This is a genomic window from Gracilibacillus suaedae (genome assembly GCF_017599345.1).
Lineage (GTDB): Bacteria > Bacillota > Bacilli > Bacillales > Amphibacillaceae > Gracilibacillus > Gracilibacillus suaedae.
Window position 1 is genome coordinate 1 of sequence record NZ_JAGFVL010000053.1, and the last position, 57,671, is coordinate 57,671.

General features: G+C 38.1%; 55 protein-coding genes. 41 read left to right on the plus strand and 14 right to left on the minus strand.

Features of this window, described 5'->3' with window-relative positions; all coding sequences use genetic code 11:
• Nucleotides 1-208: 208 nt before the first annotated feature.
• Both J5J03_RS15205 and J5J03_RS15210 read left to right on the plus strand, forming a co-directional pair.
• Complete coding sequence (locus J5J03_RS15205; RefSeq protein WP_208590658.1) at nt 209-2,092, plus strand: ABC-F family ATP-binding cassette domain-containing protein; 1,884 nt, start codon at nt 209-211, stop codon at nt 2,090-2,092.
• Entirely contained in the window at nt 2,092-3,330 is a 1,239-nt protein-coding gene (locus tag J5J03_RS15210; protein ID WP_208590659.1) for an aminopeptidase, read from the plus strand. The genes J5J03_RS15205 and J5J03_RS15210 overlap by 1 nt, the downstream gene beginning before the upstream one ends.
• Before the next feature lie 63 nt (nt 3,331-3,393).
• On the opposite strand, the gene recQ is transcribed toward J5J03_RS15210, so the two are convergent.
• Entirely contained in the window at nt 3,394-5,166 is a 1,773-nt protein-coding gene (gene recQ / locus J5J03_RS15215) for a DNA helicase RecQ (RefSeq protein ID WP_208590661.1), read from the minus strand.
• A gap of 261 nt (nt 5,167-5,427) precedes the next feature.
• Here recQ and J5J03_RS15220 point away from each other — a divergent pair, with 261 nt between their 5' ends.
• A complete protein-coding gene (locus tag J5J03_RS15220) occupies nt 5,428-7,275 on the plus strand; it encodes a cation:proton antiporter (protein WP_208590663.1) in 1,848 nt (615 codons plus the stop codon).
• Nucleotides 7,276-7,288: 13 nt separating this feature from the next.
• On the opposite strand, the gene J5J03_RS15225 is transcribed toward J5J03_RS15220, so the two are convergent.
• Complete coding sequence (locus J5J03_RS15225; protein ID WP_208590665.1) at nt 7,289-7,471, minus strand: SE1832 family protein; 183 nt, start codon at nt 7,469-7,471, stop codon at nt 7,289-7,291.
• Between the two features lie 399 nt (nt 7,472-7,870).
• Here J5J03_RS15225 and J5J03_RS15230 point away from each other — a divergent pair, with 399 nt between their 5' ends.
• From J5J03_RS15230 to J5J03_RS15245, 4 genes are all read left to right on the plus strand, one after another.
• Complete coding sequence (locus J5J03_RS15230) at nt 7,871-8,347, plus strand: TRAP transporter small permease (RefSeq protein ID WP_331460508.1); 477 nt, start codon at nt 7,871-7,873, stop codon at nt 8,345-8,347.
• Between the two features lie 25 nt (nt 8,348-8,372).
• Nucleotides 8,373-9,644 carry a TRAP transporter large permease gene (locus J5J03_RS15235; protein WP_208590667.1) on the plus strand — a complete coding sequence of 424 codons (1,272 nt, stop codon included), beginning with the start codon at nt 8,373-8,375 and terminating at the stop codon, nt 9,642-9,644.
• 260 nt (nt 9,645-9,904) lie between these two features.
• Complete coding sequence (gene dctP, locus J5J03_RS15240) at nt 9,905-10,798, plus strand: TRAP transporter substrate-binding protein DctP (RefSeq protein WP_231710778.1); 894 nt, start codon at nt 9,905-9,907, stop codon at nt 10,796-10,798.
• A gap of 306 nt (nt 10,799-11,104) precedes the next feature.
• Nucleotides 11,105-11,623: a GNAT family N-acetyltransferase gene (locus J5J03_RS15245; RefSeq protein ID WP_208590669.1), complete on the plus strand. Its 519-nt coding sequence runs from the start codon at nt 11,105-11,107 to the stop codon at nt 11,621-11,623.
• Between the two features lie 112 nt (nt 11,624-11,735).
• Here J5J03_RS15245 and J5J03_RS15250 read toward each other — a convergent pair whose 3' ends face one another.
• The gene (locus tag J5J03_RS15250) at nt 11,736-12,818 is read right to left on the minus strand and encodes an AI-2E family transporter (RefSeq protein WP_208590670.1); all 1,083 of its coding nucleotides are present in this window, start codon (nt 12,816-12,818) and stop codon (nt 11,736-11,738) included.
• Between the two features lie 172 nt (nt 12,819-12,990).
• Between J5J03_RS15250 and J5J03_RS15255 the strand changes: the two genes are divergently transcribed.
• The 4 genes from J5J03_RS15255 to J5J03_RS15270 all read left to right on the plus strand — a co-directional run bounded on the left by J5J03_RS15255 (nt 12,991) and on the right by J5J03_RS15270 (nt 17,977).
• Complete coding sequence (locus tag J5J03_RS15255; RefSeq protein WP_208590671.1) at nt 12,991-14,709, plus strand: phospho-sugar mutase; 1,719 nt, start codon at nt 12,991-12,993, stop codon at nt 14,707-14,709.
• Nucleotides 14,710-14,991: 282 nt separating this feature from the next.
• The gene (locus J5J03_RS15260) at nt 14,992-15,768 is read left to right on the plus strand and encodes a TerC family protein (RefSeq protein WP_208590672.1); all 777 of its coding nucleotides are present in this window, start codon (nt 14,992-14,994) and stop codon (nt 15,766-15,768) included.
• A gap of 60 nt (nt 15,769-15,828) precedes the next feature.
• Entirely contained in the window at nt 15,829-16,278 is a 450-nt protein-coding gene (locus J5J03_RS15265; protein ID WP_208590673.1) for an OsmC family protein, read from the plus strand.
• A 304-nt stretch (nt 16,279-16,582) separates the two neighbouring features.
• Nucleotides 16,583-17,977 carry an L-cystine transporter gene (locus tag J5J03_RS15270; protein ID WP_208590674.1) on the plus strand — a complete coding sequence of 465 codons (1,395 nt, stop codon included), beginning with the start codon at nt 16,583-16,585 and terminating at the stop codon, nt 17,975-17,977.
• Between the two features lie 53 nt (nt 17,978-18,030).
• Here the strand turns inward: J5J03_RS15270 and J5J03_RS15275 are convergent, their stop codons facing one another.
• A complete protein-coding gene (locus J5J03_RS15275; protein WP_231710779.1) occupies nt 18,031-19,764 on the minus strand; it encodes an efflux RND transporter permease subunit in 1,734 nt (577 codons plus the stop codon).
• Nucleotides 19,761-19,979 carry an efflux RND transporter permease subunit gene (locus tag J5J03_RS15280; RefSeq protein WP_208590675.1) on the minus strand — a complete coding sequence of 73 codons (219 nt, stop codon included), beginning with the start codon at nt 19,977-19,979 and terminating at the stop codon, nt 19,761-19,763. Before J5J03_RS15280 ends, J5J03_RS15275 begins: the two co-directional genes overlap by 4 nt.
• Before the next feature lie 200 nt (nt 19,980-20,179).
• Here J5J03_RS15280 and J5J03_RS15285 point away from each other — a divergent pair, with 200 nt between their 5' ends.
• Both J5J03_RS15285 and J5J03_RS15290 read left to right on the plus strand, forming a co-directional pair.
• Nucleotides 20,180-21,412: an aminopeptidase gene (locus J5J03_RS15285; protein WP_208590677.1), complete on the plus strand. Its 1,233-nt coding sequence runs from the start codon at nt 20,180-20,182 to the stop codon at nt 21,410-21,412.
• A 118-nt stretch (nt 21,413-21,530) separates the two neighbouring features.
• A complete protein-coding gene (locus tag J5J03_RS15290) occupies nt 21,531-22,574 on the plus strand; it encodes an acyltransferase family protein (protein WP_208590679.1) in 1,044 nt (347 codons plus the stop codon).
• A gap of 244 nt (nt 22,575-22,818) precedes the next feature.
• Here J5J03_RS15290 and J5J03_RS15295 read toward each other — a convergent pair whose 3' ends face one another.
• The gene (locus tag J5J03_RS15295; protein ID WP_208590681.1) at nt 22,819-23,679 is read right to left on the minus strand and encodes a fructosamine kinase family protein; all 861 of its coding nucleotides are present in this window, start codon (nt 23,677-23,679) and stop codon (nt 22,819-22,821) included.
• A gap of 116 nt (nt 23,680-23,795) precedes the next feature.
• Between J5J03_RS15295 and J5J03_RS15300 the strand changes: the two genes are divergently transcribed.
• Genes J5J03_RS15300 through J5J03_RS15310 form a run of 3 tightly spaced genes read left to right on the plus strand, consistent with a single transcriptional unit; the run spans nt 23,796 to nt 25,824 of the window.
• Nucleotides 23,796-25,133 (plus strand): sodium-dependent transporter, encoded by a 1,338-nt coding sequence (locus tag J5J03_RS15300; protein ID WP_208590683.1) that lies wholly within the window; start codon nt 23,796-23,798, stop codon nt 25,131-25,133.
• A gap of 24 nt (nt 25,134-25,157) precedes the next feature.
• Nucleotides 25,158-25,436: a YwdI family protein gene (locus J5J03_RS15305; protein ID WP_208590685.1), complete on the plus strand. Its 279-nt coding sequence runs from the start codon at nt 25,158-25,160 to the stop codon at nt 25,434-25,436.
• Nucleotides 25,437-25,455: 19 nt separating this feature from the next.
• Nucleotides 25,456-25,824 carry a DUF423 domain-containing protein gene (locus J5J03_RS15310; protein WP_208590687.1) on the plus strand — a complete coding sequence of 123 codons (369 nt, stop codon included), beginning with the start codon at nt 25,456-25,458 and terminating at the stop codon, nt 25,822-25,824.
• A gap of 42 nt (nt 25,825-25,866) precedes the next feature.
• Here J5J03_RS15310 and J5J03_RS15315 read toward each other — a convergent pair whose 3' ends face one another.
• The 3 genes from J5J03_RS15315 to hemQ form a co-directional block, all read right to left on the minus strand.
• Nucleotides 25,867-26,115: a hypothetical protein gene (locus J5J03_RS15315; RefSeq protein ID WP_208590688.1), complete on the minus strand. Its 249-nt coding sequence runs from the start codon at nt 26,113-26,115 to the stop codon at nt 25,867-25,869.
• A 94-nt stretch (nt 26,116-26,209) separates the two neighbouring features.
• Nucleotides 26,210-26,719, minus strand: a complete 510-nt coding sequence (gerQ, locus tag J5J03_RS15320; protein WP_208590689.1) for a spore coat protein GerQ — start codon at nt 26,717-26,719, stop codon at nt 26,210-26,212.
• A 124-nt stretch (nt 26,720-26,843) separates the two neighbouring features.
• Nucleotides 26,844-27,590 (minus strand): hydrogen peroxide-dependent heme synthase, encoded by a 747-nt coding sequence (hemQ, locus tag J5J03_RS15325; protein WP_208590691.1) that lies wholly within the window; start codon nt 27,588-27,590, stop codon nt 26,844-26,846.
• Nucleotides 27,591-27,807: 217 nt separating this feature from the next.
• Here hemQ and pta point away from each other — a divergent pair, with 217 nt between their 5' ends.
• From pta to menC, 3 genes are all read left to right on the plus strand, one after another.
• Nucleotides 27,808-28,788 carry a phosphate acetyltransferase gene (pta, locus tag J5J03_RS15330; RefSeq protein WP_208590693.1) on the plus strand — a complete coding sequence of 327 codons (981 nt, stop codon included), beginning with the start codon at nt 27,808-27,810 and terminating at the stop codon, nt 28,786-28,788.
• Between the two features lie 48 nt (nt 28,789-28,836).
• Nucleotides 28,837-29,859, plus strand: coding sequence for a nuclease-related domain-containing protein (locus J5J03_RS15335; RefSeq protein WP_208590695.1), 1,023 nt, complete (start codon nt 28,837-28,839; stop codon nt 29,857-29,859).
• A 75-nt stretch (nt 29,860-29,934) separates the two neighbouring features.
• The gene (gene menC / locus J5J03_RS15340) at nt 29,935-31,023 is read left to right on the plus strand and encodes an o-succinylbenzoate synthase (protein ID WP_208590697.1); all 1,089 of its coding nucleotides are present in this window, start codon (nt 29,935-29,937) and stop codon (nt 31,021-31,023) included.
• Here the strand turns inward: menC and J5J03_RS15345 are convergent.
• Nucleotides 31,016-31,837 (minus strand): lipoate--protein ligase family protein, encoded by an 822-nt coding sequence (locus J5J03_RS15345; RefSeq protein WP_208590698.1) that lies wholly within the window; start codon nt 31,835-31,837, stop codon nt 31,016-31,018. The two genes, menC and J5J03_RS15345, sit on opposite strands and share 8 nt — an antisense overlap.
• A 76-nt stretch (nt 31,838-31,913) precedes the next feature.
• Between J5J03_RS15345 and J5J03_RS15350 the strand changes: the two genes are divergently transcribed.
• The gene (locus J5J03_RS15350) at nt 31,914-33,218 is read left to right on the plus strand and encodes an HD domain-containing protein (RefSeq protein WP_208590699.1); all 1,305 of its coding nucleotides are present in this window, start codon (nt 31,914-31,916) and stop codon (nt 33,216-33,218) included.
• A 77-nt stretch (nt 33,219-33,295) separates the two neighbouring features.
• The gene (locus J5J03_RS15355; RefSeq protein ID WP_208590700.1) at nt 33,296-33,790 is read left to right on the plus strand and encodes a YwgA family protein; all 495 of its coding nucleotides are present in this window, start codon (nt 33,296-33,298) and stop codon (nt 33,788-33,790) included.
• 31 nt (nt 33,791-33,821) lie between these two features.
• On the opposite strand, the gene J5J03_RS15360 is transcribed toward J5J03_RS15355, so the two are convergent.
• Together J5J03_RS15360 and J5J03_RS15365 are read right to left on the minus strand one after the other, a co-directional pair.
• The gene (locus J5J03_RS15360) at nt 33,822-34,022 is read right to left on the minus strand and encodes a DUF4083 domain-containing protein (RefSeq protein ID WP_208590701.1); all 201 of its coding nucleotides are present in this window, start codon (nt 34,020-34,022) and stop codon (nt 33,822-33,824) included.
• Nucleotides 34,023-34,126: 104 nt separating this feature from the next.
• The gene (locus J5J03_RS15365) at nt 34,127-34,309 is read right to left on the minus strand and encodes a 2-hydroxymuconate tautomerase (protein WP_018933515.1); all 183 of its coding nucleotides are present in this window, start codon (nt 34,307-34,309) and stop codon (nt 34,127-34,129) included.
• Nucleotides 34,310-34,441: 132 nt separating this feature from the next.
• On the opposite strand from J5J03_RS15365, the gene J5J03_RS15370 reads away from it, so the two are divergent.
• Complete coding sequence (locus J5J03_RS15370) at nt 34,442-34,951, plus strand: YwhD family protein (protein ID WP_208590702.1); 510 nt, start codon at nt 34,442-34,444, stop codon at nt 34,949-34,951.
• Between the two features lie 141 nt (nt 34,952-35,092).
• Here the strand turns inward: J5J03_RS15370 and J5J03_RS15375 are convergent, their stop codons facing one another.
• Entirely contained in the window at nt 35,093-37,159 is a 2,067-nt protein-coding gene (locus tag J5J03_RS15375; protein ID WP_231710780.1) for a transglycosylase domain-containing protein, read from the minus strand.
• A gap of 228 nt (nt 37,160-37,387) precedes the next feature.
• Between J5J03_RS15375 and speE the strand changes: the two genes are divergently transcribed.
• The 5 genes from speE to argS all read left to right on the plus strand — a co-directional run bounded on the left by speE (nt 37,388) and on the right by argS (nt 42,338).
• Nucleotides 37,388-38,215, plus strand: coding sequence for a spermidine synthase (gene speE / locus J5J03_RS15380; RefSeq protein ID WP_208590703.1), 828 nt, complete (start codon nt 37,388-37,390; stop codon nt 38,213-38,215).
• A gap of 14 nt (nt 38,216-38,229) precedes the next feature.
• On the plus strand, nt 38,230-39,102 hold the full coding sequence (gene speB / locus J5J03_RS15385) for an agmatinase (protein ID WP_208590704.1): 873 nt from the start codon (nt 38,230-38,232) through the stop codon (nt 39,100-39,102).
• 75 nt (nt 39,103-39,177) lie between these two features.
• Nucleotides 39,178-40,215 carry an AimR family lysis-lysogeny pheromone receptor gene (locus J5J03_RS15390; RefSeq protein WP_208590706.1) on the plus strand — a complete coding sequence of 346 codons (1,038 nt, stop codon included), beginning with the start codon at nt 39,178-39,180 and terminating at the stop codon, nt 40,213-40,215.
• 13 nt (nt 40,216-40,228) lie between these two features.
• Entirely contained in the window at nt 40,229-40,657 is a 429-nt protein-coding gene (locus J5J03_RS15395) for a DUF1934 domain-containing protein (RefSeq protein ID WP_208590707.1), read from the plus strand.
• 13 nt (nt 40,658-40,670) lie between these two features.
• Nucleotides 40,671-42,338 carry an arginine--tRNA ligase gene (argS, locus tag J5J03_RS15400; protein WP_208590708.1) on the plus strand — a complete coding sequence of 556 codons (1,668 nt, stop codon included), beginning with the start codon at nt 40,671-40,673 and terminating at the stop codon, nt 42,336-42,338.
• A 200-nt stretch (nt 42,339-42,538) separates the two neighbouring features.
• On the opposite strand, the gene J5J03_RS15405 is transcribed toward argS, so the two are convergent.
• Entirely contained in the window at nt 42,539-43,678 is a 1,140-nt protein-coding gene (locus J5J03_RS15405; RefSeq protein ID WP_208590709.1) for a phospholipase D-like domain-containing protein, read from the minus strand.
• Nucleotides 43,679-43,808: 130 nt separating this feature from the next.
• On the opposite strand from J5J03_RS15405, the gene J5J03_RS15410 reads away from it, so the two are divergent.
• The 14 genes from J5J03_RS15410 to J5J03_RS15475 all read left to right on the plus strand — a co-directional run bounded on the left by J5J03_RS15410 (nt 43,809) and on the right by J5J03_RS15475 (nt 57,512).
• Nucleotides 43,809-44,396 (plus strand): AAA family ATPase, encoded by a 588-nt coding sequence (locus J5J03_RS15410; RefSeq protein WP_208590710.1) that lies wholly within the window; start codon nt 43,809-43,811, stop codon nt 44,394-44,396.
• Nucleotides 44,397-44,507: 111 nt separating this feature from the next.
• Complete coding sequence (gene rpoE / locus J5J03_RS15415; protein ID WP_208590711.1) at nt 44,508-45,017, plus strand: DNA-directed RNA polymerase subunit delta; 510 nt, start codon at nt 44,508-44,510, stop codon at nt 45,015-45,017.
• 224 nt (nt 45,018-45,241) lie between these two features.
• Entirely contained in the window at nt 45,242-46,843 is a 1,602-nt protein-coding gene (locus J5J03_RS15420; protein ID WP_208590713.1) for a CTP synthase, read from the plus strand.
• 246 nt (nt 46,844-47,089) lie between these two features.
• Entirely contained in the window at nt 47,090-47,449 is a 360-nt protein-coding gene (locus tag J5J03_RS15425) for a response regulator (RefSeq protein ID WP_208590714.1), read from the plus strand.
• Nucleotides 47,450-47,630: 181 nt separating this feature from the next.
• Nucleotides 47,631-48,485, plus strand: a complete 855-nt coding sequence (gene fba / locus J5J03_RS15430) for a class II fructose-1,6-bisphosphate aldolase (RefSeq protein ID WP_018933528.1) — start codon at nt 47,631-47,633, stop codon at nt 48,483-48,485.
• A 381-nt stretch (nt 48,486-48,866) separates the two neighbouring features.
• The gene (locus J5J03_RS15435; protein WP_208590715.1) at nt 48,867-50,153 is read left to right on the plus strand and encodes a UDP-N-acetylglucosamine 1-carboxyvinyltransferase; all 1,287 of its coding nucleotides are present in this window, start codon (nt 48,867-48,869) and stop codon (nt 50,151-50,153) included.
• Between the two features lie 612 nt (nt 50,154-50,765).
• Entirely contained in the window at nt 50,766-52,052 is a 1,287-nt protein-coding gene (gene rho, locus J5J03_RS15440; RefSeq protein ID WP_163578479.1) for a transcription termination factor Rho, read from the plus strand.
• Nucleotides 52,053-52,185: 133 nt separating this feature from the next.
• The gene (locus J5J03_RS15445) at nt 52,186-52,431 is read left to right on the plus strand and encodes a type B 50S ribosomal protein L31 (RefSeq protein ID WP_208590716.1); all 246 of its coding nucleotides are present in this window, start codon (nt 52,186-52,188) and stop codon (nt 52,429-52,431) included.
• A gap of 275 nt (nt 52,432-52,706) precedes the next feature.
• Entirely contained in the window at nt 52,707-53,318 is a 612-nt protein-coding gene (locus J5J03_RS15450) for a thymidine kinase (RefSeq protein WP_208590717.1), read from the plus strand.
• 70 nt (nt 53,319-53,388) lie between these two features.
• Nucleotides 53,389-54,459 (plus strand): peptide chain release factor 1, encoded by a 1,071-nt coding sequence (gene prfA, locus J5J03_RS15455; protein ID WP_208590718.1) that lies wholly within the window; start codon nt 53,389-53,391, stop codon nt 54,457-54,459.
• A 1-nt stretch (nt 54,460) separates the two neighbouring features.
• Nucleotides 54,461-55,318, plus strand: coding sequence for a peptide chain release factor N(5)-glutamine methyltransferase (gene prmC / locus J5J03_RS15460; RefSeq protein WP_208590807.1), 858 nt, complete (start codon nt 54,461-54,463; stop codon nt 55,316-55,318).
• 234 nt (nt 55,319-55,552) lie between these two features.
• On the plus strand, nt 55,553-56,293 hold the full coding sequence (gene map / locus J5J03_RS15465) for a type I methionyl aminopeptidase (RefSeq protein WP_208590719.1): 741 nt from the start codon (nt 55,553-55,555) through the stop codon (nt 56,291-56,293).
• Between the two features lie 140 nt (nt 56,294-56,433).
• Complete coding sequence (gene spoIIR / locus J5J03_RS15470) at nt 56,434-57,018, plus strand: stage II sporulation protein R (RefSeq protein WP_208590721.1); 585 nt, start codon at nt 56,434-56,436, stop codon at nt 57,016-57,018.
• A 59-nt stretch (nt 57,019-57,077) separates the two neighbouring features.
• A complete protein-coding gene (locus J5J03_RS15475; protein WP_208590723.1) occupies nt 57,078-57,512 on the plus strand; it encodes a hypothetical protein in 435 nt (144 codons plus the stop codon).
• Nucleotides 57,513-57,671 lie beyond the last annotated feature (159 nt).

The following is a 57,671-nucleotide window of genomic DNA, read 5'->3' on the forward strand; positions in this document are numbered from 1 at the left end:
TTCTTCACCAAGTTAGCTGAGGCCGTGCCCCCGGAAAGGGAGTGTTTTTCCGCAGCGACGAATGAGCACGCAACTTCAGAAGAATGGAAGAAAGCCTCACTTTTTCACCTTTCATTACTTCGCAGTATGTATCTACTACGAATTTGGTGAAAGGTAAAGGAATGTACAGATGTTGCTCAGTTTTTCTTAACTAGAAAGGGTAGATACAATGCGCACGATTAAAGTAGAGGATCTAGTCAAAACGTATGGTGAGAAAGTATTGTTTGATGGGATTTCATTTTCGATTTCAGACAGCGATCGTATCGGTTTGATCGGGGTTAATGGTACAGGGAAATCCACCTTACTAAAAGTATTAGCAGGTATTGATCAGGCAGAATCCGGTATGATCGATCATCCCAATGATTACCGGATAGAATACTTAGATCAAGACCCACAGCTAACGGACGGGGACACTGTACTAAATCAAATATATTATGGTGATGCTGAAATGATGGTCACTTTACGACAATATGAATCAGCCATATTAGCTTTGGAAAGAGAACCCGAGAATGTAACCATGCAAAATCAACTTTTGAAAATACAGGAAAAAATGGATCAAGTCGAAGCATGGGACGCCATGACCGTTGCTAAAACAATCCTAACAAAATTAGGAGTTCCGGCTTTCGACAAAAAAACGGAAAACCTTTCTGGCGGTCAACGTAAACGTGTAGCAATAGCTAAATCTCTAATTCAACCAGCAGATTTACTGATACTAGATGAGCCAACCAACCATCTCGACAACGATACTATCGAATGGCTCGAAGAATACTTACCCACTTATCAAGGGGCTATTTTGCTTGTTACACATGATCGCTATTTTCTTAACCGAATTACTAACCGTATTTTTGAGTTGGATAAGGGTAACTTATATACATACGAAGGCAATTATCAAACTTTTTTAGAACAAAAAGCGATACGGGAAGAACAAGAAATACAAGCAGAACAAAAGCATAAAAATATTTTGAAGAAGGAAATTGCTTGGCTCAAAGCAGGTGTTAAGGCAAGAACAACAAAACAGAAAGCCCGAATCGATCGTGTTGAAGAAATGAAAGAGAAAACCTTTGACACGAAAAAACAGGATTTATCATTTCAAGTTGGTTCCACTCGCCTTGGTAAAAAAGTCATGGAAGTTAAAAATTTAGGTAAATCATATGATGGAAAAACCTTGTTTAAAGACTTTAATTTTCTAATTAAGCCTGGTGACAGACTAGGAATAGTAGGTGCTAATGGTAGTGGGAAAACGACTTTACTAAATATTTTAGCTGGCCGTGTCGAGCCGGATACAGGTACCATTGACATTGGTGAAACCGTGGAAATTGGTTATTATACACAAGATCATCCACCACTAGATGATAGTGTTAAGGTGATTGACCTTGTCCGCGATGTAGCAGAGGTGGTCCATACACTAGATGGTAGTGTCATTACAGCTGAACAAATGCTGGAACGATTTTTATTTCCAAGATCGCAACAATGGACATATGTTCGAAAGTTGTCAGGTGGCGAACGCCGTAGACTATATTTATTAACTGTACTAATGCGTGAACCAAACGTATTGTTTCTCGATGAGCCAACCAATGACCTGGATACGGAAACACTTGCAGTACTTGAAGATTATTTAGAGCAATTTCCTGGTGTCGTGATCACGGTATCCCATGATCGTTACTTTCTGGATAAAACCGTTGAACAGATTATTGCCTTTACCGAAAGTGAAACATTAACCTTTTTTTATGGCAATTATTCCGAATTTCGCGAACAGCAAAAAGAATCAGAGCATAAGCAAAACAAAACGATATTAAAGCAAAAACCGACACGAAAAAAGAAAAAGCTATCCTATCATGAACAAAAAGAGTGGGATACAATAGAAGATGAAATAACAACACTAGAAACTGAGCTTGAGCAAATTGCAACAGAAATTGCGGAAGCAGGTAGTGATATTGGCAAAATTCAGCCTCTATACGATAAACAAAATGAAATCGAACAACAACTGGAAGAAAAAATGGAAAGATGGGAAGAACTATCCCTTTTACTAGAAGAACTGAAGGAGGAGTCATAATGGCAGACAAACAACTACAGGAAAAGTACGCAGAACTAGCATTAAAAACAGGTGTGAATTTGCAGGAAGGACAGGCATTAGTGATCAATTCTTCCATTGAAGGAGCGGATTTTACGAGAATTGTTGCCCGTAAAGCATATGAAATGGGTGCTAAAAATGTCCATATTAATTGGTCAGATGATGAGCTTACCTATTTGAAATTTAACTATGCATCAGAAGAAGTGTTAACAGATATACCGAAATGGCAAGTAGCAAAGCATTTAGATTTTGCTGAAGATGGTGCGGCGCTATTATCGATCCGCTCCACTAATCCCGATTTACTAAAAGATATTGATTCTGCGAAAATCGCAAAAGCAAACAAAGCAAGTGGGCAAGCGATGAAGGAATTTCGTCAGTATACGATGAATGATCGGATTCCATGGTCAATCATTTCTATTCCAACAGGTGACTGGGCACAAAAAATCTTTCCAGATAAATCAAAAGAAGAGGCAATCGAAAGCTTATGGGAAGAAATTTTTAAAATTGTTCGTGTTGATCAAGAAGATCCTGTCGCTGCATGGGATGAACATAACCGTACCTTAAAACAAGCCCGAGAATACTTAAATGAAAAATCGTATAAAGCACTGATTTTCCAATCAGAAGGTACAGATATCCGCTTCGAATTACCAGCAGGTCATATTTGGAAGGGTGGCTCTGCGAAATTACCGAATGGTAACAGCTTTAACCCGAATATGCCGACTGAAGAAGTCTTTACAATGCCACATAAATATAAAGTAGATGGTAAAGTAACCGCAACAAAACCACTTGTATATGGGGGTAATATGATTGATGGCTTCAGCTTAACATTTAAAGATGGCAAAGTAGTCGACTTTGAAGCTGAGCAGGGCTATGATACTTTAAAACATTTACTGGAAACAGATGAAGGGGCAACACGTCTGGGAGAATTAGCTTTAGTACCACATGCATCACCTATTTCACAATCAGGTTTAATTTTCTATAACACTTTATATGATGAAAATGCGTCCTGCCATATTGCATTAGGAAAGGCCTATCCAACTAACCTTGAAGGCGGGTCAGATATGAGTGAGGAAGAGCTAGACGAGCACGGAGTAAACGATAGCCTGACACATGTTGATTTCATGATCGGATCGGCGGACTTAGATATTGACGGAGAAACACAGGACGGAGAAAAAGAACCTGTATTCCGTCAAGGAGCATGGGCAATCGATTTTGATTAAGGAAAAGAAAGAACTCTCGTTTGATGACGAGAGTTCTTTTAATTAGGAAGTGTCCAGTAAAATCTAGGCATTTTCCAAAAAGCACTCCAAAAACACTTCTCCATATTGTTCGAACTTGCGCTCACCAACACCATGGATCTGCAGCATTTCGTATTTTGATTTCGGCTTGACAACAGACATTTCGCGCAAACTTTTATCGGAGAAAATCACATATGGCGGAACACCTTGTTGATCTGCTAATGACTTTCGCAATCTTCGTAATTGTTCAAACATTTCCGTATCGTATGCAACAACTTCTTTCGTCTCTACTTTGGCTGCCTGTACATATACTTTTTCTTCTCCTGTTAAAACAGATACAGCTCGCTTGCTTAGACGTAGGGTTGGATAGCGTCCACCTTCAGATACTAAGAAATCTTCTGCTACTAAAAATTGAATAAAGGAAACAAGCTCTTTCTCTGTCATTTCTTTCATCAGTCCGTACGTGGATAGTCGGTCAAAGCGAAATTGCTTTACCTTTTTGTCATTGGAACCTTTTAAAACCTTAGCTACTAAACTGGCTCCGAATCGTTCATCCATCCGCTTGACACAAGATAGTACCATTTGTGCTTCCTTTGTACGGTCAACTTTTTCTAGATCACTGTCACAGTTAGAGCAACTGCCACATGCTTCTGTTGAAGAAATCGTATCATTAAAATAACGGAGAATATATTGCTGCAGGCATTGATCGGTATGGCAATAATTGATCATTGCCTGTAATTTGTCATATTCGCCTCTTTTTTTCTGCTCATCCATCATGTCCGACTGATCAATTAAATATTTTTGCAATGTGATATCCTGACCTGAAAAAAGAATGATACATTGACTTGGTTCACCATCCCGTCCAGCTCGTCCGGCCTCTTGATAATAACTTTCTAGATTCTTCGGCAAGGCATAGTGAAGTACATAGCGGACATTGGACTTGTCAATACCCATCCCGAAAGCATTGGTAGCGACCATTACTCGTGCATTGTCATAAATAAAATCATTTTGCGCTTCTTTTCTAGCTTCTTCTGACATCCCCGCATGATATTTTCTAACAGAGAATCCCTTTTCTTGTAATATAAAATAAAGCTGATCGACTTGTTTCCGAGTTATCGCATAAATAATTCCAGTGTCGTCCTGATGAGCTTTTAAATAATCCGTTACATACCCTTGACGATCGTGTCCCTTTATAACCTGGAACGTAAGGTTATTACGTGCAAAGCCAGTGTTAACAACAGCATTATCCTCGACATCGAGCAGTTGCTGTAAATCACGAATTACTTCCGCGGTAGCTGTTGCCGTTAATCCAATCAGTACAGGACGATTACGTAATTGATGAACGGCTTGGACAACAGTACGATAACTGGGGCGAAAATCGTGTCCCCATTGTGAAATACAGTGAGCTTCATCAAATGCAATTAATGAGACATGCAACGAATTAATGGCATCAAAAAAAGCATTGGAATCAAAACGTTCTGGCGCAACATAGACAAACCTATATTGACCATTACGAATCTCAGCTAGTCTACTAAATTGTTCTTCCGTTGTTAAGGAACTGTTTATATAGGTAGCCGCAACTCCTAATGATTGTAGGGCATCCACCTGGTCTTTCATTAAGGAGATAAGCGGGGAGATCACGATGGAAACTCCATCTTGTGCAAGACCGGGGATTTGATAGCAGATTGATTTCCCTCCGCCAGTCGGCATAATAGCTAACGTGTTTTCCTGATTAAGGATTTGGTTCACAATTTTTTCTTGTCCAGGTCGGAAAGCATCATAACCAAAATATTTTTTTAATAAATCCAACGTACTCATACAATATCATCCTTTTAATAAACTCATTGTTAGCATAACATTTTTTATGCCTCATACATATAGTAAAACTTGGCTTGTCGCTGTTACCTTTGGTGAATTTCATTGTTTTATTTCCATAGAAATCAATACGTTTATCGTGCAAAGAAAAAAGTTTGAAATAAAAATATTTACATCCCACCTATTAACCTTTAAAATAATGCTAGCTTCTGATGAAATTTAATGAATGTAAATATAGATAAAGATAGAAGGTAAAGGGGGATAATGATGGACTCATTATTATTAATACTCATGCTTATTGCTGTGCTTGGTGTCGGCTCGCAGTGGGTAGCTTGGAAATTCCGATTGCCAGCAATTGTCGTGATGTCGATAGCAGGTTTACTCGCTGGACCTGTATTCGGATTGATGAATCCAGAAGAAGCTTTCGGTGATTTGTATCGCCCGTTTATTTCCATAGCTGTGGCGATTATTCTTTTTGAAGGAAGCTTGAATCTGAATTTTAAAGAAGTAAAAGGGTTAGGAAAGCCAGTTTTTCGTATTGTTACATGGGGAGCGTTTCTTGCCTGGATTTTGGGATCGTTAACTGCCCATTATGTAGCAGGGTTATCTTGGGCGGTTGCATTTGTCATTGGAGGTATCTTTATTGTAACAGGTCCTACTGTTATTTTACCACTGTTAAGGCAATCAAAACTAAAACCAACACCAGCAAAGATCTTAAAATGGGAAGGGATTGTTGTTGACCCATTCGGTGCTTTAATAGCTGTCTTTGCCTTTGAATTCATTTTATTCTTGTTAGCTGACGGAAGAGATGCAACAGCCCTATTATTTTTCTTATTAGCATCCTTATTTGCTGTAGTACTTGGGGTTGTCTTTGGAAAAATTACCGGGTGGATGTTTGAGTCAGGACATATTCCAGAATTTTTAAAGTCACCTGCTGTTTTTGCATTGGTTATTGCATGCTTTATTATAGCGGATGAAGTGAAACATGAAACAGGTTTATTAGCAGTAACTGCAATGGGGATGACATTGGCGAATCTTGGTATATCTTCTATTAGGGATATGCGTCACTTTAAAGAGAATATCTCGATGCTTTTAATTTCAACAGTATTTATTCTCTTAACCTCATCGCTAACAATCGACACATTAATGGATGTTTTCCAGCCAGCAATTATTGGATATGTATTATTAATGCTGTTTGTCGTCCGTCCACTATCTATTTTCTTATCAACGATTAAATCAGGTTTATCGTTGCAAGAAAAAACATTGGTTGGCTGGATCGCTCCACGAGGTATTGTTGCTTTGACAGTAGCAAGTTATTTTGCAACTATCCTTGCAGATGAAGGATTTGAAGGGGCATCCCTTGTAACACCATTAACTTTCGCATTAGTATTTTCCACAGTTGTCGTTCATGGTTTCTCTATTGGTTGGTTAGCGAAAAAATTAAACCTTTCTGCAGAAGGGAAGCCAGGAGTGTTAATTGTCGGCTCCAACCGTTTTACCAATTCTTTGGCAAAAACGATGAAGGAATTAGGTATCCCAGCAGTTGTTGTTGATTCATCTTGGGATCGACTTAACGGTGCTAGAAAAGCAGGGATTCAGCATAACCATTGTGAAATTTTATCAGAGCAAACAGAATATACAATGGATTTCACACCGTATGATTACTTGTTAACAGCGACTGAATATGATTCTTATAATGCCTTAGTGTGTTCTACATTCTTACCTGAGTTTGGTAGAAAGAATGTGTTCCGTTTACCAAAACAAAATCATAGCGGAGATCATTTAGTAGATATTGACCATACGATTGGTGGAAGAGAAGTATTTACACCAACAGAAGGTATCGAAGAATTGAAATACAAATTGAAGAGTGGGTATGTTTTACGAAAAACATCTTTAACAGATCGTTATTTGTATCAAGATTATTTGAAAGATCGTGACAAGGAAACCGTGTTGTTGTTTGTGTTGAAACAGTCAAAACAAATCGAGTTCTTTGCAGAAGATTTTGAGACAACAGCAACAGCAGGAGATACGATTGTCAGTTTAACACCACCAAGTAAAGAATTTCATAAAATCAAGGAAAAACTAGAGGAAAAAAGAAATGAGAAAAGCTAGCAACAAACTGTTGCTAGCTTTTTTGCTGTTGTATTTTTTGACGAAGATCGGATATTTTTGCAGCTAAGCGTTCTAATTCCTTTTCGTTATATGCTGTGTTTCCACCTACATATACTAATTTCTCTAAGTCAGCAGATAGCCTGGTATAATCAGCTTTTAAGTCTTCTATTTCTGCTTCCAGTTCTTTAATGTTCATTATTTTCACCCCATTTATATTTCCATTTCCCTTAGTAAAGCGTAAATCAGTTAGAAAGAATAGGCAAGCAACATTCTAAAATAAACAAAAAATACCAAAAAAATGAAAAAGTTTTACCTTTTTTGGAGGATTACGAATTATTTATGAGCATATGACATTATATATCCATGAAAGCAATACATTTTTTTTATACACGATTATTTGTGGTTTAATTGATCTCAATCGGGGCATAGTAAATTTGTGAAGAATGCAACATTTTTGTAACATTAAATATAACTTGTAGTTCGGTATTTTCTTAGAAGGGGGGAAGTAGTTATCAAATTCTTTCGATTGCTAGATAAATGTATACTTAAAATAGAAGAATTCATTTTAGGGGGATCAATTATTGTTATTGCACTAATGATTTGTATGAATGTTATTAGTAGGCAGTTTTTTGGTCCTAGTATCGGTTTTCATTCAGAAGTAGCCAAGTTTGCTGTTGTGATCTCAACATTTATGGGTATTAGTTACGCTGCACGAAAGGGAAGACATATTAGTATGTCTGCTATTTACGATACTGTGCCTTGGCGTATTCGTAAAGCAATGGCTATTTTAATACCACTAGTTACAGCGCTGATATTATTTGCTTTAACCTATGTATCCTTTGAGTATGTAGTGAATGAATACGAAAGAGGCACCACAACAGCATATTTGGGTATGCCAACATATATTATGTATTTATTCATACCACTAGGTTTCTTTATGGGTGGTATTCAATTTGTGCGAAATTTAATCGTAAATATTGTCAACAAAGAGGTTTACATTGGGACAGATGCATTGGATTATAATGACATCAAACCAGAAGATCGTCATATTGATGATCAAATGCAAGTATAATTAGTAAAAAAGTGAGGAAGCCAAAATGCTTACAATATTATTAGGAATTATGGTCATTTTACTTCTGCTTAACTTTCCCATGATGATACCACTTATCGTTGCACCATTTGTAGTTGTCTTATTAGGATATACACAGTTCCCAATTGACTCTTCTGTTATGGTAGGGCAATTAGTTACAGGAATTGAATCATATCAATTACTTTGTGTCCCATTATTTATCTTTGCAGCAGACATCATGACTGCGGGTAAAACGTCACAACGTTTATTAGACTTTATAGGATCATTTATAGGACATCTTAGGGGTGGGTATGCTGTGACTACCGCAGCAGCTTGTTCTTTATTCGGTGCTATCTCTGGTTCAACTCAAGCAACGGTAGTAGCAATTGGTAAACCAATGCGTGAGAGATTGTTAAAAGTTGGGTATAAAGATTCGAGTGCAATGGCCTTAATTATCAATTCAAGTGATGTAGCTTTGTTAATACCGCCGAGTATAGGCTTAATTATGTATGGACTAGTGTCTGGTGAATCAATTGGTGATCTTTTCATCGCAGGTATTATTCCCGGTCTTATCGTATTCTTAGCATTTACGATTTATAGTGTAATCTATGCAAAGGTAAAAAATATTCCATTGTCAGATAAAGCAACATGGAAAGAAAGATTTCATTCGTTTAGAAGAGCGCTCTTTCCTTTAGGATTTCCGATATTAGTTATCGGTGGTATTTACCTGGGGTGGTTTTCCGCAACAGAAGCAGCAGGGATATCCGTTCTATATGCTTTAATATTAGAAGTAGTTATCTTTAGGTCAGTCCATCTTAAACAATTACCAGGTATTGCTTTATCAACAGGGTTAGTAACATCAGCGGTATTTGTGTTAGTTGCTGGTGGTCAAGTATTTACCTATCTTGTCAACTTAGAAAAAATTCCACAAATGCTTTCTGATGCAGTATTAGGGTCTGATCCTAGTGAAATATATGTATTGCTTATTGTAACCATATTCTTTTTTGTGGGATGTATGTTTGTTGACCCTATAGTAGTGATCTTAGTATTAACACCTATTTTTGCACCAATTGCAAGTGAAGTTGGAGTTGATCCAATACATCTAGGTATTGTTATTACATTCCAAGCAGCTTTAGGTTCTGCAACACCACCATTTGGTGTGGATATATTTACAGCCAGTGCCGTCTTTAATAAACCATATATGGAAGTAATAAAAGGTACACCTCCATATATTCTCATAATGGTACTGATTTCTGTTTTATTGATTCTGTTTCCACAGATTTCTCTTGCTTTATTGTAAGGGAATCTAACATAATAAAAAATATTTAGGGGGTTTTTATCATTATTAACAAAAAGCTTTCACTATTAGCAGTATTACTATTAGCGTTAGGTGTCTTTTTAGCAGCATGCGGAGGAGGCACGGAAGAAGAAGAAACTGATAACGGCGGCGAAGATACAGGAGACAATACGGAAGAAACAACTGATGGAGAAGAAGCTGCAGGTGATTTTGAAGAGCAAGAATGGATTTTTATCACAGAAGAAACTGGTGAACAAGTACAAATGGCTTATGCAGATGAATTTGCAAAGCGTATTGATGAGAAATCTGGTGGAAGTATCACAGTCGAAACTTATGAATTTGGTGGACTTGGTAGTGAAACAGACCAAGTTGTACAATTACAAGAAGGGACTGCTCAGCTAGCAGTAACATCTCCAGGTTTTATTGGGAACACAGTAAAGGAAAGTCAAATTTTTGGTCTACATTTCTTATTTCCTGAAAGTGTAGAAGAAACACAACAAATTTTAAATGAAAGTGAAGCAATTAATGTAGATTTAGTAGAGCAATATGAAGCAATTGGTCTAGAACCGCTTGCATTCTGGACAGAAGGTGCTATGCAATGGACTAGTAATACACCTTTAGAATCTCCAGCAGACTTTGAAAACTTTAAAATGAGAACACAGGGTAGCGAGTTACAAAATGAGTCTTATGGAGCATATGGAGCAAACCCAGATGGTTATAGCTGGGGTGAACTTTACACAGCATTAGAAAACGGTACGATGGATGGACAGGAAAACCCAATATTCTTTATTGCTGATGCTTCGTTCCACGAAGTTCAAGATTATATGACACTTTCTAACCATAACAACTATGTAGCAACAACAACAGTTAACCAAGAATGGTATGATGGCTTAGGAGAAGCTGAAAAAGCTCTAGTCGATGAAACAGTGGAAGAATTACAAAGCTGGGTGTTTGAAGAGCAAGAACGTCAAAATGAAGAATTCTTATCTGTCATTGAAGAAACGACTGAAATTGTAGAAATCAGTGAAGAAGATCGTGAAGAATTTAAAGAACTAGCAATGCCAGTACGTGACTTCTATCGTGAGAACATCTCAACAGTTGATGGAGCAATTCTTGACAAACTAGAACAAGAAATTGAAGAAATTACTGGTGAGTAATTTAACAACCAAAAATATACATGATTATTAATATGCATGAAAAATCCTCGAGCTTATAAAAGCTTGAGGATTTTTTTGTTATAAGGAAAGAGAGTATAAAATCAGCGCAAGGACCGTGTTAAACGGAGTAGTTATTTTGAAATGTTTGATGTATATTTGCAATAAATTTTTAGAAAATATTCACAAATCTGAATTCGCTTTCATTGACTCGAAGAGAATTTCACAATATACTTAAATTATCTGCCGTTAAATTTTGCCTCATATGCAAGGTTCAAGGTAAATCTAAACTGTAAAGGAGAGGGTTAAGTGAAGACAAGTATCAGGAAATGTACACTGGAAGATTTGCAATTATTACAGGACATAGGTACAGAAACATATAATGAAACTTACAGTCATCTAAACACACCCGAAAATATTAATGAATATTTAGATCAAGCCTTCAGTACAGAACAACTTACGAAAGAATTATCCAATCCATCCTCGACATTTTTATTCCAATACGTAGACAACATGCTAACAGGTTACTTGAAAGTAAATGAGGGAGACGCACAAACATATCAAATCGGTGATAATGCCCTGGAAATCGAACGCATTTACGTGAAAAACACCTTTCATGAGAAAGGATTAGGGAAATTATTACTACAAACAGGAATTGATATTGCAAGAGAACGAGACAAAAGTGAGATTTGGTTAGGCATATGGCGAAAAAACAAAAACGCTATCAATTTTCATGAAAAAATGGGATTTGAAAAGAGGGGATCTTACTCGATCTATATAGGAGACGAGGAACAAAATAATTATATTATGGTCAAGCAGTTAAAATAGTTCAACGTATCTCATTATTATAAGTCTTATAATCTATTATAAGGTAACAGGCTTTCGCCAACCTAATTGGCGAAATGCCATGGTATCTTATACGATCATCAATTCTTCACACTTAAAACAAATCCGGATCCTCTTCTGATTGATTTTTCTTCCACTCATAATAGAAATGCGCAATGATCGTTTTAACAACTGCATAAGCAGGAATGATAAACAATAATCCTAAAAATCCTGCAATTCCCCCAGCAGCTAGAATCAAGGTAATAACCGTTAACGGATGAATGGATAGCGCTCTTCCCATTACGTTTGGTGAGATAAGGTTACTTTCAATCTGTTGCGCGACTATCATCACAATTGCCGCCCATACAGCCATGATCGGTTCTTGAAAGACCCCAACGATAATAGCAGGAATTGCTGATAAAAACGGACCTAAGAATGGAATGAAATTCATTAATAACCCAAATAAGGCTAAGGATAAGGAATATTCTAGGCCAATGATCAAATAACCAATATAAAGCATAGCCCCAACACACACGCTCACAATAAACTGTCCTTGAATAAATGAAGCCAAAGTATGATTAATGTTTGCTGTTAATGTTTTAAAACTTTTTGCCTTTTTAGGGCTTAAAAATTTTGAAACAAAAGGTACAAACTTATATCCATCCTTCAACATAAAGAAAAGGAAGAACGGGATTAAGAAAAAGGCAAATACAAAACTGAAAATTTGTCCGATCACGCCAATGATGCTGGAAGTAATCGTTTCTGCATACTGACTGAAATTATCCAAGACATTTTGAATCGCGTTTTCAAACTGTGGTGGTATAATATTCTGATTTTCCTGCCACATTTCAAACAGGCTTTCGGCGCTGTTTACCATTTTCGGAATACTATCAACAAAGTTTGAAAATTGTCTTTGTACAACGGGAGCAACGAAGTTAATAATGATCGTAATCACTAAAACGATTAAGAGAAATACAATAAATGTACCTGCAATTCGCGGTACTCTCTTTTTTTCTAACCAATTAACGATGGGATTTGTAATATAGAAGATAATCCCAGCTCCTATGATAGGAACCGCAATGGCAGTCAGATAAGCACCAACAGGCTCAAATATAAACTTAGTTAAAGAAATGAGATAGATTAAAGTAAAAATAAGTATACATGTTACGAGAATCCGTATGCTCTTTTTTTTAAACAAAAGTGCCACAACCTTTTCTGTCTTTATTCATTAATTGTATTTTATCATATAAAATAAAAAAATGGTTTTTGGACCCCTGAAACTCTTCCAAATAGTGTGAGATTATAATAGAAACAATAGAAAGTCTATGCTAGTATAAGAATATATAATGTAGGACTAAGGGGGAAATCACATGTCATGGCAAGATACATTAAAAAGATGGACATCTCATACAACGCTAGATAAAGATTTAGGAGAACAATTAAAACAACTATCCCAAGATCAGAAGGAGTTAGAAGATTCCTTTTATAAGAATTTAACCTTTGGTACCGGCGGAATGCGTGGAATGCTGGGGCCTGGAACCAATCGAATGAATATTTATACCGTTCGGAAAGCAGTGGAAGGATTAGCAAATTACATAACGAAAAATGTAGATAATGCACATAACAGAGGAGTTGTTATTGCATATGACTCTCGCTATATGTCACAAGAGTTTGCCGTAGAAGTGGCAAAGGTTTTAGGTGCACATGATATTAAGGCATATGTATTTGAATCATTACGCCCAACACCATTACTTTCATTTGCGGTTCGCTATTTAAAGACAGCTGCCGGTATTATGATTACCGCAAGTCATAACCCTCCTGAGTATAATGGTTTTAAAGTCTATAACGAGGATGGCGGACAAGTACCATTACAAGAAGCTGCTGCCATCATAGAAGAGGTAAATAAAGTAGAAGATGAATTAAATGTTACCGTCAAAAGCAAGGAAGAAGTCGAAAGTGCTGGTCTATTGGAGTGGGTTGGCGAAACAGTGGATAATGCTTATCTTCAGGAGTTAAAAACCATTCAAAAGCAAGCAGAAGAAAACAGTGTGAATATAGTCTTTACACCATTGCATGGAACGGCTCATGACCTTGTATTAAAAGGATTAGCTCAAATTGGCTATGACCAAGTACATGTGGTGAAAGAGCAAGCAAACCCGGACCCGGAATTCTCGACAGTACAGTCACCAAATCCAGAAGAGCATCAAGCGTTTGAATTGGCAATCAAGCAAGGGAAAGAAATCGATGCGGATATTCTAATTGGTACAGACCCGGATGCTGATCGTTTAGGTGTTGCTGTAAAAGATGGGAATGGGTCTTATCAAGTATTAACAGGGAATCAGTTAGGATCACTATTATTGGATTATACATTATCTCATTTAAGTGAGAAGGAACTTGAAAATGGGCAAGTAATTAAAACGATTGTAACATCTGAATTGGGAAGGGCGATCGCTTCCTATTATGGTGTTGATTCACTTGACACGTTAACTGGTTTTAAATTTATCGGTGAGAAAATTAAGCAATTTGAATCTGACCAACGACATTTCCTTTTCGGCTATGAGGAAAGTTATGGTTATTTAATTGGAGATTTCGTCCGTGATAAAGATGCGGTACAAGCAGCAGTAGTAGCATGTGAAATGGCGAATTATTGGAAAGCGAAAGGTAAGACACTTTTGGAGGCACTAGATACATTGTACGAACGTCACGGCTATTACTTAGAAGGCCAGAAGTCTTTAACATTAAAAGGTAAAGATGGTGCTGAACAAATTGCTGCCATTATGGAAGATATTCGTGAAAATCCGTTTACACAATTAGGTGGATTACAAGTAACAGCGATTGAAGATTATCAAAGCAGCAAACGTAAGTTACCAGTAGGTGCAACAGAGGAAGACATTTCATTACCAAAAGAAAACGTTATGAAATTTTTGCTTGAAGATGATGCATGGGTATGCTTCCGTCCTTCAGGTACGGAACCTAAAATCAAAAGCTACTTCGGTGTAAAAACAGATAATGCAGATAAGAGCAAATTGCTTTTACAAACTATTCAAGCAGAAGTAGAGGAAAGAATAAACAAGATTATCAATGCATAATGAATTGGAAAAAGAAGAACCTAATGCTATCACTGAGATGGTATAGGTTCTTTTTTTGATTAGTAAAGATTGACAGACAGGAAAAAAAGACTTATAGTTATAACATACATAAAGGGGAGTAGCTGTTACAATAAATGTCGTCATTTCGAGAATTATCTCCGGCATTATTGGCAACTCAGGCGTTGTTGGCGAGACCTTTACCACCAGTGGTAAGGGTCTCGTTTTTTATGTGATCTTTACCAACTGGTGGAGATCACATTTTTATTTAGGAGATGGAGCAAATTGGAATTATTATTAGAGTACGGATGGGTTTTATTAGTATTAATTGGTTTGGAAGGGATTTTAGCAGCAGATAATGCGCTTGTTCTAGCGATTATGGTCAAACATTTACCGGATGACCAACGTAAAAAAGCGCTCTTTTACGGGTTAGCAGGTGCTTTTGTTTTAAGATTTGGTTCCTTATTTGTTATTTCGTTCCTAGTTGATGTCTGGCAAGTACAGGCAATAGGTGCAGCCTATTTATTATTTATCTCGATTAAGCACTTATATGATACATTTCGTAAGAAGAATAAAGGAGAGACAGGAGCAGAAGAGCAGGCAGAAGCGGCAGTGGAAAAAGGAGGACCTGGCTTCTGGATGACCGTCTTAAAGGTTGAACTTGCCGACTTAGCATTTGCGGTGGATTCCATTTTAGCGGCTGTTGCCTTAGCAGTAGCTTTACCAGCAACAGGCATCGGTACGATTGGAAGCCTTGATACGGGTCAATTCCTTGTCGTGCTAGCTGGTGGGATGATCGGATTAATCATTATGCGTTTTGCTGCGAATGTATTTGTTAAATTATTGCATGAGCGTCCTGGATTAGAAGTGGCAGCATTTGTTATTGTCGGATGGGTTGGTATTAAATTGGTAGTAAGTGTATTAGCGCATGAAGATGTTCACCTTTTATCACATGATTTTGCACATTCCTTGCCTTGGAAATTAACGTTCTATCTTGTCCTTGTTGCTATCGCAGTAGCTGGTTGGTTTCTATCCAGTAAAAAGGAAGAACCGGAAGCGTAAACAGATCATTTTATCGTCTGAACTCCGATGTCTATAATGGAGAGAGAAAGGATGATATAAATGGCGATACACCAATTTACATTAAATGCCACGTGGCCTGGTGGTAGAAATGAAGTAGGACATATCGAAGCAGGTAATTTAAGTACCAAGATTTCCATTCCACCTGAAATGGATGGTCCGGGAGTTGGTACGAATCCAGATGAAATGTTATTAGGTGCAGCTGCTACCTGTTATTTAATTACAGTGGCAGCGATGATCGAACGAGCGGATTTGCCTCTTGAATATATAGAGTTAACCTCTGTAGGAGATGTAGATGTCACCAATGGTGTATTTACTTATAAACGAATCATCCACCGTCCTGTTGTCATATTAAAAAAAGAAGCAACTGCCGATCATCTGCAAAAGTTGAAAAAGATTGTTAAACTAGCAGAGTCATCCTGTATGATCTCTCGGGCAATTAAAGGAAACGTCGAACTAGTCTTAGAAGAAGACCTTTCGATTGCAAGCTAACTTGTACTCCTCATGGGTACAAGTTTTTTTATTATGAGGAAAACCGATCATTTTCATCAACACATTTCCAGTTAAGTCACCTTTTACTGGGAAATCCTAAAGCTTCTTTTAGCAGTTTTTACTGGTATTCGTAACACTGTTAAAGATTTATCTAAAGCAAGAAGCTTGTCATGTTTCCAATAATGAGTGTACACTAATTTTAAAAATAAATACTTGCACAAATCATAAGTTTTGACATATGAAATAAATAAATGTAACATAATCCAAGTATTTATATCGGTTTAATTGAAAAGGAGGAAAAAAGATGAACACAGTTTTCATAATTATCAATATTGCTATTATGCTATTATTTATCGGTGTTTTAATCGGTATGCAGCGAAAATATGTATCGTTTAGTAAACGAGTTTTCGCGGGTTTAGGACTAGGTATTCTTCTAGGTGCCTTTTTACAAATTGTTTATTCAGCAGATTCTGAAATCGTTACTGCAACGACAGATTGGTATAACATTGTAGGGCGTGGATATGTCCGCCTATTAATGATGATCGTTATTCCGCTAGTAATGGTGTCTATTATTCAATCGATCATTAATTTAGAGAAATCATCTGAATTAGGGAAAATGTCAGCATGGATTATTGGTATTCTTGTTTCTACTGCTATGGTGGCAGCAGTAGTTGGTGTAACAAGCTCATCAATCTTTAATCTAAATGCAGACCAAATCGAAATGGGTGAAGCTGAACAAGACCGAGCAGCATCATTAGAGGAAACGCTAGGCTCAGTTGAAGGAATGACGACCCCACAAAAAATACTAGAATTTATTCCGTCTAATATTTTCTTGGATATGACAGGAGAGCGTGCTACATCTGTTATTGCTGTAGTTATTTTCTCTATTTTAGTTGGAATTGCTGTATTAGGTGTAAGAAGAAAGCAACCAGAACAAGCAGAGAAATTTATAGATATAGTAAATACTTTCTATACTGTCATCATGCGTATTGTAACGATTATTTTACGCTTAGCGCCATATGGTATTTTAGGATTAATGGCAAATACAGTAGCACAGACAAATATAGCGGGCATTATTGAGCTTGGCAAATTTGTCGGTGCATCTTATGTGGCATTGCTTGCTATGTTTATCGTCCACATGATTATTCTGGCTATATTTAGACTAAATCCATTTACATTTGTCCGTAAAGTATTACCTGTACTAAGCTTTGCGTTTACATCAAGATCAAGTGCAGGTACGATTCCATTGACCATTCAAGTACAGAGGGAAAGTCTTGGTGTTCATAGTGGTACGGCCAATATGGCGGCATCTTTCGGTGCAACAATTGGTCAAAACGGTTGTGCCGGTATCTATCCAGCGATGTTAGCGGTAATGATCGCACCTAGTCAAGGAATCGATCCGTTATCACCAGGTTTCTTATTGCCATTGATTTTAATCATTGGTATTAGTTCATTTGGCGTTGCTGGTGTTGGCGGTGGTGCAACATTTGCTGCGCTAATTGTATTATCATCTATGAATTTACCTGTAGCACTAGCAGGTTTACTTATCACAGTAGAACCATTAATCGATATGGGGCGTACAGCATTAAACGTAAATGGTGCTATTTTATCGGGCACCTTAACATCTAAATTCATGAAAAAACTAAACATTAAAACGTATAATGATAAAGAAGCAATTAATAAAGACATTGCTGTATAATTAACTTTTAAATCCCCTCTTATAGCCATAAGAGGGGATTTATCATTGTATTATTACCTTTTAATTCTCCATCGATCCATCGTTATATAAAGAGCTGGAAGTAATAATAAAGTCAATATTGTCGAGAAAATAATTCCAGCTACAATTGATACTGCGAGTGGTTTAAATAAGACATCACCGACAATGATAATTGGTGTTAACGCAGCAATCGAAGTCAAGGTTGTTAATATGATTGGTCGTAACCTTGCGCGTCCGGCTGCAACGATGGCGTTTACAGTATTACCATCATATTGCTGTTTGTTCTGTTCAATAAATTCAATGATCAATATAGAGTTGCGAACAACGATACCAGATAAAGAAACAATACCAAGTACTGCTAAGAAGCTAAGTGGTTGCCCACTAATAAATAAGCCAACAACTGCACCTGTCACAGCAAAAAACACAGTACTTGTAATTAAGAAAGGCATCAACAACGAATTAAATTGCACGGCAAGTGTTATATAGATTAAAAATAATACAATCACAAACAACTTAGCAATCTCAACAAAAAATTCTGTCTCTGCACTTGCTTCTCCATCCTCCATTAAAACATACTCATCATCTAATTCAGCAAGTTCTGTCTGCATCGTTTCAATTACTGCTGCAGTATCGGCAGCGAAATTTCCTTCCCCTGAGTCATATACAGCTATTGTGATAATTCTATCCCCATTTTCATGAGTGATTGCCGCCGTTTGCTCTTCAGTTGTAGTAGATACTAATTCATCAACTGAATAATCCTCTGGTATTCCTTCTTCTGACGTAACAAATACTTGTAGTGAACTAAGGTCAATTTCCTCGTTTGTTCCCTCATCCAAAACTAATTCCATGTCTAACTTGTTATTATTAGTGTTTATTTCAGATAGTGGCATACCAGCATTTGCAAGCTGAAGCGTGTTTTTTATTTGGCTAATCGCAATGCCATTTTCTGCGATAAAATCACGATCAATTTCATACGTTTTTACTAATTGACTTGTACCAGCGTTTAATGTTGCAACTTCAACAGAATTGAGTTCATTTAATTTATTCTTTAATAACGTAGATTGCTCCAACAATACTGCTAAATCAGACCCTTTTAGTTTTAACTCTATCGTTGGAGATGATGGTGGACCTGATACAATCGTTTCTAGAAATATTTCTGCATTTGGAAACTGCTCTCGTAATTCTTCCTGATAGTTTTCAATATATTGAGCTGCTGTAGTTTGGTCACGATTAACGCGAACAACTATTTGGCCAGTATTTTCGCCAGATCTCGTTAAGCTCGAGTTAAAGATATTAGGTAGCCCAGCCCCTGTATAACGAGCTGTTTCATCCACATACTCGGTATTGTCTTGAATATATTGTTCTAATTCGGCTAATTTTTGATCTGTTTCTTCTATTGGTGTACCTTCGTCCAGCGTTACGGAAAGTGTTACTTCCTGTCGATCTGCTGCAGGAAAAAATTCAAATGGTACTTTTATAACTAGCAATAGTAACAAGATACACACGATCATCCCGCTTAAGACGGTTAACCATGGTTTTTTCAATGTTGTTGGCAGAACATTATCAGCATAACGTTCTTCTAACCGACGAAAAAGCGCTGTAAGTAAACCGGATTGGCGTTTTTTGGTGCGATACAACTTTAATTGTCTTGTATATTGAATAGTAGGAATAACAGTCAAGGCAATCAGCGTAGAAGCAATAATCGTTCCCATCAGAGCAATTGGTAAAGCTTTAATAAATTCCCCATTACTTCCTGATAAAAAAGTCAAAGGAAATCCATTACTTCTTCCTCAATCAGATTGGTAATCATCTGTTCCACTATTTCAGGACTTACACCAGGATAAACAGTGGAAATAGTAGCAATATTTTGCTCAATTTCTGGTATATCACGTTTTGGTGTTTGTACGTATGTAAAAATCCCTGTAATGATAAACAATAAAACAAAAATCCAAACTATTCTTCGATATTTTATTAATGTTTCCAAACACTTCACCTCATTAAATTATTATCTAAAATATCTTTACTCAAGGGGTTTTACTTTATCACGGTGCTAAGCGTCCACTGATTATAGTCTCACTTTATGTTTATTGTATATAATGAAATAATTGAAAACAACAATCGTTTGCATTTTTAACCATTCAGATAGCATAATATGGTAGTACCCTTACTGGAGGAGGATGAAACATGGATAAGTTATTAAAAAAATATGCGAAACTAGCATTACATACTGGTGTAAATTTACAAGAAGGTCAAGGGCTACTCATTCAAGCACCGATTGAGGCCATTGAATTTGTCCGCTTGGTGGTCACACAAGCATATGAAGCTGGTGCCAAAAATGTCCATGTGGAATGGAAAGATGATGAATTAACTTATTTGAAAATGAAACATGCGCCAATGGAAGTATTAGAAACGTTCCCGAAATGGCGAAAAGATGCCCTGGTTAGTATGGTGAAAGATGGCTATGCAGTATTAAATATCTATGGTGAAAACCCTGACCTCTTGCAAGGTATTGACGGCAAGCGAATGGCAGCTGTAACCAAAGCAAGCTCAACTGCTTTAAAAGAATACCGTGATTACATGATGAACGACCAAGTGCGTTGGTCGATTGTTGGTTACCCGACGACAGAGTGGGCACAAAAAATATATCCAGATTTAGATGCAAAAGAAGCGAGGGAAAAACTTTGGAAAGAAATTTTCCGTATTGCACGTGCCGATCAAGATGATCCAATAGAAGCGTGGAATAAACATAATCAATTATTACGCAATGCCCGTGAATATTTAAATGAGAAAAATTATGCTAAGTTGCATTTACAAGCAACAGGGACTGACTTAACGATTGAACTACCAGAAGGACATATTTGGCATGGAGGAGCGGCAGAGGCGACTGATGGCGTGACATTTAACCCAAATATTCCGACTGAAGAAGTATTCTCGATGCCACATAAATACGGTGTCAATGGTCAGGTAACAAGTACAAAACCGCTTAGCTTCCAAGGTCAATTAATAGAGAATTTCACCCTGACCTTTAAAGACGGTAAGGTAGTTGATTATTCATGTGAGAAGGGGGCAGAGGCGCTTAAACAGTTATTAGAAGCAGATGAAGATGGTGCATCCAGGCTAGGTGAAGTTGCCTTAGTACCACATGAATCTCCAGTCTCTCAAGCGGGAATTGTTTTCTTTAATACCCTGTTTGATGAAAATGCTTCCTGTCATATCGCTTTAGGAAAAGCGTACCCAACGAGTATAAAAGGCGGCTCTGATATGAAGAAGAAGGAAATGGATCAACATGGTGTTAATGATAGTATTGTCCATGAGGACTTTATGATTGGTTCTGCAGACATGAATATTGATGGTATCACGAAAAATGGGAGAAAAGAGGTTATTTTCCGTAACGGTACATGGGCAGTAGATTTTTAAAAAATTTCACAAATTTAACACAACAATTACAAATTGTTAACAATAAGTGGAATTACTTTTTGTTCTTCTTTATAAAAGGTAAGATGGTATAAAAGCATAAAAAAAGGGAGAATGAAAAATGCAACGTGAAGCTTATTTCGATAATGCCAAGCTAGTGTTTATATTTTTAGTTGTGTTTGGTCATTTAATTCAACCTTTAAAGCAGAATATTGAATTAGTCAATGTGCTATATCAATGGATATATTTATTTCATATGCCGGTGTTTATATTAGTAAGTGGTTTTTTTGCTAAAGGGGCAAGTGATAAAGGGTATTTGATGAAATTAGTTAAGAGGATCTTATTCCCTTATTTCTTATTCCAAGTATTTTATTCTGTCTACTTTTTTACCATAGGTAAAGATAGCTGGGATACCACGTTGTACGATCCACATTGGGGATTATGGTTCTTATTAAGTTTATTTAGCTGGCACCTACTATTGATTGGATATAAAAAGCTGAAACCTATTTATGGAATTCCATTAGCTTTTATAATAGGTGTTTTGGTAGGCTATCTACCATTTATCGGACCGTCCTTCAGTTTATCAAGAACGCTTGTTTTTTTTCCCTTTTTCTTAATCGGTTACTGGCTGTCCCAAGATCAAATATTTAAATTGAAGACAGTTAATAATAAGGCAATCGCACTAGGGGTATTGATTGCGGTGTTTGTTACATCTTATGTGACACCAACGATTCCTGTCGAATGGTTATTTGGTTCCCATTCTTATCAAGGCTTGGATGCAGCGGCTAATGGTGGTTTTATTCGGGCGATGTTATATACCGTAGCTACATTAATGGTTTTTTCGGTATTACTTTTAGTCCCGAATAAACGTTATTCTTTTACACCACTTGGTCAAAATACCATGTATGTCTATTTGTTACATGGTGTAATTATTCAATACGTTCGCCAAGCGCATTTACTGGCCGTAGACCAAAATCTTGACACATTAGGTCTTGCTGTCATCGCGGCTGCAATCGTATGGTTTTTAGCATCTAAATGGGTTGTAACCTTCACTCAGCCAATTGTTGAAGGCAAAACAGACCGCATTCAACAATGGTGGAAAGAACGGAAAAATAAACGTCAATCATCAGATCAAGTATATCAATACCAAGAAAAGTCATCTTAAGATGGCTTTTTTTGCTTGTAAGGAAAGAAAGTATATAATCCTCGGTATCAACGCATTTGTTATCAAAGTAGCCATTTTGAAATAAACCGTATAGGAAACCATCGCTGCGGCTGTCCACTTCCCTTTCCACGGGATTTTCGACTAAGCTAACTTTTCCAAGCAAAACCCGCTTGAAAAAGTTAGCTGAAGGGCAAAGCCCAGATTTGCCGGTTATAAAATAGTCAACTACTTTCAAACAGGCTTGCTAGGCCTCGTAACGTGCAAGAATCCTGTCTACACTTTTGCCATAGCCTTCACCAAATAAATTTAAATGAACAAGCAAATAAAACAATTGATAAATCGGTTTAACTTCTTCATAATAATCTTCCAATGGAAAGGCTGCTTGATAACTATGGTAAAAATCAGTCGGAAAACCGCCGAATAACTCGGTAAACGCTATTTCAAATAAATGATCCCCGTAAACGACAGACGGATCAATTAAATAAGGTTCTCCCCCTTTACCAACTAGCCAGTTACCACCCCATAAATCACCATGGAGCAGGGATGCACGAGGTGTCTTCGGTATGTATTGCTCGAGATTAATCAATAAAGATTCCATCCGCTTCTGTCTTTTGCCACTCATTCTTCCTTTTTCCATAGCAAGTTCCATTTGGGGGCGAAGGCGCATCTCTCGGTAATAGTCAATCCAATTGTTATACCATACATTTTCCTGGATCAATTCTCCGACAAAAGTAGTTTGATCTAACCCATAAAATGAACCTGTTTCAGCTAAATGTAAAGCAGCTAAATTCTCTCCTAGCACACGGCCTGTCAAGTTACTTTTGTTTCCTTCTATCCATTCCATAATTAAAAATAATTCTTCATCATCTTTAGTGATGTCAAAATGATAGACTTCTGGTACTGCGATGGTATTGGTAGCACGAATTCGTTCTAATCCATCCGCTTCAATTTTAAAAAAATCTGCGGGTACATGTTGATTGGTTTTGATAAAATAATGCTTTTCAGCTGTTTGGACATAATAAGCCTGATTAATATCACCGCCAGCTATCGGCTGGACAAGCTGGACGGGGGAATAATCTCCGATTAATTGTAACTTTTCGTGCATGACACTCCCTCCTTGTAAAACTAGTATAGCATCTAAAAATCAAGGTAGAAAAGCAAGGTTCTATCGTGTACAATAGGAAAGAATTTATTTATAGGTAGTAGAGGTGAAAGTAAAATATGCAACGAGAAAATTGGGCATCAAGACTAGGTTTTATGCTAGCAGCAATGGGATCTGCTGTAGGTTTAGGTAATATATGGCGCTTCTCTTATGTTGCCGGTGAAAATGGTGGAGGCGCATTTTTAATTTTATATATTTTAAGTGTGTTAGTGATCGGTATTCCATTATTATTAGTAGAAGTGAGTATCGGAAGAAAGGCGCAAAGAGATATTGTCGGCTCTTATAAAAAACTGGCACCGAAACAACCATGGTTTATGGTCGGTTATCTAGGTGTTGCGAGTGCCTTTCTAATTCTAAGTTTTTACAGTGTCGTAGCAGGATGGGCGCTGTACTACTGGTGGAGATATCTAACAGGTACGATGACTGAGGTGCCGGATATTGGGTTTGGTGGATCATTTGAGGCATTTATTTCACAGGATTATGCGCCATTGTTTTGGCATGCGCTTTTCATGGGGATTACTATGTTTATCGTATTAATCGGTGTAAAGAAGGGAATAGAGCTTGCCAATAAAATATTAATGCCGATTTTAGCGTTAATGATGATTGCGCTGGCGATTTATAGTGTAACACTACCAGGTGCTGCTGATGGACTTGCTTTCTTATTTCAGCCAGATTGGTCTGTTTTAGAAGATCCTTCTGTCTATATCGCGGCATTAGGACAAGCTTTCTTTTCGTTGAGTTTAGGTGTTGGAACGATGATGACGTACGGAAGTTATTTAACGAAACAGCATCAGTTACCAGGGGCGACAGTGGGAATTGGTGTAATGGATACTTTATTTGCGATTATTTCAGGTATTGTCATTTTTCCAGCTGTGTTTGCTTTTGGCATTGATCCTAGTTCTGGACCGCCACTTGTTTTCATAACATTACCAGAAATTTTTTATCAAATGAATTTCGGTAGTATGATTGGTTTGGTATTCTTTACAGCATTAAGCTTAGCAGCGATCTCTTCTTCGATTTCATTGCTAGAAGTACCCGTGGCTTATCTGATGCGTGCGGCTAATATGTCCAGAAAATTAGCATCACTTATCGTCGGACTTGTTATTTTTGCATCAGGTGTAACGGTTTCGTTAGGAATGGGAAAATGGAGTGGTATCACCTTGATTGGTGATCGCAACATCTTAGATTCAATGGACTTTCTTTCGTCCAATGTTTTCTTACCGATTGGCGGGTTCACGATGGCCTTATTTGTCGGTTGGTATTTTACCAAACAAGAGGCACTGGAAGCGTCGGATTTAACTAATAATCCAATTCGAAATATCTGGTATTTGTTAGTGAAATTTATCGCACCATTCATAATTGCTATCATTTTCTTAAATTCGCTTGGAATTGTATAATAGCAGGAGAGAGGATGAGCGATGATGGCGATTACCAATCAGCAGATTTTACGAAAGATAATAGTGGAATGTGAACAAGCATTAAAAAATGAAAACAAAGTAAGAGAGCATGCGAAAGCAGTGCAATCTTTAACAGATTTATTATTAGATCAAGATAACAGTGCACCAGCACCATCAACAAGCTCAATCAATGAATTAGAGTGGCAGAAAATGGTTGGTCAACCTGCGCCAAAACCACCGACAAAACAAGAGAAAAAGGTGGAAGATGACGGTGCTAATGGAGATTCACTACTTGACTTCTAAATAGGGAGTGGAGATACAAATGAAAATCTTTTTATTATTAGGTATTCTGAATGGTTTTCTTGCCGTGGCTTTAGGAGCTTTTGGTGCCCATGGTCTAGAAGGTAAATTATCAGAGAAGATGCTTGCAACGTGGGAAAAAGCAGTACAATATCAAATGTTTCATACAGTCACCTTACTTGCAACAGGTTTATTAATGCCGAAAATTACGTCTGGAAGTATCATATCAGCAGGCTGGTTTTTCTTTGCGGGAATCATCTTGTTCTCCGGCAGTCTCTATATCTATTCGACAACTCAGATCAAAACATTTGCGATGATTACACCGATTGGTGGATTGGCATTTTTAGTCGGCTGGGTGTTGTTAGGTTATGCAGTAATCAAGTATATCTAGTTTTTTATGACCCTTTGCTACCACCAAAGGGTCATTGTTTTTTTACATATAGAAAAGCACAAGCGCCATTATTCCGATGATACCAATACCTCGTAATATAAATTGTGAAAAGAAAAATGAATGCCCCTTTCTCCACTCTTTCCAAGCTTCAATGAAAAAATTGATACTTAAGCTGGCTAAGGCAATCATCCCTAACAAAGTCGATTGATTTTGCCATGCGAGTATAATGAAAACAAGTGTCAAGCTAAAACAAGCAACCGTAATTTCATCGATTGAAGCTTTTTTCTTCATGATCTTTACCTCCATAAGAAAAGACACAAGCATTTACTTGTGTCTGAGCTGTTGAAGTATGTTCTTTAGGAACGAAAGTATAAAATTTAGGTATTTAGCGTGGTGAATAGGATACTGTGCCAGGGTTTTGGTTATATGGATAATCGTAATTAATTTCTTCATCAAATGTAATATAATCTAAGTACACCATTAATAACACATAACGTTTACCAGTTTCAGGATCACTTAAAATAATGTGATCACGACCAGCTGCTTCGATGATTCCTTTAAATACTTTTGCGTTCCAGCGGTCATTGTTTTCAAACGTCATGTATACGGTAGCTCTTTTCCCTTTGTTTAATCGAAGGATATTTTCGATATAGGATTCTTCAGCAGGGAGCATACCAGGTATGTCTGAAACGGGTGGTTGCTGTGGCTGTCCAGTCCCGATCGTTCCTCCTGACTGTGCCATTTGCCCCATCTGACCATATTGGCCCATCTGGGGCATTTGTCCATAAGGGTACTGATATCCTCCGTAACCACTTGGCATACCATAGTAGCCTTGCGGAGTATATGGTTGCCTATTGACAGGCTGCTGTTGGCTCTGATTTTGATTTTGACTCATTAATAAGACTCCTTTCTTAAATCGGAAATTTGCTCGTGCTTTTTCCATATTCCTACTAGTCATCTATATGCATTTTGTTTTGCAAACATGCATAAAGAAAAAACACACGGAAAATACCGTGTGTTTAAATAGCTAAATAAGCTGGAATCTCTTCTGTTTTTAAAATGTTGCCGACATAGAATGGTCCAAACTCTCCATATCGTGCACTGACCACATCAAAGCGCATTTCATAGACAATCTTTTTGATTTGTAGCACATCTTTAGCAAATAAAGTAACACTCCATTCCCAATCATCAAAGCCCATGGACCCGGTAATAATTTGTTTGATCTCACCAGCATACTTTCTCCCCGTCAAACTATGCTCATACATTAATTGACGGCGCTCATCCATCGGCAGCATATACCAGTTATCATTACCTTCCCGGCGCTTGTCCATTGGATAGAAGCAAATATGGTCCCATTGCGGTAGCTTCGGCTTCAAGCGCGCGCGAACACCTGGGTTGTCTTCTGGATTATCGGATTCCTTCGACATATATTTGGATAGTTCCACAACGGACACGTAAGAGTAGCTTGGTGTTGTGAACTCAGCAAATTTTGATTTATTAAAGCGTAATTCGATTTCTTCTAGCTCTTTCATAGTTGGGCGAAGAATCATTAAAATGATATCTGCTTTTTGTCCCATTAAAGAATAAAAAGCATGACTCCCATCACGTGCTTCAGAGACTTCTTCCCATTCCTGAAGCATCGTCTGCAATTCGTCGACCGCTTCTTTGCGCTCATCTTCGGAAGCTTTTTTCCATTTTGTCCAATCTATTTTACGTAAATCGTGTAAACAATACCAACCATCCATTGTTTCGACTGCTTCTGGCATTTTGATTCACTCCTTTTAGAAATCATCCTTTCGTTTTAATATAACATATTTGGGGAAAAATACTTATTGAAACGCAAGTTAAAATGACAATTTCTAACAAAAAAATGAACAATTTTAAAATTTTTTGTATTGAAACGCATTCATATAGGTTCACACTTTCATTATTACACGAAAACGCGTATCATATAATACAGATAATATTTTGGAGGGTTAAAAAATGAGCGATTTATTTGCGGATATTAAAAGTAGATTAGAAGGAAATGCTAGAAAAATCGTGTTTCCTGAAGGATTGGATGAACGAATTTTAACAGCAACCAGCCAATTGAAAAAAGACGGTTTAGTTGAACCTGTATTAGTTGGAATCCAAGAAAAAATAGAACAGAAAGCAAAGGAATTGAGTGTGGATATTACGGGAGTGGAGATTTTAGATCCAAGCACCTACACTGCATTTGACGAGATGGTTGCTTCTTTCGTGGAACGCCGTAAAGGCAAAGCAACAGAAGAAGACGCACGCAAAATGTTATTAGACGAAAACTATTTTGGTACAATGCTTGTTTATATGGGGAAAGCAGACGGCTTAGTGAGTGGTGCTGCTCATTCAACAGCAGACACAGTACGTCCAGCATTACAAATTATTAAAACAAAAGAGGGTATCAAGAAAACTTCAGGTGTGTTCATTATGGTACGTGAAGATGAGAAATACGTGTTTGCAGATTGTGCCATCAACATTGCACCAGACAGCCAAGACTTAGCAGAAATCGCAATAGGCAGTGCCGAAACCGCAAAACTTTTTAATATAAACCCTCGCGTTGCAATGCTTAGTTTCTCAACAAAAGGTTCAGCAAAATCAGAAGAAACCGAGAAAGTTGCCGAAGCCGTTAAAATCGCAAGAGAAAAAGCTCCGGAATTAACTTTAGATGGTGAATTCCAATTCGATGCTGCATTCGTTCCATCCGTAGCAGAGAAAAAAGCGCCAGGATCTGTATTAAAAGGTGACGCAAATGTATTTGTATTCCCAGGTCTTGAAGCTGGTAACATTGGCTACAAAATCGCCCAACGTTTAGGCGGCTTTGATGCAGTGGGACCAATTCTTCAAGGATTAAACAAACCAGTGAATGACTTATCACGAGGTTGTAGCAGTGAAGAAGCATATAAACTAGCATTAATCACCGCAGCACAATCATTAGATGCACAGTAGATTTCTACTGTGCTTTTTGCTATATTTAGGGGAGAAAGGAGAATAGATATGATTCCCGATACCCCCATTTTAATGCAACAATATCGGGCGCTCCTAGAATTCCTTCCAGAACAACACCTTGAGTACCCCAACATTATCAATCATTTCCGGCGGCAAGATGCAGGGCAAGCTGGAGAAGACAGCCTCACCTACTACCTCGATCAAGCACAGGTACCATCTCTAACATGTCTCAAAAGGTTACGTCTAGAACACAACAGCTCTTTCCAACTAGATTGGCTCATTCTCGGGTTAGGATTCCGTGTTATTTTTGAAGTGAAAAGTCATACAGGAGAAATCTATTTTGACGCGAAATCTCGTCAATTAACACGTATATTAGATGGCATCAAAGAAGGTTTTGACGATCCAATTTTGCAAGTCGATCGCCAATATGCTAACCTGCGAGCCTATTGCATCGCTTACAACATCGACCAATTACCAACTTATCGTTTCGTTGTCTTTGTTAATCCTAACGCCATTCTCCGCTTACACGATTACCCTGAATATAAACGTATATTGACATCTCAAAGAGTCCCATCCATTCTAGAAAGTTTGGCAGAAAAGCACCCTCCTATCATTTCCGAAGAAGAGAATCAACAAATCGAACATTTTTTAGTGGAAAATCATCGGGAGCGTGCGATTTCGATACTAGAAAAACACGCCATTTTATGGGATGATTTACACAAAGGATTACCATGTCCCACTTGTAACAAACGGCCAATGAGAAGAGAGCGAATGCGTTGGCAATGTGCTTTTTGTGGAACAAGAAGTACCGATGCACATCATAAGGTGTTATATCAAATCGCATTATTAGCGAATAATAGATTGACCAAGCAGTTGGCACAAGACATGTTGCAAATGTCGTCACCAGAAGCAACCCGGAAATTAATTACAAGAGCGGGATATATAAAATTTGGAGTGAAAAAAGGGGCTTACTATTCACACCCTGATATACTAGCCGTAACGAAAAACAGAAGTGGCCATAAAACTCGGAAAAGTGGCCATAAAAGTATTAAAAGTGGCCATAAAGCATAAAAAAGTGGCCATAAAACTCAGGAAAGTGGCCATAAAAGTATCAAAAGTGGCCATAAAAAAAAGGAGCCACGCAAAATGATCTCATTCAAAAAATTAATCATGCATCGCTTGAAGATGCCTCTTAAATTTCCCTTTACCAACAGTACAACTACTGTCAAAGAAAAGGATATCATCATTACTGAACTCCATGATCAAGATGGATTGATCGGCTATGGTGAATCTGTGGCATTTGATTACCCATGGTATACAGAGGAAACGGCAGATACAGTACAACTCATAATCGAGCATCATCTCTGGCCAGCGATCAAAAAGCAAGAGATCAATCATCCGACAGAACTCAAGCTCCACAACATCCGCAGAAATCACATGGCAAAGACAGCTATTGAAGGTGCAGTGTGGGATCTTTATGCGAAACGCTGTCAACAGCCGCTTTACCAAGCAATTGGAGGAGTCACCAACCAAATATCAGTGGGAGCAGCAATTGGCCTCCAATCCAACGAAAAGCTGCTAATTGAACAAATCGCAAAAGCACTTGAGCAAGGCTATCAACGGATCAAACTAAAAATAAAGCCGGAAAATGACTTAGCCATCTTAGAAAAAGTGCGCAGCCATTTTCCGGCAACACCACTGATGGTCGATGCCAATTCAGCATATACAATCAACGACATCGAGCATCTAAAAAAAATGGACCGATACAACCTAATGATGATCGAACAACCACTAGCTTCTGATGATTTCACCAATCATGCCAAACTTCAGCATGAAATCAACACACCAGTCTGCCTTGATGAAAGCATTCATACTCTAGCAGATGTTCATACAGCTATCGCACTCCAAAGCTGTAAAATCATCAGTATTAAATTAGCAAAAGTCGGCGGATTCACGAATGCGATCAAGATTCACGACTATTGCCAAAAACATAACATTCCAGTCTGGTGCGGAGGAATGTTGGAAGCGGGAGTAGGGCGTGTCCAATCATTGGCATTAGCAACATTACCAAATTTCAGACTACCCGCAGACCAAGGAGCATCCAACCGCTATTGGCATCAGGATATTATCACTCCGGAAGTAGAGGTCAACAACGGTTATGTCACTCTGCCAAAGCAGCCAGGCATCGGCTACCAAGTTAAGCTACCATCAACGGATCAAAAAGTACTCACTTAAGTGCTTTTTGATTCCGCTCAATCATTTGTGCCATCCTTTTTTCAAAAACAGCTAACTCTTCACCTGATAAGTCAGTATATTCTACATCCCCTAACAATCGCAATACTCGGACTTTGCTATCCTCGACCGTTAACTCCACATCAACCAACTCAGACAATGATCTCATTGTATCAGGCTCCACGTCCGGATACGCAAACCGCTCGTCATCAATTGAACGCCCTTTACCATAAAAATCACGAACTAACTTAGCGCGAGTCGCTCCGCTACCACGTACGCAAATATAAATTTGCACCGCAATCCCTTTTTTGACCCGACGCTGAGAGATACCAGCAAACTTTTTGCCACCAATACTCAAATCATAATCACCAGGACAATAGGATCCAACCACCTCAAATGCCTCAATCTGATCGGTGAGATCCTTATACATATCCTGGACAAACGCCGTCATTAACTCATACCCCGAATGAATGCCCATCTCTGGTAAATCCGGCACTATAAATGAAAAATTTAAGACGTCCTGATCGAGCACTACCGCAAGACCACCAGAATTTCGGACGACAACATCAAACCCTTTTTCCTCTAAAAATGCGACAGCATCGTCCACAGCCGGTAATCGACTATCGATAATGCCTAGAACAACCGTGTTGTTATGGACCCAGAACCGGCATGCAGACTCGTCACCGCATCGCCCTATCGATTCACACAACGTATCGTCGACCGCAAAGGATGCCATCGCTGTTCCTAGCGCCTCTGGATCACTGTGATCAATGACTCTAATTCTTTTATCTTTAAAAAATTGCTTCCAATCTTTCATGATTATCCTCCAAACCTTTTCGTTCACCTAAAACTATATTATACTAATAGTAAGAAAAAAGAGGAAGGTATTTGCCATGGCTTATAAAGATGAAAAATTACATGAGGAGAAGGTGTTTAAAGATCCGGTCCATCGCTATGTCCATGTACGCGATCAAGTGATCTGGGATTTGATCGGCACTAAAGAATTCCAACGATTGAGGCGGATCAAGCAATTAGGTACATCTTTTTTAACCTTTCACGGAGCGGAGCATAGCCGTTTTAATCATTCACTTGGTGTTTATGAGATTGTACGTCGTATTTTGATTAATTTCGAGGACAGGCCTAACTGGAATCATGAGGAACGATTGCTTTGTTTATGTGCCGCATTGCTTCACGATTTAGGACATGGACCATTCTCCCATTCGTTCGAGAAAGTCTTTAAATTAGATCACGAAGATTTCACGAGGGCGATTATTTTAGGGGATACGGAAGTGAATCATGTATTAACAAATGTCGGTATTGAATTTCCTCAAAAAGTTGCCGATGTTATTAATAAGACCTATCATGACAAATTAGTAGTAAGTTTAATATCCAGCCAGATTGATGCGGATCGGATGGATTACTTGCAGCGTGATGCGTATTTTACTGGTGTAAGCTATGGCCATTTTGATATGGAACGGATTCTGCGTGTGATGCGCCCGGTCGAAGATCAAGTCGTTATTAAAGAATCGGGTATGCATGCAGTCGAAGATTATATTATGAGCCGTTACCAGATGTATTGGCAAGTCTATTTTCACCCAGTTACCCGCAGTGCTGAAGTGATTTTGACGAAGATTTTGCACCGTGTCAAAGCATTATATGACGGAGGATACACGTTTAAAGTGGAACCTTCACCTTTTGTATCTTTCTTCGAGGAACAAGTGTCACTTGGGGATTACATTAAGTTGGATGAAGCAGTAGTCTTGTATTATTTCCAAATGTGGGCGGATGAAGATGATCCGATTTTAAGTGATTTGGCCTATCGTTTTATGAATCGTCGTTTGTTTAAATATGCCGAATTTAATCCGAATTTACAAATGAATGAATGGATGGAGCTGTACCAATTATTCCGTGATATTGACCTTGATCCGGACTATTATTTAGTAGTAGATTCTTCGTCTGATTTGCCGTATGACTTTTACCGGCCAGGAGAGGAAGAAGAACGGTTACCGATCCATTTGTTAATGCCGAATAAGGAATTACGTGAATTATCTCGTCAGTCTGATATTGTAGAGGCAATCTCAGGGAAGAAACGGACCGATCATAAGTTATATTATCCAAAAGATTTAATAGAAAAGTTGCCAGAGGATAGACCGGAGAAACAAAAAATTAAGAAAATATTAAATAAAGTAAGACTATGATCAGTGGGGTGTTAATCCCCGCTGCTGATAGCGAAAATTAGATAAACAAGAAAGCTAAAGAAACTGGGGTGTTTTCATTGCTAGATAATCATGCAAAGCTTGTTAAAGTGATCGCAGCATCGGAAGGAATTGTCGGGCGCAAAAAGTTGCAAAAAATCATTTATATCATGAAAAAACTTGGACTACCTTTTGAAGAAAAGTATACATTCTATTTTTACGGACCGTATTCTGAGGAATTAAGCTTGCGAATTGAGGAAATTACCAATCTAGGCTTTGTCTCAGAAGTAAAAGAAAAGAAGAGTAATTATTATCAATATCGTTACCAAGTGACAGAGCAGGGAGAAGATTTTCTTAAACATTCCAATACCGAGCTGCCGTTAGAACAGTCACTTTTGCAGGAGATGAAAGAACAGAGCTCACGCTTTTTAGAACTCGTTAGTACGATGCTATATTTTGATCATTTGCCAAAACCTGAGGTCGAACAAAAGATACAAGAAGTAAAGAAAAAGTCGAATTATACACCAGAGGATATCAAAGAAGCCTGGGGATTTATAGGTAGATTGCAAAAATAACCCACCTGTGATGGGTTATTTTTATTTGCGATTATATTTTGTTATTCTGCTCATTTAACAATTGATCTAGCTTATTTTCGATTCGTTCTAATTGTTTCTTTTTCCTTCCTAAACGAAATATCAATAGGATTAAAATAGTAATGATGCTTAGAAATAGGATAAACGAAATAAGAGCGAAAAACATATCGCCACCTTGAAGTCCACCTATACTCGCGTAAAGCAAATAAAACACATCCTTTTCTTCCTAGTATATCAAGGATAATAATGGAAGGTGAAGGGCAAAAGAATAGCAAATCCGAAAAAAGAGTCCTTCACCGTCTCGACTCCAAGTACCTATCAATCGATTAGTCGCTTTCCACCAACACCATAATTACGCTTATCGATATCCTCGACAAACACAACAACTTTTTCGCGTGATGCTCCTGTTGTTTCAACAACCGCATCTGTTACTTTTTCAATTAATGCTTTACGCTGTTCATCTGTTCTGCCTTCTAGCATTTGTACTGTTACGTATGGCATATGTATTCTCTCCTTTTTATGGATATCGATATTATTGTATCGTAAAAACAAAAAGAGGGAAACACAGAAGATGATAACTTACTTTCAAACATGCTACAATAAAAAGTAAAATAAGTAGGAGGATGGATTGTCATGAGTGAAGAAAAAAAGAAATCTAATCAATTTACAATCATGAAGGACGATTCCACGGATGGTCATGGCGGATATGGTGTCGGATCGATCAGTTTAGAAAATATCTCTCCAGTGATTGTCGATCCGAATGATGATCGTGCCTTTGTAGATATGGGAGCAATGCACGCCAGAAGTGAAGTAGAACGTCGTGTGAAGTTTCTTCCAAATAAAGAAGATGTACCAAACGGTAAACTGTACTGGATTGTCTGGGTTACGGTTGAACGTGGAGAAACCGGTCCTTACTACCACGGTGTAACCGGATGTGAAATCCGTGTCGACCGTTCGATCAAACGTGCTTATAAATCAATGCCAGAGCATGTTAATCATATGGATAAATCGATGAAAGGACATGTGATTGTTGAGCATATGGATGAGAAATCACAAAAGTTACTCGCTGATTTCTTACGCGAATTTGACCCAGAGATGTGGAAAAATTCATCCGATGATCTAAAGCAAGCTTTGCCAGAATAATGTGAACATTTTGTGAATATTATCTGAATATGAGCGATTATACTTGTCCTAAGAGATCAATTTTTTTAAAATATACACACATGGTAACTCTTCGTTACTAGGACCGGAAAAGGCTGGGCATTTGCCCAGCCTTTTTCCGTTTTACTGCTCATCTTCTCCTGTCCACATCCATTCCCACCAGTTTTCCAGTAGGCGATCTTCAGGGATCATCTCATCGAATTCTTCAGGGTGCTCATATTCATCTAAATGGGCGGTGCAATATTTCGTTGGTTCTGTTCCTTGCACAAATAACATCGTGTGTGTCTGTCCACATTCATCTGATGCCAGGAAACCTGTATTTAAATCAATCGAAGCCTCCACTACATTGTCAGGTTTTACGATATGTTCTTCAGGTAAGTCTTCATGAGCTGATTCCATAAAATTTGCCCAAACTTCCTTTGCATATTGCTGATCGTTCACTTTTACAATTTCGCGATTATCATCATATCCTACCCAAACACCAGCGGTAAGAGCAGGGGTAAAGCCCATCATCCAGTTATCCACATTGGTTGTACCAGATTTTCCTGCATATTCATGTGTCAGCTTATCAGCGATAGAGGCACCAGTCACACTCATATAGCCGTTTAATTCTTCCTCAAACATTCCTTTCATCATGTCAGCGAGGATGTAGGTATACTCTTTTTGCAACACTTGATTATCTTCTTGTTCGGAAAAGGGATTCCACCCTTTATCATCTGATTGTTCTTGTTCCCGGTCGTACAACACTTCGCCGTAAGCATCTGTCACTTTCGTAATCGTATGGCCTTCCACATCAAGACCGCCATTCGCTATCATACTGTATCCTGTTACCATCTCCTGCATCGTTACCACCTCTGTGCCTAAGGCTAATGATGCGACTGGCTCCAGTTCACTATTAAATTTAAATTTATTTTTGGCTGTTCGTACAAATCGTTCTGGTGTCACATATAAATTCGTTTTAACAGCAAATATATTGTCAGAAAGTGCCATTGCTTGGGCCATTGTGATCGGTTGATTGGCATAATAGTCATTATAGTTACTAGGCTGATAGCTTTTGCCATCCGCCAACTCAAAAGTGGTCGGTTTACTCATTAAGGTCGTGGCAGGTGTCATTCCATTTTCTAAAGCTGTATAATAAAGAAACGGCTTAAAAGCAGAACCTGGCATTCTTTTTGCTTGTGTTACCCTGTTAAAGGAAGAATCCTCATAATCTCGACCACCAAGGAGAGCGGTAACACCTCCTGTATCTGGATCCATTGCCATTGCACCAACTTGAATTTCTGAGTCTGCATCGATCGCTTCAGAAGCTTGTTCCATTGCTTGTTGCTGCTTCAAGTCTAACGTCGTATAAACTTGGTAGCCTCCTGAACGAATGTCTTCGATGTTTACATCCAGCAATTCTTGCAATTCCTTCACAACGACATCCTGAAAATAGGGTGCGACACTTTTGTTAGCAATATCACGATCCTCTGAAAAAGATAATTCTTCATTCAAAGCTGTTTCATATTCGATATCATCGATTACATTATTCTCATGAAGATTGCTTAAGATTAATTCTTGTCTGTCTTTAGCATTATCCAAGTTATGAAAAGGCGAGTAGTGAGACGGCCCCTTCGGTATTCCGGCCAGCATTGCTGCTTCTGCCCAACTGAGATCAGCAGCAGATTTATCAAAAAAGTACTTGCTCGCAGCTTCAATACCATACGCACCATGTCCATAATATATCGTATTTAAATATCCTTCTAACAGCTCGTCTTTATCATAAAACATTTCTAATCGAATCGTATAGAATGCTTCATATAATTTCCGTTGCCATGTCTTTTCGTGAGTAAGAAAAAGGTTACGAGCGTACTGCTGTGTAATTGTACTTGCTCCTTCTTTCAGGGACATGGTTTTAATGTCTTTCCAGATCGCACCGACTAATCGTTTAAAATCAAATCCGAAATGATCATAAAAATGTTGATCCTCTGTAAAGACCGTTGCCTGCTCCAAGCGGTCATCTATTTCTGCAAGGGGTACCCAGTATCTTTTTTCTGAACCATATTCCTCCCCGATCACTTCTTCCGTATTACTATAATAAATCGTATTCTGCGGTCGTTCTAAAGACGGTGGGCCAAGTAAAAAGCTAGCAATCAACAGGACTGCAATACAAGACCCCATCATTAATACTAGAAAAAAACTAAACTTCAATAACCGTCTCTTTCTCTTCCTGCGTCTATATCTATGCCTCACAGGACCACACCTCCACTTCTTATGTCATTAAGAAGCAATTTCTCATCATTAGCATTATGGATAAAAAAAACCAGGGATAAACATATAAGTTGGAAGAATTACTTGATTTTTTACGGAAAAACTCTAGAATAGTATTGTTTACAACTAAAATAATCATTTGTACATATAGATGAAGGAGCGATCCAGATGGGATTATGGTTTACTGAGAAACAAACAGACAACTTTGGGATTACTGCAAAGATTGAACAAACATATCATACAGAAAAAACAAATTTTCAAAAACTGGACATGGTTGAAACGGCAGAATGGGGTAACATGTTGCTGTTGGACGACATGGTGATGACAACAGAGAAAGACGAATTTGTCTATCACGAAATGGTTGCACATGTTCCATTGTTTACTCATCCCAATCCGAAAGAAGTACTAGTTGTAGGTGGTGGTGACGGAGGGGTAATTCGTGAAATTTTAAAGCACGCTTCTGTTACAAAAGCAGTGCTGGTAGATATCGATGGAAAAGTCATTGAATATTCTAAAAAATATTTACCGTCCATCGCGGGGAAATTAGATGATCCGCGTGTAGAGGTACGTGTAGCAGATGGATTTATGCATATCGCCGAAAGCGAAAAAGCGTACGATGTCATCCTAGTCGATTCTACTGAACCAGTAGGGCCTGCTGTCAACCTATTTACCAAAGGCTTTTATGCAGGGATATCAAGGGCATTAAAAGATGATGGTATTTTTGTAGCACAAACAGATAATCCTTGGTTTAAAGCAGAATTAATCCGTCAGGTATATGCGGACGTGAAAGAAATTTTTCCTGTTACCCGCTTGTATACGGCGAATATTCCAACTTATCCAAGCGGATTGTGGACATTTACGATCGGAAGCAAAATTCATGATCCATTAAAGGTGAAAGAGGATCGCTTTTTTGAAATAGATACAAAATATTACACAAAGCAATTGCACCATGCTTGTTTTGTTTTACCGAAATTCGTGGAGGATTTAACCGTTTAGAAAGGGGGAGGGGAATGCGATTTGACGAAGCCTATTCAGGAAAAGTATTTATTATGTCACGTCCAGATTTTGAAGATGCAGATGCGATCCTTTATGGGATGCCAATGGATTGGACAGTTAGCTTCCGTCCGGGGTCACGATTCGGTCCTAACCGGATTCGCGAAGCATCGATTGGTCTGGAGGAGTATAGTCCCTATTTAGACCGTCATTTAGAAGAAGTGAATTATTTTGATGCAGGTGATATCCCACTCCCTTTTGGTAATCCAAAACGGAGCCTGGAGATGATTCGGGATTATATCGATCAAATTTTAGCGCAAGGGAAATTCCCATTAGGCCTAGGTGGCGAACACCTGGTCAGTTGGCCGATTATCGAAGCAGTATATGAAAAATATCCAGATCTTGCGGTCATCCACATAGATGCCCATGCAGATTTGCGTGAGGAATATGAAGGTGAGCCATTATCCCATTCGACACCAATTCGCAAAGTCTGTGAAAAAATTGGACCCGAAAATGTCTTTTCCTTCGGGATTCGTTCTGGTGATTGTGATGAGTTCCGTTATGCCAAAGAAAGTGGTATGTATATGGCGAAATTTGATGTAGCTGAACCGTTAGAGCAGATGTTGCCAAAATTAGCGGGTCGACCCGTTTATGTTACAGTAGATATTGATGTATTAGATCCCGCTTTTGCACCCGGTACAGGGACAGCGGAGGCAGGAGGGATTTCGTCGAAAGAATTATTGGCAGCTATTCATTTGATTGCCCGATCAGATGTGCATGTAGTCGGAGCAGATCTTGTCGAAGTAGCACCAAACTATGACCCAACAGAACAGACTGCAATTGCTGCGAGCAAGTTTATCAGAGAAATGTTGTTAGGTTGGGTAAAATAGGTCACACCAGATGTAAACTATGACGTAAATATGATAAAATAGGTTACAGTTTATATTTGGATTAGGGGATATTACATGAAAAAGAATCAAATCGTGAGAGATTTTTTGTTAAATGAGACAGAAATGCCGTTACATGTCGTATATCAGCAGTTGAAAGGTCAGCCTAATGAATTGAAAGATATGAGTGAAATTTGCCTAGAGAGTAAAAGTGTAGCAAATCAATGTGCCGCGATGGAATATTTGTATGCCAATGGTTTATTTCCTGAATTAAAGCTCTTGATTGAAAAGACAGAATATGCTACCAGCAAGCTGGTCCGGAAAACATCCCGAATTTACCAAATTATGTATGACCGGAAAACACTCAGAGCTAAGCAATTAAAGCCAGATGCACCTGCAAAATATATCAAAGCCGTAAATCGTTTGCGAATAAATGATGATGAATACTCATTGAAAATACTGCGTGATCTAGTTCATATTTTCTGTTATTTTGATATGCACCAGTATGGCAAGATTGGAACGTTTAATCAATCGATTAAACAAGATCTTCTCCATGTAAAAGATCCATTATTGTATAATTTACTGGAATCGAGATTGAATGAGACGTTGTTTATTTATCACTGGAAACGAAATGAACTGATTTTGTCACGGAAGTATGGTTATCAATTATTAACGGAAACCAATAATCCTCGCAAAAAAATTGATATTCATAACATTTTGGCACAAGGTTACTTATTCGAAAGCTATGATCAGGCGATGTACCATGTTTCAGTTGCACTGGAGCTTGCTAGAGAATTACAATATGAACGAGCGATGTATGGTTTACAGAACTTCACGCTGCCTTTTATCGCCGCTTATTATAAGAGGACAGAAGGTATCACAAGTGAAGATCAGGCTGAGCAAGCCCATATTGCCTTGGCAGAAAATAATCTAGACAAATGTATCCGTATATTAGAAAGTTCCGATGAACTTACCCCTTTTCAACAATATTATTTAGGACGAGCTAAGCAGGATAAGTATTTATTACGTACGTCTTATCAAAAGTTTATCGAAGAACGTGATGATTATTTTTATGCGAGATTACCACTCGAGGCGTTAAACGCCCTTGATCAATAGAAGGATGAATAAAATGAATAAATCTCCCGTATCCATTAAAATGACAATGGAAATTATTGAACTAGGAAACAAAGAGGTTACGGTTGTTGAAGAAAAAGGTCATTTATTGGAGAAAGATGATACTACTGTATTGAAATTTAGTGAAACAAACGAAAATAATGAACAAACGGATTCTCTGATTACGATTCAACCCGACAAAGTTAGTGTCAAAAGGTCCGGAGCGGTATCGATGTTGCAAAAGTTTCAAAGCAAGCAAATAACGGAAAATGTTTATCGGCATCAGTTTGGGACGATGCATATGGAAACTGAGACAGATCAAATATCATACCAACCCCCTGTTGCAAATCAGGATGGTAAATTATTTATCAAATATCAAACAAGTTTGAACGGGGAAACACCGAGACGTCACCGCTTAACGATTAGCTTAGCAAAAGAAAACTAATGGAGGTTATTGTATGAACGTGATGCAAAAGATGCAGGAAAATTTAAAGGCAGAAATTAAGCGCGCAGTTCTGGCGGCAGAGTTGGCAACAGAAGCAGAACTTCCTGCTGTTGTCCTCGAGCAACCAAAAGACAAAGCGCATGGAGATTACGCAACAAATATCGCGATGCAGCTGGCTAAAGTAGCTAAAAAAGCTCCACGCCAAATTGCAGAAGACATTGTTGCGCAATTAGATCAATCAAAAGCTTCAATTAAAAGTGTCGATATCGCAGGTCCAGGTTTTATCAATTTTTTCATCGACAATCAATACTTAACGAATTTAATTCCAACTATCTTAGAACAAGCTGAAAAATACGGGGCATCAAATGCTGGCAATGGCGAAAAAATCCAAGTAGAATTCGTTTCAGCAAACCCAACCGGTGACTTACATCTTGGTCATGCTCGTGGTGCTTCTGTCGGCGATGCACTGTGCAATATTTTAGCGAAAGCAGGCTATGATGTGCAGCGTGAATATTACATTAATGATGCTGGTAATCAAATTAATAACCTTGCTTTATCTGTCCAAGCACGTTATATGCAAGCATTAGGAAAGGACTTTCCCATGCCAGAAGACGGTTATCATGGTGCCGATATTATCGGAATCGGAGAAACGTTAGCAAAGGAACATGGAGAAGCGTTGCTGGAAAAATCAGAAGAAGAGCAGCTAGCCTTTTTCCGTGAATATGGGTTAAAATTCGAATTAGATAAACTAGCAGAGGATCTAGCACAATTCCGTGTAACATTTGATAATTGGTTTTCCGAAACATCTTTGTATGAAGAGAACAAAATCATCCCGACAATCGAATTATTAAAAGAAAAAGGCTATATTTATGAACAAGATGGTGCTACATGGTTCCGCACCACCGATTTTGGAGATGATAAGGATCGTGTTTTAGTCAAGCAAGGCGGTTCTTATACGTACTTGTCACCAGATATTGCTTATCACAAAAATAAGCTCGATCGTGGCTTTGATAAGTTGATTAACATTTGGGGTGCAGACCACCACGGTTATATCCCAAGAATGCGCGCAGCGATCCAAGCATTAGGCTATGACGCAGATACATTGGAAGTGGAAATCATTCAAATGGTCAACCTTTTCGAAAATGGTGAAAAGGTAAAAATGAGTAAACGTACTGGTAAAGCAGTAACATTAAGAGAGTTAATGGAAGAAGTTGGCATTGATGCCATGCGTTATTTCTTCGTTATGCGTTCAGCCGACTCCCATCTAGACTTTGATATGGACTTAGCCAAGTCAGAGTCGAATGATAACCCAGTTTATTATGTACAATATGCGCACGCACGAATTTGTACGATGCTCAAGCAAGCAGAAGAGAAGGGGATCGACTTTACAGCGTATGATGCTAGCATTTTGCAGTCTGAGAAAGCAGAAGATTTATTGAAAAAGCTGGGCGAGTTTACCCAAGTGATTGCCGATGCAGCGGAAAGCCGAACGCCACATCGCATCACCCAATACATTTTCGACCTAGCAGCAAACTTACACAGCTTCTACAATGCTGAAAAAGTAATCAACGAAGACGATTTAGATGCAACAAAAGCAAGACTCGCATTAATGCAAGCAGTTCGCATCACACTAGCAAACGGAATGAAACTAATCGGTGTCCACGCACCGGAAAGTATGTAAGAAAGGGCTGTCCATAAGTTCTGGTCAAAGACTTATGGTAGCCCTTTTTCTTTATAATAACAATTCGAATCATAAAACTAAGTACCAAAATAAATCTTGTAGAAGGAAAAATGGTACTTAGTGTATCTTAATTTAATACCAAACGTTGAGTCAGCCAATAGGTCGGCATAGTACTGAGGAAACGAAAGGATTCCAACGGACTATAAAAAGATCCGGAATGGAATGCTAACCCATGATAGAATTATCAGGTACAGTGGCTGATGATTGAGCCAAGTATCTGTCATTATTTTGCTGTTGCTTATATCGGAATCATAGGCTTTGCGCATTGCCTGGTAGATAGGATGCTGATGGCTGACGATCAGGTTTAGCTCCTGATTCAGCTGAAGACTTCTGCGATCGAAATTGGCTGTACCTACATCACATGTTTTTCGATCAAAAAATAACATTTTGGCGTGAAAAAAACCATCAACATATAGATGAATGGTGGCACCACGTTCTTTCAATTTTCTCAAATAAGGGAGAGCTGCAGCTTTAGCTACAATATGATCAGCTTTTTCAGGAATTAAAATAGTTACGTCAACACCTCTCGCCAATGCAGCCATAAGTGCCTCTGCAAGTTGTCGGGTAGGGACAAAATAAGGAGAGCCAATTTCAATCGATTGGTTTGCTTTCTTTATATAATTCAGCAATTCTTTCTCTAATACATCCCCTTCCGTCACTAAGGCCTGTACATCACCAGTTTGAGAAATTTGGCTTGTATTCGCTTCTCCCCAATCACTAGCAAAGCTGTTCTGTAACACCTCGCTAATTTCCCCAATCATTCGTAAATGGTAATCACGCCAACTTCCCAATAAAACATCTTTGCCAACATATTCATTACCTAGATTAAAGCCACCAAGGTAGCTAATTCTCTGATCAATCACAAGCACTTTGCGATGATTCCGCTGTTGTAAATGGTAGAAAAAAGGAAAACGCGGTGGATTCATTTTGCGCATATCAAATTTTTGATTTAGCCATTTTTTGCGAAAATTAAAACTGCCCACCCAATCGGCTAATAACCTTACACGAACTCCCTCAGCATGTTTACGGGCGAGCAGCGTATAAAACTTGTTACTTATTCGATCATTACGAATAATAAAAAATTGCATGTCAATCGATTCTGTTGCTTTCTCGATATCGGAAAGCATTGCCTCAAATAAAGAATTTCCGTCAACAAACAATTCTACTTCTTTAGTAGTGGTCTGCCAACTTTGACTTTTATTACGGTGGGAAACAAGAAAACGACCAAATTGGAAATCAATAATTAGTAAAAGAATAAACAAGATGATTATCCAAAGCATATATTTTTCCCTCATTTCTCCTTGTTACTATACCCAAAAAAGGTTAAAATCATAAGCAACATAAAGGATGCGTTTTTTTCAATAATAAGTTAACATATAGAAGGACAGATAAATAAAAGAGGTGTTAATCGTGCAAAAATTAGTTTTTTTTGTAGGTGTAGCAGGAACAGGTAAAACAACAGTAGCAGAAAAAGTCTCAGAACATATCCCGTGTGCATTTCTTGATCGTGATACAGTAGGGGGACGTTTTGTGGAACGCTTTCTGGAAATGAATGATCTTGATCCAAACGATCGTGATTCAACATTTTATAAGGAAAACCTTCGCGATTTAGAATACGATACAACGAAAGATATATGTATTGAAAACTTACGTGTTGGACAAAATGTTTTTATGATTTCACCGTTTACAGCAGAATTAAAAAATAAAGAATGGATCGAAGAAGTGATTGCAGCAAGTGACAAAACAAAAGCAGAGGTTGATGTCAAGGTCGTGGTTGTAACGCTACAGGATATCGAACAACAACGTAAACGAATTGAAGAGCGCGGTACAGACCGTGATACATGGAAGTTGGAAAATTGGGATTCTTATGAAACAAGAGTAGACTTCGTACCAACCATTAATTGGAATATTACGAAAGAAAATATCAATATTTTTGATAATTCCGGTGATTTAACGGAAGAAAAGGTTGGAAAATTGGTAAGTTTTATTCAAAAATAGCTTTCTGAAAGATTGTTGCAATTCAATTAACAAAGCCATATAATATGATGGTAGAACTTAACTGGTCAGTGAATTTGTTTACATAGATTAGATAAAAAGGAGTGCTAGAGCGTGAGTTTAAAGGACTTAACAAAAGAAAGAATAGATGAAATGGCAATGATTGATATTGCAACGTTAATTTTAGAAGAAGAAAACAAAGCAATGGATTTCCGTGAAATCTTTGAACGTGTTGCCAAATTGAAAGAATTATCCGAGACAGAAAAAGACGCCTGGATCTTGCAATTTTATACTGATTTAAATATAGATGGCCGTTTTATGACGAAAGGTTCCAACCTGTGGGGATTAAAAAGATGGTATCCGGTAGAAGAGATTGATGAAGACATCACTCCTGTACCGAAAAAGAAGAAAAAGAAAAAAGCGAAGAAGAAAAAAGCTCCAGTGGAACCATTGGAAGAAACGGAAGATCTTGATGAAACAGTTATTGGTGATGAGGATTTAACTGGATTTGATGAGGATCTAGATACAGATGATATCGTAGATGATGACTTTGACTTTGATGATGATGACCTTGAAGATGAAGTCGATGATGATTTTGACACAGATGACGAACTAGAAAAATAGTTCATCAGAGTACTTGACTTTCCACAAGCTTCTGAGTAAAATTTTTATTGGGCTCCATAAATTAATGGAAATATACAGCGTTCCCCTGCTCAAGGGGAGCGCTTTTTATTTTTTAGTAAGCAATTATTTCAATCATATTTTCATCAAGCTTAGTATGACTACTACTATAAAAACAGAATACTAAGCAAAAGATAGAACAATTACAAAAGAAAGAGGGATACAGTGTGACGAAATATATCTTTGTAACTGGTGGTGTTGTTTCTTCCATTGGAAAAGGAATTACAGCAGCATCTCTAGGCCGCCTTTTAAAAAACAGAGGATTAAAAGTAACCATTCAAAAGTTCGACCCCTACATCAATGTTGACCCGGGAACGATGAGCCCTTACCAGCATGGAGAAGTGTTCGTAACAGATGATGGTGCTGAAACAGACTTGGACTTAGGTCATTATGAGCGATTTATCGACATCAACCTAAACAAGTATAGTAACATCACAACAGGTAAAATCTATTCAACTGTTATTAAGAAAGAACGTCGTGGTGATTATTTAGGTGGAACCGTCCAAGTTATTCCGCATATTACCAACGAAATTAAAGACAAAGTATTTCAAGCAGGAAAGCAAACAAACGCAGATATCGTCATTACTGAAATTGGTGGTACTGTTGGCGACATTGAGTCGTTACCTTTTATTGAAGCAATTCGTCAAATTAAAAGTAACATTGGCAGAGAGAATGTCATGTATATTCATTGTACATTAGTTCCTTATATTCAGGCAGCTGGAGAATTAAAGACAAAACCAACCCAGCACAGTGTGAAGGAATTACGCTCATTAGGTATCCAGCCTGATGTAATTGTATTACGTACAGAGCATGAAATCAGCCAGGAAATGAAAGAGAAAATCGCTTTGTTCTGTGATATTGATGAAAAAGCAGTTGTTGAATCAGGTGATGCTGATACCCTTTATCATATTCCATTAGCAATGCAGGAGCAAAAACTGGATCAATTAACATGTGATCACTTTGGTTTAGACTGTGGTCCAGCAGATATGACAGAATGGAATCAATTAGTGGAAAGAGTACTAAACCTTTCGAAAAAAGTTACAATAGGACTTGTCGGTAAATATGTAGAATTACCAGATGCATATATCTCCGTTGTAGAAGCATTAAAACATGCAGGGTTCGCACATGATGCAGATGTCGATGTGAAATGGATTAACGCAGAAAAAGTTTGTGCTGAGAACGTGGCGGTGGAATTAGCAGATGTTGATGGATTATTAGTACCAGGTGGTTTTGGGGATCGTGGCATTGAAGGTAAAATTGAATCAATCCGTTTTGCGCGTGAAAACAAATTACCTTTCTTAGGCATTTGCTTAGGTATGCAGCTGGCAACGGTCGAATTCGCGCGTAATGTGCTAGGATTAGAAGGGGCAAATTCAGCTGAAATTGATCCAAATACGCCACACCCGATTATCGATCTTTTGCCAGAGCAAAAAGATATTTCCGATCTTGGCGGAACATTACGTTTAGGCTTGTATCCTTGCCGATTAAAAGAAGGAACGAAAACAAAAGATGCCTATTATAATGAAGATGTGGTTTATGAACGTCATCGTCATCGTTTTGAATTTAATAATCAATATCGCGACCAGATGGAACAGAATGGCTTTATCTTCTCAGGGACAAGCCCTGATGAAAAGCTAGTGGAAACAATCGAGCTAAACGACCACCCATGGTTCGTCGCATCACAGTTCCACCCAGAATTCAAATCAAGACCAACTCGACCACAACAACTATTTAAAGGATTTATTAACGCAGCCGTAAACAAACAATAATGTGAAAAAAAGTCCCATTTTACCAATCGTCATAGTACATTACTATGACGGTTTCTTTATGCTATTATTCAGCTCAAATAAACACAAAATTTATAAAATACTACGAATATTGCAGGATTTTCGTCTATCATATCGAACTATAAGAAAAAGGGCTTATTACAAAACGGACGCCAATTCGCAATTTATGACAATGTATCAAGCAACTAAATATATATAAATAGAAAAACATAAAGGAGCTGGCAGAGCATGAACAAAACAGTATTAGTAGTAGATGATCAAATTGGTATTCGGCTGTTACTCGAGGAAGTAATTCAGCAAGAAGGGTATAATGTAGAGTTAGCTTTGAATGGCAAAGAAGCTTTAGACAAAGTCTTAGATAATAAGCCTGATTTGATCATGTTGGATTATAAGTTGCCAATCATCGATGGCCCTACTTTAGTTAAGAAATTGGAAAATGATAATATCGTAGTCCCAACTATTATAATGAGTGGTTTGCCAGAAAAAGCAGAAGATGATGTACGAGATTTAAAATCTGTGTTCAAAACAATAGGAAAACCATTTCAATTAAATGATATTAGACAATTACTGAAGAATATTTTGGAATAGTTGATTAAATTTTCTACAGTGGTTCAAAGATTTTGAGAAATTTATGGGGGTAAGCGTTTTCTGTCGATTGTTTTGTTGCACCTTTTTGTCGGAATTGGTATTCTATTAATGGGTGCAATCTTTCGTAAGAGGATCGATTGTTAAATCAATTGTATATACATACCTTAAAGGAGGAGCAATTATGCCATTAGTTTCAATGAAAGAAATGCTTGAAACAGCTAATAAAAATCGTTATGCTGTAGGTCAATTTAACCTTAATAACCTAGAGTATGTACAAGCTATTCTTCAAGCAGCTGAAGAAGAAAAATCACCGGTAATCCTTGGTGTATCTGAAGGTGCTGGGAAATACATGGGTGGTTTCAATGTAGTAGTCGCTATGGTAAAAGCTACAATGGAAGCACAAGGTACAACCGTTCCAGTAGCAATCCACTTAGATCATGGTTCAAGCTTTGAATCTTGTGCAAAAGCAATCCATGCAGGTTTCACTTCTGTAATGATTGACGCGTCACACGATCCATTTGAAGAAAATATTGCTGTAACTTCTAAAGTAGTAGAACTTGCGCACTTCCACGGAGTATCTGTTGAGGCAGAACTTGGTACAGTTGGTGGTAACGAAGATGGTGTACAAGGTGGCATCATGTATGCTGATACGAACGAATGTAAAGAGCTAGTTGAACGTACTGGAGTTGACTGTCTTGCACCAGCATTAGGTTCTGTACATGGTCCTTACCAAGGTGAACCAAACTTAGGCTTCAAAGAAATGGAAGAAATCAACACAGTAGCTGGAGTACCATTAGTACTTCACGGTGGAACTGGTATCCCAGTTGCAGATATCCAAAAAGCAATCTCCTATGGTACATCTAAAATCAATGTAAATACAGAAAATCAAATCCAACAAACAAAAGTAGTTCGTGAAGTATTAGAAGCGAACCCAGAAATGATCGACCCACGTAAATACTTAGGACCAAGCCGCGACGCAATTAAAGATACAGTAATCGGAAAAATGCGCGAATTCGGTTCTTCAGGAAAAGCATAAATTGATTTACAAACCATACTCTTAAGTGAGTATGGTTTTTTTCTGCTTTGATGATAGAAGTTGCCAGAAAGCAACCCAAAGTTGCCAGTAAATCCTGAAAGTTGCCAGAAAGCGGCCCAAAGTTGCCAGTAAATCCTGAAAGTTGCCAGAAAACAGCCCAAAGTTGCCAGTGAATCCAAATAGTTCACATTAAATCAATGCCAAAATTAGTCCATCTACTTTCGCTTGTCAATCTCCTGTTTTAAATCACTTGGAAATGAGATATAATGATTTTAAGTTTGTTTTTATTACATAATATTGGCAGGTTTAGTACAGAATAAGTTTATAATATTGATGTTGCTGGGATGGTTACAGGAATCCTTGAAAGTGAGGGAAATATATATGCAGAAGTTGCTTATAGAGGGCGGTTATTTATTAAATGGAAAAGTTCGGATCAGTGGTGCGAAAAATAGTGCGGTAGCATTATTACCAGCATCTATATTGGCAGATTCAAAAGTAATTATTGAAGGATTACCAGATATTTCGGATGTAGAAACGTTAAGCTATTTACTGGAAGAAATCGGTGGAGAAGTAGAGCGAAAAGGACAGACGGTTCATATAGATCCTGCTCATATGACAGCAATGCCGCTACCAAATGGACGTGTCAAAAAACTGAGAGCTTCTTATTACTTTATGGGAGCCATGCTGGGGCGTTTTAAGGAAGCGGTCATCGGTTTACCTGGTGGATGTTATCTTGGTCCAAGACCAATTGATCAGCATATTAAAGGCTTTGAAGCTCTTGGTGCAACCGTTACGAATGAACAAGGAGCTATTTATTTACGAGCAAAAGAACTGAAGGGTGCCCGGATCTACTTGGATGTTGTCAGTGTCGGAGCAACGATCAATATTATGCTTGCTGCAGTGAAAGCAAAAGGACGTACAGTTATTGAAAATGCAGCAAGAGAACCGGAAATTATTGATGTAGCCACCTTACTAACCAGTATGGGTGCGAGAATTAAAGGTGCAGGAACGGACGTTATCCGTATTGATGGTGTAGAGCAGTTAACTGGGTGCATGCATACCATTATTCCTGATCGTATTGAGGCAGGTACCTATACAATATTGGCCGCCGCTCAAGGTGAGAAAGTATTGATTGACAATGTTATTCCGCAACACCTGGAACCACTATTGGCCAAATTAAGAGAAATGGGTGTACATATTGAAGAAGGGGAAGAGCAATTACTCCTCCATAGAGGAGAAGGACTCAAAAGTGTTGATATCAAAACCCTTGTACATCCTGGTTTCCCAACGGATTTACAGCAACCTTTTACAGCATTATTGACAAAAGCAGAAGGTACAGGGGTTGTCACAGATACTATATACCAAGCGCGGTTTAAACATATCGATGAATTAAGAAGAATGAATGCTCAAATTAAAGTAGAAGGAAGTTCTGCCATTGTCCAAGGACCTACACCGTTGGAGGGTGCAAAAGTAAAGGCGAGTGATTTGCGAGCAGGAGCATCTCTGATTGTTGCCGGTCTAATGGCAAATGGAATAACAGAAATCACAGGATTGGAACATATTGATCGAGGGTATGCCAACTTAACAGAGAAATTAGACGAGCTCGGTGCCCGAGTTTGGCGAGAAGAAATGACCGAAAAAGAGATACAACAATTTCAGAATTCCTAAAGCAAGAGAGACCACGAAGTCTCTCTTTTCTTTTACATATTAGGAAAATGATGCACAAAATCCATAAACTATGCAGTAACTGGATGGATTTGCGTTGTTCCATCCTGTTTTTTGAGAAATGTTGCCATCCGCTCCGGCAGAATACTGCGCTTACCGTGGGCGGTTTTTAGCTAACTTGGCAAGAAAACCACTTTGCCAAGTGGATAAAATGAGTTTTACCTAACCATTTCTTAAAAATTCACATTAATTTTACAAAAAAATCACTTTTTCATAAAAATTAGTTGAATATATAGTTGTAACCATGTACTATATAGAAAGAATATCATTGACTCATTTATTCCAAGTAATTGAGTTCTTCCAATATCATCCGGCAAACGGGTTGGATGAAGGTGCTTCCATCTCATACTCTTCTTGAGATTTCAAGCGATCTCGGTGCTCCCATTGAGTTTCCATATATTGATTGACCATTGACAGATAAAACAAATGTATAAACAAACGAAAGATCAATTTATCATATTGATTAGATTCCCCACGTTTAAAATCTACAAACTGTTAATCTCGAAAATTACATGAAGATGGAATATATAATAAAAAAATAGGTGTGGTGATTTTGTGAGTGAAGTAACAATTTCAGAACTAGAACAAATGACATTAAAAGAACTTTATGCTAAAGCAAAAGAATTTAAAGTATCTTATTACGCAAAATTAACAAAAAAAGAACTAATATTTGCGATATTAAAAGCGCAAGCGGAAAAAAGCGGCTATTTGTTTATGGATGGTATTTTAGAAATCATTCCGACAGAAGGCTTCGGTTTCCTCCGTCCAATCAATTATTCGCCTAGTGCGGAAGATATTTATATTTCTGCATCCCAAATTCGACGTTTTGACTTACGTAATGGTGACAAAGTATCTGGTAAAGTACGTCCGCCAAAAGAAAATGAACGATATTACGGACTATTGCATGTCGACGCCGTCAATGGTGAAGATCCGGAAGCAGCGAAAGAACGTGTTCACTTTCCGGCATTGACACCGTTATATCCAGATCGCTTGATGAATTTAGAAACGGATACAAAGTTGATTTCAACTAGAATCATGGATTTATTAACACCTGTTGGTTACGGGCAACGTGGTTTAATTGTAGCCCCACCTAAAGCAGGTAAAACGATGCTTCTTAAGCAAATCGCAAATAGTATTACGAAGAATCATCCGAACACAAAGCTAATTATTCTTTTAGTGGACGAACGTCCGGAAGAAGTGACAGATATTGAACGTTCTGTTGATGAGAATGTCGATGTAGTCAGCTCTACGTTTGACGAAGTACCGGAAAATCATATAAAAGTAGCCGAATTAGTGTTAGAACGTGCGATGCGACTTGTTGAGCACAAAAAGGATGTCGTCGTTCTTATGGATAGTATTACACGTCTTGCGCGTGCTTATAACCTTGTTATCCCACCAAGCGGAAGAACGCTATCTGGTGGTATTGATCCGGCTGCCTTCCATAGACCAAAACGCTTCTTTGGTGCCGCAAGAAATATTGAAGATGGAGGAAGCTTCACTATTCTGGCAACAGCCCTAGTAGAGACTGGTTCACGTATGGATGATGTAATCTATGAAGAATTTAAAGGTACAGGCAATATGGAACTGCACTTGGATCGTAATTTAGCACAGCGACGTATTTTCCCTGCGATTGATATATTACGTTCCAGTACAAGAAAAGAGGAATTGCTTGTTTCCAAAAATCATCTCGAAAAAATGTGGGCGATTCGAAAAAGTATGCAAGACTCTCCAGATTTCTTAGAGCGTTTCTTACGTAAATTACGTTCAACGAAAAGCAATGAGGAATTTTTATCTGTATTAGAAGAAGAAATGAAGCGAAAAGGTACGAAAAAATCTAGTTAATGATAGAAATATTAAAATTCTCTTGCAAACAGTGCTTTAGGTTGTTATAATTCTTCTGTATGACAAAAATGCTCAACAAAGCATGAATCTAACTCTGTTTCCTCAGGATTCAGGGCAAAAGGAGTGGACAGACATGAAAAAAGATATTCATCCAGAATACCACAAAGTTGTATTTCTTGATACAAGCTCTGACTACAAATTTCTAAGCGGATCTACTACAACATCTGAAGAGACAATTGAATGGGAAGATGGCAATACGTACCCATTAATCCGTGTAGAAATCAGTTCAGCTTCTCACCCGTTCTATACTGGTAAACAAAAAGCTGATAAAGTCGGCGGTCGTGTTGACCGATTCAAGAAAAAATACAACCTTAGCTAATTGGTATTTTTTCATTGTACGAAGATATAATAGGATAAAAATCCTTGAAACAGGCAAATGCACCAAAAATTTGCCTGTTTTTTATTTGTATTATCTGAAAGGACAAAATACTATTGTTGATAGTAGTATATGAAACTAAGGCTTTCGCGATAAGCCGAATTTTTCTTTGATGTTGACGCTGAGAGGAAAATACTCACAGCTACATATTAATACGAAAAACATGGTAAAATGTTTAAATATAGAGAAACAATAATGCTGGAAGGGGCAACATTATCATGCACATTATGAAGCATGCCGGTTGGATTGAACTAATATGCGGAAGCATGTTTTCAGGCAAATCAGAAGAATTAATTCGCAGAGTACGACGCGCAACGTACGGCAACCTCTCTGTTGCTGTCTATAAACCACTAATTGACAATCGTTATAAAGATGATTATGTCGTTTCCCATAATGGCTCAGAACTAATAGCAAAACCTGTCAAACGAGCAATTGACATATTAGAAGACATTACCGATGATATGGATTTGATCGGAATCGACGAAGTACAATTTTTCGACGATGATATTATTCATATCGTGTCAGAACTAGCTGATAGAGGCCATCGTGTTGTCCTAGCAGGATTAGATACAGATTTCCGCGGCGAACCATTTGGACCGATGCCGCAGCTTTTGGCGATCAGTGAATTTGTTACAAAATTAAATGCGGTATGCCCTGTCTGTGGTTCGCCTGCAAGCAGAACGCAACGATTAATTAATGGCAGTCCAGCTTCTTATGATGATCCTGTTATTTTAGTTGGTGCCAAAGAAGCATATGAACCGCGATGCAGACATCACCACGACGTACCGAATCATCCGAAAAGTAAATTAAAAGCACATAGTAGATTTTGACGGTCTTCGTTATTTTGTAATATACTGTATCATAGTGAAGTTTTGCTAATCGGAGAAAGAGGTGAAGAACGTGTTAGATCGCTTAGAATCGTTAGAAGCACGTTATGATAAATTGAATGAATTATTAAGTGACCCGGAAGTTATTAATGATTCGAAGAAATTAAGAGAATATTCGAAAGAACAATCAGATCTTCAAGATGTGATTTCAGCTTATCGGGAATATAAAGATGTCTCAACACAACTAGATGATGCTAAAGAGATGTTAGAGGACGATCTTGACGATGAAATGCGTGAAATGGCAAAGATGGAAGTCACAGAGCTTTCTGAGCAAAAAGAAGAGTTGGAAGAACGTCTGAAAATTTTATTACTACCGAAAGATCCTAACGATGACAAAAACGTTATCATGGAAGTCCGTGGTGCAGCAGGGGGAGACGAAGCAGCTCTTTTTGCTGGGGATTTATTCAGAATGTATTCTCGTTATGCTGAATCACAAGGTTGGAAAATTGATATAATGGACTCTAATACGACTGGTGTCGGTGGATTTAAAGAAATAGTGTTCATGATTAATGGAACTGGCGCCTATTCGAAATTAAAGTTTGAAAATGGTGCCCACCGTGTACAACGTGTTCCAGAAACTGAATCAGGCGGACGTATTCACACTTCAACAGCAACAGTAGTCGTTATGCCGGAAGCAGAAGAAGTAGAAATCGATATTAATGAAAAAGATATTCGTGTCGATACCTTTGCGTCTAGTGGTCCTGGTGGGCAATCGGTAAATACAACGATGTCTGCAGTCCGTCTAACGCACGAACCAACAGGAATAGTTGTATCGATTCAAGACGAAAAGTCACAAATCAAAAATAAAGAAAAAGCGATGAAAGTTTTGCGTGCTCGTATCTATGATAAATTTCAGCAGGAAGCACAAGCAGAATATGATCAGACACGTAAATCTGCGGTCGGTTCTGGTGATCGTTCTGAGCGGATCAGAACGTATAACTTCCCACAAAATCGTGTAACAGACCACCGTATCGGTCTGACCATTCAAAAGCTTGATCAAATCTTAGAAGGTAAGCTGGAAGAAGTAATTGATGCGCTTATCATCGAAGAACAAGCGAAGAAAATGGAAGAAATCGGTGAATAACATGCAAATATCAACTGTACATGAGGCCCTTGATTGGGCTTCTTCTTTTTTACAAAAACATAACTGTGAACCGAAAGTGGCAGAAATCCTGCTTTTACACATTTTGGATTGGTCCAAAACTGATTTGCTCATTCATTTACGGGCGCCGCTTCCTGAAGAGGAGCTAGCGGATTTTCAGCAAAAGATTGAACGACATGCCATAACAAAAATCCCTGTCCAGCATTTAACAGGTGTTGAAGCATTTTACGGTCGTACGTTCCATGTTAATAAACATGTTCTCATTCCAAGACCGGAAACGGAAGAACTCGTACAACAGATAATAGAAACTGTGGATAAAACCAATATTACTTGTGTGGATATCGGGACGGGCAGTGGCGTAATCGCTGTCAGCTTGGCTAAAGAATGGGAAAACAACAAGCAGGTCGAAATGCTTGCCACGGACCTTTCTGAAGAGGCATTAACAGTCGCCCAAAAAAATGCTGACCAATACAACGCAGAGATTACATTTTTTTATGGCAATTTCTTAGCACCGTTGATTGAACAAGGGAAAAAAGTAGACGTAATCGTTTCAAATCCACCATATATTGATTATAAAGAAGCGGAAAGTCTATCGGAAACTGTTAAGGATTATGATCCGGAGATGGCATTGTTTGCAGATAGCAACGGCCTTGCCGCTTATCAACAAATTATCCACCAAGCAGGTCGAGTATTAAATAAGCAAGGTATGATCTTTTTTGAAATTGGTCACACACAAGCAGAAGCAGTTAACCAACTGATCAAGCAGCAATTTCCTAACAGTGAAGTGACCATCTTCCAAGACATCAATGGCAAAGACCGCATTGTACGTGCGACAACGTAACTGTTCACGAAATATTTACCGCTATCTTGTGAACAGGAACAACTATCTCGTCAAAAGATATAGCAAGTGAAAATGGCTTGTGGAGAGGTATATAAATAATTTGAGGAACCTGAGAATGATGTTCTGCCGACTATCGATTCTTTCAACGAACCTTTTGTTGAAGCAAAAGCCGTTTTGTTTATAAATCTGAATGGCATACTAATCATAAAAAATTTTGAAAAGTGAGGGTGTACGATGATTGCAAAGACTGAACAGGATTTTAATGGATTAAAAGAAATTGGTCGAATTTGTGGAGCGATTCGAGATGACTTAGTCCACTGCACTAAACCTGGAATTACTACAAAAGAACTCGATGAAATTGCAAAAGAGATGTTTGAAAAAGCAGGAGCTCAATCTGCACCAAAAGGTGAATACGATTTTCCGGGATATACGTGCATTAGTGTAAATGAAGAAGTTGCGCACGGAATTCCGGGTGAACGCACCATTAAAGAAGGGGACCTTGTAAATATTGATGTTTCAGGTTCTAAAAACGGCTATTTCGCAGATACTGGAATTTCCTTTGTTGTTGGGAAGGGAGAGACCATTTTGCAGAAAATATGTGACGTTGCTAAAGAAGCCTTCGACGCTGGACTAAAGAAGGCAAAACCAGGTTCGAAAAAAAGCGCGCTCGGAAAAACTGTAAACAATGTAGCAAAACAGCATGGTTTAACTGTTATAAAGAATCTTACTGGACACGGTGTTGGGCGATCAATTCATGAAGCACCAGCACATATTTTCAATTACTACTCACGCTGGGATGACGAAATTTTAAAAGATGGTATGGTAATTGCTTTTGAACCTTTTATCTCTACATTGGAAGAGGAAGTTTATCAATCCGAAGATGGATGGACTTTCCTAACCGATGAAAGCTTTGTGGCTCAATACGAACATACAATTATTCTAACGAAGCAAGGGCCGATTATTACTACATTGTAATGGTGTGTTTGACGAGCCACACAAGCCTCTTTAGAAAGAAAGTATAGGTTATTTGTGAAAAATTAATAGATTAAAAGTTTAAAAGCTTTCGATGTTGTCCACACTGTGACTAGCAAAAGTTAATTACAGGGGGATAAAAAATGCGAAAGCTTATTTTATTTAGTGTACTTATGTTTTTAATTATAGGTTTTTTTCCACAAAAGGTAACGAGTAATGAACAATCCTACCAAGTGATTCCGGATGAGGCAATCCGTTTAAGAATTTTAGCGAACAGCGAGGATGAGAAGGATCAGGAGATGAAACACGCTGTCAGAGATGCGGTAAATGAAGAAGTGACAGAATGGGTTGAGGAAATGGATGATATTGATGAGGCGAGACAGCTTATTTCCTCTCGCATCGATGATATCGATCAAATTGTGAAAGATACTGTAGCAGATGAAGAGTATACGGTGGAATATCGTAAAGACGTAAAATTTCCGACGAAACTTTATGATAACTATCTCTATCCAGCTGGTGAATATGAAGCAATCTTGATCACTTTAGGTGAAGCGGAAGGATCTAATTGGTGGTGTGTCGTTTTTCCACCTTTATGTTTTTTAGATTTTTCATTTGGTACAACCGTAGAAGATGAAGAAGATGAGCAAGAAACAGAAGAACTTGAGGAAGAACAAAAGGAGGAAGAGGAAGTAGAATACACTTTTTTCTTCTTAAAATGGTTTAGTTAATCATAAATCTATCATTTTGTCATAGATTAATAGTAAGACGAAATGATAGAGGTGAGAGGATGCAATTAATACCGACGAAAGAGTTGGCTCAAAAGGAATTTGAAGCTTTCTTCGATGAAAAGGTGCCACATTTCAATGAAATAGAGATGAAGCAATATGGATATTTCATCTATAAACAAGAAGAACCGACAGCCTTTTTCTCACTGATTCCAGTTGATCGCCATACGTATTGGTTACGGAGTTTAGTCATGAAAAGAAATGCACCTGTTCTACTACCGGTATCGATCATTCAAACAGCAGAGAAGTTAACGCAGAGTTATGGGGCTACGTCCTTAATTATCCACAGCAAAACAGTTGTTCTCGAGCAGTTATTAACACAATTAGGATATAACCTGACAGATCAAGTTTTAGAAGAGTCATTACAAGCTTCGTGGTGGATAACTAGTCTAGAAGATGTGGATAAAAACGACAGTTATACACAAACTTCTACGTGAATGTGCAAAAACTCGTGTATAACTAAAAGGAGTAAGCATTTAAAATATAATCTGTTTATAAAAATGTGTATAAATGGCTGATTTGTACACATTTATCTTCATTTTTGTGGAAAATGCTGTGGATAAGAAAAGGTGCTTGCACAATTTTCTTGATAACTT

Excerpts from the sequence above, each read along its gene's own strand:
- menC (WP_208590697.1), top strand. The coding sequence starts at position 29,935 with ATGATCTCATTCAAAAAATTAATCATGCATCGCTTGAAGATGCCTCTT.
- fba (WP_018933528.1), top strand. The coding sequence starts at position 47,631 with ATGCCATTAGTTTCAATGAAAGAAATGCTTGAAACAGCTAATAAAAAT.
- J5J03_RS15205 (WP_208590658.1), top strand. The coding sequence starts at position 209 with ATGCGCACGATTAAAGTAGAGGATCTAGTCAAAACGTATGGTGAGAAA.
- J5J03_RS15435 (WP_208590715.1), top strand. The coding sequence starts at position 48,867 with ATGCAGAAGTTGCTTATAGAGGGCGGTTATTTATTAAATGGAAAAGTT.
- gerQ (WP_208590689.1), bottom strand. The coding sequence starts at position 26,719 with ATGAGTCAAAATCAAAATCAGAGCCAACAGCAGCCTGTCAATAGGCAA.
- J5J03_RS15290 (WP_208590679.1), top strand. The coding sequence starts at position 21,531 with ATGCAACGTGAAGCTTATTTCGATAATGCCAAGCTAGTGTTTATATTT.
- prmC (WP_208590807.1), top strand. The coding sequence starts at position 54,461 with ATGCAAATATCAACTGTACATGAGGCCCTTGATTGGGCTTCTTCTTTT.
- J5J03_RS15345 (WP_208590698.1), bottom strand. The coding sequence starts at position 31,837 with ATGAAAGATTGGAAGCAATTTTTTAAAGATAAAAGAATTAGAGTCATT.
- J5J03_RS15350 (WP_208590699.1), top strand. The coding sequence starts at position 31,914 with ATGGCTTATAAAGATGAAAAATTACATGAGGAGAAGGTGTTTAAAGAT.
- J5J03_RS15405 (WP_208590709.1), bottom strand. The coding sequence starts at position 43,678 with ATGCTTTGGATAATCATCTTGTTTATTCTTTTACTAATTATTGATTTC.
- J5J03_RS15390 (WP_208590706.1), top strand. The coding sequence starts at position 39,178 with ATGAAAAAGAATCAAATCGTGAGAGATTTTTTGTTAAATGAGACAGAA.
- J5J03_RS15300 (WP_208590683.1), top strand. The coding sequence starts at position 23,796 with ATGCAACGAGAAAATTGGGCATCAAGACTAGGTTTTATGCTAGCAGCA.
- dctP (WP_231710778.1), top strand. The coding sequence starts at position 9,905 with ATGGCTTATGCAGATGAATTTGCAAAGCGTATTGATGAGAAATCTGGT.
- speB (WP_208590704.1), top strand. The coding sequence starts at position 38,230 with ATGCGATTTGACGAAGCCTATTCAGGAAAAGTATTTATTATGTCACGT.
- speE (WP_208590703.1), top strand. The coding sequence starts at position 37,388 with ATGGGATTATGGTTTACTGAGAAACAAACAGACAACTTTGGGATTACT.
- pta (WP_208590693.1), top strand. The coding sequence starts at position 27,808 with ATGAGCGATTTATTTGCGGATATTAAAAGTAGATTAGAAGGAAATGCT.
- J5J03_RS15235 (WP_208590667.1), top strand. The coding sequence starts at position 8,373 with ATGCTTACAATATTATTAGGAATTATGGTCATTTTACTTCTGCTTAAC.
- J5J03_RS15295 (WP_208590681.1), bottom strand. The coding sequence starts at position 23,679 with ATGCACGAAAAGTTACAATTAATCGGAGATTATTCCCCCGTCCAGCTT.
- J5J03_RS15285 (WP_208590677.1), top strand. The coding sequence starts at position 20,180 with ATGGATAAGTTATTAAAAAAATATGCGAAACTAGCATTACATACTGGT.
- J5J03_RS15475 (WP_208590723.1), top strand. The coding sequence starts at position 57,078 with ATGCAATTAATACCGACGAAAGAGTTGGCTCAAAAGGAATTTGAAGCT.
- J5J03_RS15370 (WP_208590702.1), top strand. The coding sequence starts at position 34,442 with ATGAGTGAAGAAAAAAAGAAATCTAATCAATTTACAATCATGAAGGAC.
- J5J03_RS15255 (WP_208590671.1), top strand. The coding sequence starts at position 12,991 with ATGTCATGGCAAGATACATTAAAAAGATGGACATCTCATACAACGCTA.
- spoIIR (WP_208590721.1), top strand. The coding sequence starts at position 56,434 with ATGCGAAAGCTTATTTTATTTAGTGTACTTATGTTTTTAATTATAGGT.
- J5J03_RS15425 (WP_208590714.1), top strand. The coding sequence starts at position 47,090 with ATGAACAAAACAGTATTAGTAGTAGATGATCAAATTGGTATTCGGCTG.
- J5J03_RS15365 (WP_018933515.1), bottom strand. The coding sequence starts at position 34,309 with ATGCCATACGTAACAGTACAAATGCTAGAAGGCAGAACAGATGAACAG.
- J5J03_RS15265 (WP_208590673.1), top strand. The coding sequence starts at position 15,829 with ATGGCGATACACCAATTTACATTAAATGCCACGTGGCCTGGTGGTAGA.
- J5J03_RS15305 (WP_208590685.1), top strand. The coding sequence starts at position 25,158 with ATGGCGATTACCAATCAGCAGATTTTACGAAAGATAATAGTGGAATGT.
- J5J03_RS15310 (WP_208590687.1), top strand. The coding sequence starts at position 25,456 with ATGAAAATCTTTTTATTATTAGGTATTCTGAATGGTTTTCTTGCCGTG.
- J5J03_RS15450 (WP_208590717.1), top strand. The coding sequence starts at position 52,707 with ATGCACATTATGAAGCATGCCGGTTGGATTGAACTAATATGCGGAAGC.
- hemQ (WP_208590691.1), bottom strand. The coding sequence starts at position 27,590 with ATGCCAGAAGCAGTCGAAACAATGGATGGTTGGTATTGTTTACACGAT.
- J5J03_RS15335 (WP_208590695.1), top strand. The coding sequence starts at position 28,837 with ATGATTCCCGATACCCCCATTTTAATGCAACAATATCGGGCGCTCCTA.
- J5J03_RS15445 (WP_208590716.1), top strand. The coding sequence starts at position 52,186 with ATGAAAAAAGATATTCATCCAGAATACCACAAAGTTGTATTTCTTGAT.
- J5J03_RS15315 (WP_208590688.1), bottom strand. The coding sequence starts at position 26,115 with ATGAAGAAAAAAGCTTCAATCGATGAAATTACGGTTGCTTGTTTTAGC.
- J5J03_RS15230 (WP_331460508.1), top strand. The coding sequence starts at position 7,871 with ATGATTTGTATGAATGTTATTAGTAGGCAGTTTTTTGGTCCTAGTATC.
- J5J03_RS15270 (WP_208590674.1), top strand. The coding sequence starts at position 16,583 with ATGAACACAGTTTTCATAATTATCAATATTGCTATTATGCTATTATTT.
- J5J03_RS15210 (WP_208590659.1), top strand. The coding sequence starts at position 2,092 with ATGGCAGACAAACAACTACAGGAAAAGTACGCAGAACTAGCATTAAAA.
- map (WP_208590719.1), top strand. The coding sequence starts at position 55,553 with ATGATTGCAAAGACTGAACAGGATTTTAATGGATTAAAAGAAATTGGT.
- J5J03_RS15220 (WP_208590663.1), top strand. The coding sequence starts at position 5,428 with ATGATGGACTCATTATTATTAATACTCATGCTTATTGCTGTGCTTGGT.
- argS (WP_208590708.1), top strand. The coding sequence starts at position 40,671 with ATGAACGTGATGCAAAAGATGCAGGAAAATTTAAAGGCAGAAATTAAG.
- J5J03_RS15395 (WP_208590707.1), top strand. The coding sequence starts at position 40,229 with ATGAATAAATCTCCCGTATCCATTAAAATGACAATGGAAATTATTGAA.
- J5J03_RS15225 (WP_208590665.1), bottom strand. The coding sequence starts at position 7,471 with ATGAACATTAAAGAACTGGAAGCAGAAATAGAAGACTTAAAAGCTGAT.
- recQ (WP_208590661.1), bottom strand. The coding sequence starts at position 5,166 with ATGAGTACGTTGGATTTATTAAAAAAATATTTTGGTTATGATGCTTTC.